40 protein-coding genes and 1 pseudogene are annotated in these 43618 nt (G+C 75.6%); 21 read left to right on the top strand and 20 right to left on the bottom strand.

Annotation, left to right across the window (positions count from 1 at the left end):
- The coding region (locus ACYVKY_RS08090) for a hypothetical protein (protein ID WP_460434457.1) at window positions 1–421 on the top strand (421 nt) is incomplete at its 5' end.
- A 126-nt stretch (window positions 422–547) separates the two neighbouring features.
- Here ACYVKY_RS08090 and eccCa read toward each other — a convergent pair.
- The gene (eccCa, locus tag ACYVKY_RS08085; RefSeq protein WP_460434460.1) at window positions 548–4492 is read right to left on the bottom strand and encodes a type VII secretion protein EccCa; all 3945 of its coding nucleotides are present in this window, start codon (window positions 4490–4492) and stop codon (window positions 548–550) included.
- 174 nt (window positions 4493–4666) lie between these two features.
- Here eccCa and ACYVKY_RS08080 point away from each other — a divergent pair, with 174 nt between their 5' ends.
- Together ACYVKY_RS08080 and ACYVKY_RS08075 are read left to right on the top strand one after the other, a co-directional pair.
- Window positions 4667–6031, top strand: a complete 1365-nt coding sequence (locus ACYVKY_RS08080) for an EsaB/YukD family protein (RefSeq protein ID WP_460434456.1) — start codon at window positions 4667–4669, stop codon at window positions 6029–6031.
- 138 nt (window positions 6032–6169) lie between these two features.
- Window positions 6170–7411, top strand: coding sequence for an amidohydrolase (locus ACYVKY_RS08075; protein WP_460434455.1), 1242 nt, complete (start codon window positions 6170–6172; stop codon window positions 7409–7411).
- A 104-nt stretch (window positions 7412–7515) separates the two neighbouring features.
- Here ACYVKY_RS08075 and ACYVKY_RS08070 read toward each other — a convergent pair whose 3' ends face one another.
- Complete coding sequence (locus tag ACYVKY_RS08070; protein WP_460434454.1) at window positions 7516–8913, bottom strand: threonine/serine exporter family protein; 1398 nt, start codon at window positions 8911–8913, stop codon at window positions 7516–7518.
- On the bottom strand, window positions 8910–9590 hold the full coding sequence (locus ACYVKY_RS08065; protein WP_460434453.1) for a uracil-DNA glycosylase: 681 nt from the start codon (window positions 9588–9590) through the stop codon (window positions 8910–8912). Before ACYVKY_RS08065 ends, ACYVKY_RS08070 begins: the two co-directional genes overlap by 4 nt.
- Window positions 9591–9737: 147 nt before the next feature.
- On the opposite strand from ACYVKY_RS08065, the gene ACYVKY_RS08060 reads away from it, so the two are divergent.
- From ACYVKY_RS08060 to groL, 7 genes are all read left to right on the top strand, one after another.
- A complete protein-coding gene (locus tag ACYVKY_RS08060) occupies window positions 9738–10028 on the top strand; it encodes a DUF3263 domain-containing protein (protein ID WP_460434452.1) in 291 nt (96 codons plus the stop codon).
- A 12-nt stretch (window positions 10029–10040) separates the two neighbouring features.
- Window positions 10041–10634, top strand: a complete 594-nt coding sequence (locus ACYVKY_RS08055) for a LytR C-terminal domain-containing protein (RefSeq protein ID WP_460434451.1) — start codon at window positions 10041–10043, stop codon at window positions 10632–10634.
- Window positions 10635–10755: 121 nt separating this feature from the next.
- Window positions 10756–10962, top strand: a complete 207-nt coding sequence (locus ACYVKY_RS08050) for a cold-shock protein (protein ID WP_460434450.1) — start codon at window positions 10756–10758, stop codon at window positions 10960–10962.
- 42 nt (window positions 10963–11004) lie between these two features.
- Complete coding sequence (locus ACYVKY_RS08045) at window positions 11005–11880, top strand: LLM class F420-dependent oxidoreductase (RefSeq protein WP_460434449.1); 876 nt, start codon at window positions 11005–11007, stop codon at window positions 11878–11880.
- A gap of 67 nt (window positions 11881–11947) precedes the next feature.
- Window positions 11948–12778 carry an alpha/beta fold hydrolase gene (locus ACYVKY_RS08040; RefSeq protein ID WP_460434448.1) on the top strand — a complete coding sequence of 277 codons (831 nt, stop codon included), beginning with the start codon at window positions 11948–11950 and terminating at the stop codon, window positions 12776–12778.
- Window positions 12779–12811: 33 nt separating this feature from the next.
- Window positions 12812–14263: a phytoene desaturase family protein gene (locus ACYVKY_RS08035; protein WP_460434447.1), complete on the top strand. Its 1452-nt coding sequence runs from the start codon at window positions 12812–12814 to the stop codon at window positions 14261–14263.
- 234 nt (window positions 14264–14497) lie between these two features.
- Window positions 14498–16120, top strand: a complete 1623-nt coding sequence (gene groL / locus ACYVKY_RS08030; RefSeq protein WP_460434446.1) for a chaperonin GroEL — start codon at window positions 14498–14500, stop codon at window positions 16118–16120.
- Window positions 16121–16203: 83 nt separating this feature from the next.
- Here groL and ACYVKY_RS08025 read toward each other — a convergent pair whose 3' ends face one another.
- Together ACYVKY_RS08025 and ACYVKY_RS08020 are read right to left on the bottom strand one after the other, a co-directional pair.
- Window positions 16204–16413 carry a hypothetical protein gene (locus ACYVKY_RS08025; protein WP_460434445.1) on the bottom strand — a complete coding sequence of 70 codons (210 nt, stop codon included), beginning with the start codon at window positions 16411–16413 and terminating at the stop codon, window positions 16204–16206.
- Between the two features lie 75 nt (window positions 16414–16488).
- A complete protein-coding gene (locus ACYVKY_RS08020; RefSeq protein WP_460434444.1) occupies window positions 16489–17847 on the bottom strand; it encodes a hypothetical protein in 1359 nt (452 codons plus the stop codon).
- A gap of 711 nt (window positions 17848–18558) precedes the next feature.
- On the opposite strand from ACYVKY_RS08020, the gene ACYVKY_RS08015 reads away from it, so the two are divergent.
- Both ACYVKY_RS08015 and ACYVKY_RS08010 read left to right on the top strand, forming a co-directional pair.
- Window positions 18559–19200 (top strand): DUF4031 domain-containing protein, encoded by a 642-nt coding sequence (locus ACYVKY_RS08015; RefSeq protein WP_460434443.1) that lies wholly within the window; start codon window positions 18559–18561, stop codon window positions 19198–19200.
- 8 nt (window positions 19201–19208) lie between these two features.
- On the top strand, window positions 19209–19868 hold the full coding sequence (locus ACYVKY_RS08010; RefSeq protein WP_460434442.1) for a nucleotidyltransferase family protein: 660 nt from the start codon (window positions 19209–19211) through the stop codon (window positions 19866–19868).
- Window positions 19869–19887: 19 nt separating this feature from the next.
- Here the strand turns inward: ACYVKY_RS08010 and ACYVKY_RS08005 are convergent, their stop codons facing one another.
- Complete coding sequence (locus tag ACYVKY_RS08005) at window positions 19888–20448, bottom strand: hypothetical protein (protein WP_460434441.1); 561 nt, start codon at window positions 20446–20448, stop codon at window positions 19888–19890.
- 62 nt (window positions 20449–20510) lie between these two features.
- Between ACYVKY_RS08005 and ACYVKY_RS08000 the strand changes: the two genes are divergently transcribed.
- A complete protein-coding gene (locus ACYVKY_RS08000; protein WP_460434440.1) occupies window positions 20511–20981 on the top strand; it encodes a molybdenum cofactor biosynthesis protein MoaE in 471 nt (156 codons plus the stop codon).
- Window positions 20982–20988: 7 nt separating this feature from the next.
- On the opposite strand, the gene ACYVKY_RS07995 is transcribed toward ACYVKY_RS08000, so the two are convergent.
- The gene (locus ACYVKY_RS07995; RefSeq protein WP_460434459.1) at window positions 20989–21231 is read right to left on the bottom strand and encodes a MoaD/ThiS family protein; all 243 of its coding nucleotides are present in this window, start codon (window positions 21229–21231) and stop codon (window positions 20989–20991) included.
- Window positions 21232–21240: 9 nt separating this feature from the next.
- Window positions 21241–22332, bottom strand: coding sequence for a GTP 3',8-cyclase MoaA (gene moaA, locus ACYVKY_RS07990; protein ID WP_460434439.1), 1092 nt, complete (start codon window positions 22330–22332; stop codon window positions 21241–21243).
- Between the two features lie 137 nt (window positions 22333–22469).
- Here moaA and ACYVKY_RS07985 point away from each other — a divergent pair, with 137 nt between their 5' ends.
- The 8 genes from ACYVKY_RS07985 (at window position 22470) to ACYVKY_RS07950 (ending at window position 30908) form a co-directional block, all read left to right on the top strand.
- Window positions 22470–23357, top strand: a complete 888-nt coding sequence (locus ACYVKY_RS07985; protein WP_460434438.1) for an AAA family ATPase — start codon at window positions 22470–22472, stop codon at window positions 23355–23357.
- A complete protein-coding gene (locus ACYVKY_RS07980) occupies window positions 23357–24484 on the top strand; it encodes a vWA domain-containing protein (RefSeq protein ID WP_460434437.1) in 1128 nt (375 codons plus the stop codon). The genes ACYVKY_RS07985 and ACYVKY_RS07980 overlap by 1 nt, the downstream gene beginning before the upstream one ends.
- A 47-nt stretch (window positions 24485–24531) precedes the next feature.
- Window positions 24532–24918 carry a VOC family protein gene (locus ACYVKY_RS07975; RefSeq protein ID WP_460434436.1) on the top strand — a complete coding sequence of 129 codons (387 nt, stop codon included), beginning with the start codon at window positions 24532–24534 and terminating at the stop codon, window positions 24916–24918.
- Window positions 24911–26053 (top strand): XdhC family protein, encoded by a 1143-nt coding sequence (locus ACYVKY_RS07970; RefSeq protein ID WP_460434435.1) that lies wholly within the window; start codon window positions 24911–24913, stop codon window positions 26051–26053. Before ACYVKY_RS07975 ends, ACYVKY_RS07970 begins: the two co-directional genes overlap by 8 nt.
- A gap of 155 nt (window positions 26054–26208) precedes the next feature.
- Window positions 26209–26679, top strand: a complete 471-nt coding sequence (locus tag ACYVKY_RS07965; RefSeq protein WP_460434434.1) for a (2Fe-2S)-binding protein — start codon at window positions 26209–26211, stop codon at window positions 26677–26679.
- A complete protein-coding gene (locus tag ACYVKY_RS07960; RefSeq protein WP_460434433.1) occupies window positions 26676–29189 on the top strand; it encodes a xanthine dehydrogenase family protein molybdopterin-binding subunit in 2514 nt (837 codons plus the stop codon). The genes ACYVKY_RS07965 and ACYVKY_RS07960 overlap by 4 nt, the downstream gene beginning before the upstream one ends.
- A complete protein-coding gene (locus ACYVKY_RS07955) occupies window positions 29186–30052 on the top strand; it encodes an FAD binding domain-containing protein (protein ID WP_460434432.1) in 867 nt (288 codons plus the stop codon). Before ACYVKY_RS07960 ends, ACYVKY_RS07955 begins: the two co-directional genes overlap by 4 nt.
- 4 nt (window positions 30053–30056) lie before the next feature.
- Window positions 30057–30908: an SRPBCC family protein gene (locus tag ACYVKY_RS07950; protein ID WP_460434431.1), complete on the top strand. Its 852-nt coding sequence runs from the start codon at window positions 30057–30059 to the stop codon at window positions 30906–30908.
- Here ACYVKY_RS07950 and ACYVKY_RS07945 read toward each other — a convergent pair.
- From ACYVKY_RS07945 to ACYVKY_RS07890, 12 genes and pseudogenes are all read right to left on the bottom strand, one after another.
- Window positions 30874–31491 (bottom strand): YczE/YyaS/YitT family protein, encoded by a 618-nt coding sequence (locus ACYVKY_RS07945; protein WP_460434430.1) that lies wholly within the window; start codon window positions 31489–31491, stop codon window positions 30874–30876. The two genes, ACYVKY_RS07950 and ACYVKY_RS07945, sit on opposite strands and share 35 nt — an antisense overlap.
- Window positions 31492–31528: 37 nt before the next feature.
- A complete protein-coding gene (locus tag ACYVKY_RS07940; protein WP_460434429.1) occupies window positions 31529–31825 on the bottom strand; it encodes a hypothetical protein in 297 nt (98 codons plus the stop codon).
- A gap of 1 nt (window position 31826) precedes the next feature.
- Entirely contained in the window at window positions 31827–33068 is a 1242-nt protein-coding gene (locus ACYVKY_RS07935) for a DUF5685 family protein (RefSeq protein WP_460434458.1), read from the bottom strand.
- Between the two features lie 108 nt (window positions 33069–33176).
- Window positions 33177–33467 (bottom strand): WXG100 family type VII secretion target, encoded by a 291-nt coding sequence (locus tag ACYVKY_RS07930; protein ID WP_460434428.1) that lies wholly within the window; start codon window positions 33465–33467, stop codon window positions 33177–33179.
- A 92-nt stretch (window positions 33468–33559) separates the two neighbouring features.
- Window positions 33560–34204: an HD domain-containing protein gene (locus ACYVKY_RS07925; protein ID WP_460434427.1), complete on the bottom strand. Its 645-nt coding sequence runs from the start codon at window positions 34202–34204 to the stop codon at window positions 33560–33562.
- 104 nt (window positions 34205–34308) lie between these two features.
- Window positions 34309–35646, bottom strand: coding sequence for a S1C family serine protease (locus ACYVKY_RS07920; protein ID WP_460434426.1), 1338 nt, complete (start codon window positions 35644–35646; stop codon window positions 34309–34311).
- A 119-nt stretch (window positions 35647–35765) separates the two neighbouring features.
- Window positions 35766–37355 carry a sensor histidine kinase gene (locus tag ACYVKY_RS07915; RefSeq protein WP_460434425.1) on the bottom strand — a complete coding sequence of 530 codons (1590 nt, stop codon included), beginning with the start codon at window positions 37353–37355 and terminating at the stop codon, window positions 35766–35768.
- Complete coding sequence (locus tag ACYVKY_RS07910) at window positions 37352–38095, bottom strand: response regulator transcription factor (protein WP_460434424.1); 744 nt, start codon at window positions 38093–38095, stop codon at window positions 37352–37354. The genes ACYVKY_RS07915 and ACYVKY_RS07910 overlap by 4 nt, the downstream gene beginning before the upstream one ends.
- 70 nt (window positions 38096–38165) lie before the next feature.
- Window positions 38166–40583, bottom strand: coding sequence for a putative bifunctional diguanylate cyclase/phosphodiesterase (locus ACYVKY_RS07905; protein WP_460434423.1), 2418 nt, complete (start codon window positions 40581–40583; stop codon window positions 38166–38168).
- Between the two features lie 123 nt (window positions 40584–40706).
- Complete coding sequence (locus tag ACYVKY_RS07900; RefSeq protein WP_460434422.1) at window positions 40707–41327, bottom strand: pentapeptide repeat-containing protein; 621 nt, start codon at window positions 41325–41327, stop codon at window positions 40707–40709.
- 294 nt (window positions 41328–41621) lie between these two features.
- Window positions 41622–43265, bottom strand: coding sequence for a DEAD/DEAH box helicase (locus tag ACYVKY_RS07895; protein ID WP_460434421.1), 1644 nt, complete (start codon window positions 43263–43265; stop codon window positions 41622–41624).
- A gap of 46 nt (window positions 43266–43311) precedes the next feature.
- Window positions 43312–43618: pseudogene (locus tag ACYVKY_RS07890) on the bottom strand (hypothetical protein); the annotation flags it as partial.

The following is a 43618-nucleotide window of genomic DNA, read 5'->3' as shown; positions in this document are numbered from 1 at the left end:
CGAGCGGCTCGGTTCGCCGGGCGCGCAGGCGCTGCGCGACCTGCTCCGGGCGGCCGAGGACGGCGCACCGTCCGGACCCGACCCGCTCGCGGACGCGGCACCCGACGACGCCCTGCTCGCCCGGCTCGCCGACGCGCTGCGCGCAGCGGGTCACACGGCGGGACCCGTTGCGGCCGAGGCGTTCTCGGGCTGGACCGCCCCCGACCTGCTCGTCAGCCGCGACGACGGCGCCCGCGTCGCGCTCACCTGGGACGGCACGCCCCTGGGTGACGGCGACACCTCGCTCGCCGCCGAGCACGTGCACGGCCAGCGGCTGCTGACCGGCGCCCTGCGACGCCTGGGCTGGCTCGTCGTCGCGACGACCGCCGAGCAGGTCGCCCGCGACGTCGACGGCGTGGTGTCCCGGGTCGCCCGGGCCTGACCGCCGCGCCGTCGTCCGTTCACCACGTTCAGTTGGCGACCGGCCACTCCACGTGGCGTGCCCACCACGTGGAGTGCGTGGTCGCCAACTGAACGTGGTGGACGAACAGGGGCGGCGGGGCCGCGGTCAGCCGACCGGGTCGGTCCAGGCGGTCTGCACCACCTGGACGCCGCCGGCGCGGGTGAGCACCCGGCCGCGTCCGGGGACGGACGGCACCGGCCGCAGGGCGCCGACCAGCTGGCCCTCGTCGGGGCTGCCCGACAGCAGCAGCCCGGGCGACGACAGGTCGCGCAGCGACTGGATGACCGGCTCGTAGAGGGCCCGCGACGCGCCGCCCGACCGGCGGGCCAGCACCAGGTGCAGCCCGACGTCGCGGGCCTGCGGCAGCAGGTCGACCAGCGGCGCGAGCGGCGAGCCCTGCGAGGAGACCACGAGGTCGTAGTCGTCGACGAGCACGAACAGCTCGGGCCCGGTCCACCACGACCGGGTGCGCAGCTGCTCGGCGGTGACGTCCGGCCCGGGCACGCGGGTGCGCAGGTACTCGGCCACCTCGGCGACCGCGGGCGCCGCCTGCGCCGAGCTGGTGAGGTACTCGATCCGGTAGTCGTCGGGCACCTCGCCGAGCAGGCTGCGGCGGTAGTCGACGACGAACAGCTGCGCCTCCTTCGGCGACCGGGTGCGCACCACCTCGGCCGCGTAGGTGCGCAGCACCGACGACTTGCCCGAGCCGCCGTCGCCGAACAGCAGCAGGTGCGGCTCGGTGTCGACGTCGAGCAGCACCGGTGCCAGCGCGGCCTCGTCGACGCCGAGCACGAGCTCGCGCGAGCCCTCGCCCGCCACCGCGAGGTGCCGGCGTCGCACGTCGTCGAGCAGCACCCGGTCGGGCAGCAGCCGCAGCTTCGGCCCGGGCGCACCGCGGTACGCGGCGGCAACGCGCGCCACCAGGTCGGTGACGCCCTCGCCGAGCGTCGCGCCGTCGGGCGAGCCGTCGATGCGCGGCAGCGCCGCGAGGTGGTGCAGCCGGCCGGGCACGATGCCGCGACCCGGCCGCCCGGCGGGGACGTTCACCGCCACCTTGCGGTCGATCTCGGAGTCGAGCGGGTCGCCGAGCCGCAGCTCGAGCCGGGTGCCGAGCACGTCGCGCACCGCCGACCGCATGTCGGACCAGCGGTTCGCGGTGACCACGACGTGGACGCCGTAGGTGAGGCCGCGCTGCACGAGGTCCTGCAGCTCGTGCTCGAGCCCCTCGAAGTCGGCCCGCAGCGTGGCCCACCCGTCGACCACGAGGAAGACGTCGCCGTACCCGTCGTCGACCTCGCCGGCGGCGCGGCGCGAGCGGTAGGTGTCGATCGAGTCGATGCCGTTCGCGCGGAAGTACGCCTCGCGCTCGCGGACGACGCCCGCCACCTCGGCGACCACCCGCCGGACGACGTCGGGCTCGGACCGCCCTGCCACCCCGGCGACGTGCGGGAGGTCCTGCAGCGGCGCGAACGTGCCGCCGCCGAAGTCGAGGACGTAGAACTGCACCTCGCGCGGCGTGCGCGCGAGCGACAGCGCGGCGACGACGGTGCGCGCGAACGTCGACTTGCCCGACCGCGGCCCACCGACGACGGCGACGTGGCCCGCCGCGCCGCCGAGGTCGACGGTCAGCACGTCGCGGCGCTGCTCGAGCGGCTTGTCGACGATGCCGAGCGGCACGACCAGCGCGCCCGCCGAGCGCCAGCGCCGGCTGACGAGCCCGAGCTGCGGGTCCTCGGCGAGGTCGGGCATGAGCTGGTCGAGCGTCGCTGGCAGGTCGAGCGGCGGCAGCCACACCTGGTGCGCGCGAGATCCCCTGCCGCGCATGGCGTCGACGGCGACGTCGAGCACGGACCGGCTGTCGGACGCCGGGGTCGCCGCAGCCGGTGCGGCGTCGTCGACCGGGGCCGGCGGCAGCTGGTCCTGGGTGCGCAGCACCGGTCCGAGCGTGAACGGCAGCACCTCGACGGGCGCGGACGCGCCGGCACCCGTCCCCCGTCGCCCGGCGACCCTGCGCGCCGGCGGCGGTCCGGACACGTAGGACGCCTTGAACCGCAGCAGCGTCGACTGGTCGGGCTTGAGGTAGCCGAGGCCGGGCACGGCCGGCAGCTCGTAGGCGTCCGGCACCCCCAGCACCGTGCGCGACTCGGCGGCCGAGAACGTCCGCAGGCCCACGCGGTACGACAGGTGGGAGTCGAGCCCGCGCAGCCGTCCCTCCTCGAGGCGCTGCGACGCGAGCAGCAGGTGCAGGCCGAGCGAGCGGCCGAGCCGGCCGATCGCGACGAACAGGTCGATGAAGTCCGGCTTGGCCGTGAGCAGCTCGGAGAACTCGTCGACGACGACGAACAGCGACGGCAGCGGGTCGAGCGGCTCGCCGGACGCCCGCGCCCGCTCGTACTCCTTGACGCCCTGGAAGTTGCCCGCCGCGCGCAGCAGCTCCTGGCGGCGCACCATCTCGCCGGACAGGGCGTCCTGCATCCGGTCGACGAGCACCAGCTCGTTCTCGAGGTTGGTGATCACGGCCGACACGTGCGGCATGTCGGCCATGCCGGCGAAGGTCGCGCCGCCCTTGAAGTCGACGAGCACGAGGTTGAGCTGCTCCGGCGGGTGGGTCAGCACCATGCCGAGCACCAGGGTGCGCAGGAACTCGGACTTGCCGGAGCCGGTCGCGCCGATGACGAGCCCGTGCGGCCCCATGCCCTGCTGCGCCGACTCCTTGATGTCGAGGTGCACCGGCGCGCCGTCGGACCCGAGCCCGATCGGCACCCGCAGCCGGTCGCGCGCCGGCCGGGGACGCCAGGCCACGTCGACGTCGAGGTCGCGCACGTCGGGCAGGCCGAGCAGGTCGACCAGCTCGGCGTCCGCGTGCACCACGTCGGTGCCTGTCGCGCCGGCCGCGCCGGACGCGGTGTCGTCGCCCGCGTGCAGCGGCGTCAGGCGCCGTGCGAGCGCCTCGGCGCTGGCGACGTCGAGCTGGTCGGCTGCACCGGACGTCGGGTCGGTGCGCAGCCGCAGCGCGCGCACCGGGACCCGGCCGTCCTGGCGGGGCGCGCCCTCCAGCGCCAGCCGCAGCACCCGCTCGTCGGTGAGGGCGTCCCACGACGACGGCAGGTCGACGACGGTGACGCCCGGCACGCCGTCCGGGGTGACGACCGGGTCGCCCGGCGGCACCCGGCCGCCGTCGAGCACGACGAGCAGGTGCGGCAGGTGCTCGCGCCCCGGCTCGGGCAGCAGCGGGGCGAGGTCCTCCCACCACGCGCTCACCATCCGCGCCGGGCCGGCGCCGTCGCGCCGGTGCGGGCTGCCGGCGTGCGGGAGCCACTTCAGCCACTCCCAGTGCACCAGGGCGTCCTCGTCGGCGAGCACCGCCACCCGCAGGTGGTCGGGGGAGTGCAGGGTCGCGGCGGACGCGACGAGCGCCCGGGCCAGCGCCCGCGCCTGCCCCTCCGGCCCGGTGACCTCGAGCCGCGGGAACGAGGCCAGGTCGAGCGCGGCGGGCAGGTCCGGCTGCACGGCGTGGGTGACGACGAGCCGGTGCAGGGCCGACGCCGCGACCGGGTCGAGCTGGTCGACCGGCGCCGACTCCGGCGCGACCAGCGTCCGGGCCAGCGGCTGGGGCGACAGGCCGAACCGCACGTGCAGGAAGTCGTCGTCGCCCTGCCGCCGCTCCCAGACGCGGGTGCGCTCCTCGGCCAGCGCCGGCAGCGCGGCCGGGTCGGGGTGGTCCCACGTCAGCGAGTCGCGCTGCTGCTGCGCCGTGTCGCGCACCTGCGCGCGCACCTGGGCCAGGTAGCGCAGGTACTCGCGGCGCGCCCCGGTGGTGCGCGCGACCTTCTGCGAGCGCTGCCGCCAGATGCTGACGACGACGAACCCCAGCGAGGCGACGAGGAACATGCCGGCCGAGACGTAGGCGCGCGTGCCGCCCATCGTGGCGACGAAGCCGATCGACCCGAGGCTGCCGAGCATCGGCAGCGCCTGCATCAGCACGTTGCTCGAGCCCTCGTCCGGCTCGGTCTCCGGCGGCGGCTGCAGGACGATCTCGCCCCGCGGCATCGGCGGCGGCTCCAGGCGCGGCCCCCGGCGCAGCGTGGTCACCACCGGTCGTCCCCCTCGGCACGTCTGTCGCGGTACCCGTGGACGGGCCGGGGCGAGGTGGGCCCCGTGTGGCGCATGATAGGCCGGACCGCGCGGACGCCCGCGGCGCTCGCGCACAGGAGGGGGACCCGCATGGAGCCGGCGACCCCCGTGCTGCTGCGGGTGAGCCTGCAGGGACCCACCGGCCGCCACGACCTCGTCGTCGACCCCGGCACGCCCGCCGGCGACCTCGTCGTCCCGGTCGTCACCGCGGTGCTCGGCGACACCGGCGGTGAGACGCCCGCGGTGCTCACCCGGTCCGGTCTCGTGCTCGACCCCGACCTGCCCGTCGCCGACCAGGGCGTGCGCGACGGCGACCTGCTCGTCGTCGCCCCGACCCGCACCCGCGGCCGCTCCGGGCGCCGCGGCCGGCGCGGTGCGCCCGGTCCCGTCGTCGACGTCGACCGCGGCTGGGTGCCGACGCTCGCCGCCGTCGTCGTGGCGACGCTCGCCCTGCTCGCGCTCGCGGCCGCCGACCCGGCCGGACGCGGGACGTGGTGCCTCGCGCTGGTGCTCGTGTGCGCCGCCGCCGTCCTGCTCGCCGGCCCGGGGGAGCGCGGCGAGGTCGTGCGGGTCGGCGGCGTGCTGGTCGGCGCCGCCGCGCTGGCCCTGCAGCAGTGGCAGCCCGGACCGGGCGCCGACCTGCTCGCGCTGACGGCCGGGATGCTCACCTGCGGGGTGCTCGCCGGTCTCGCCCGCAGCGGCGGTCACGGGCGCGACGAGCCGCTGGTCGTGCTCGTCGCGCTCGGCGTCGTCGGTGCCGTCGTGTTCGGGACGGTGCTCCTGCGCGGCGGCGAGGTCGCGGTCGGCTGGGCCGTGCTGGCCGCCGGCGTCCTGCCGCTGCTGCGGCTGCTGCCGTCCGCGGTGGTCGTGGTGCCGGACGACGCGCTGCTCGAGCTCGACCGGCTGTCGGTCACGGCGTGGTCGGCGCGCGAGGAGGGCCGTCGGCGTCCCCGCTCGCGGGTGCTCGCCGGCGACGTGCTGGCGACGCTGCGCCGCGGCACCCGCCTGCACTCCTCGTCCGCGGTGGCGCCCGCCTCGGTCGCGGCGGCGGTGGCCCTGGCGCTGCTGCTCGGCCCGACCCCGGGCGGTCTGGCCGTCCCCGGCGGGCTCGCGCTCGCCGCCCTGCTCGCGCCGGGGCAGGCGCTGCTCTCGCGCACGCTGCGGCACCGCACCGCGAAGCTCGCCCTGCTGGCGGCCGCGGGGGTCTGCGCGGTCACGGCGATCGCGCTCGCCGTCCGCGCGCTCGGCACCGGGGGAGGTGTCGCGCTCGCGGTCGTCCTCGCCGTCGGCGGCACCGCCGCCGTGCTGGTCGCGACCGCGTTCGGGCGCGGCTGGCGCTCGGTGCGCTGGGCCCGGTTCGGGGACGGGCTCGAGGGCCTGTGCGTCGCGCTCGCGCTGCCCGCCGCGCTGCTCGCGGCCGGCGGCTGGGAGTGGTTCCGCCAGCTGACCTCCTGAGCCGGGCTGCCGGGGCCGGTCACCCGGCCCGGGTGGTCCGGTCCCGGCGGGCCGCGTCCGCCCGGGTGTGATGGGATCGACGACGCCCACAGAGCCAGCCGTGAGCGGGCGCGCGCCGTCCGCGGGAACGAGGTCGCCGTGCCCAGCCGTCCCACCGCCGCCCAGGACCGCAGCCCCGAGGTCGTCGCCGTCACCGGCGGCTACGTCGTCCCCGTCGAGGGCGCGCCGATCGAGGGCGGCACCGTCCTGCTGCGCGACGGCAAGGTCGCCGCGATCGGCGCGAAGGTGCGCGTCCCCAAGGGGGCCCGCGTCGTCGACGCCACCGGGCAGTGGGTGCTGCCCGGCTTCGTCGAGGCGCACGCGCACCTGGGTGTCCACGAGGAGGCCGAGGGCTGGGCCGGCCAGGACACCAACGAGATGACCGACCCGAACGGCGCGCGGATGCGCGCGCTCGACGCGATCAACCCGGCGGAGGAGGGCTTCCGCGACGCGCTGTCCGGCGGCGTCACCACCGCCGTGGTGAAGCCCGGCTCCGGCAACCCGATCGGTGGCCAGTCGGTCGCGCTGAAGACGTGGGGCCGGATCGTCGACGAGATGGTGGTCAAGGCCCCGGCCGGGGTGAAGAGCGCGCTGGGCGAGAACCCCAAGCGCGTCTACGGCGACCAGAAGAAGCTGCCCTCGACCCGGCAGGGCGTCGCCGCCGTGATCCGCGACGCGTTCACCAAGGCGCAGGACTACCGGGCCCGCCGCGACCGCGCGCTCAAGGCGAAGGAGCCGTTCGACCGCGACACCACCCTCGAGGTGCTGGTGCGCGTGCTCGACGGCGAGCTGCCCTGGTCGCAGCACTCGCACCGCGCCGACGACATCGCCACCGCCGTCCGGCTCAGCGAGGAGTTCGGGTACCGCCTCGTGCTGCACCACGGCACCGAGGGGCACCTGATCGCCGACGTGCTCGCCGACAAGGGCATCCCGGTGGTGATCGGCCCGCTGTTCACCACCCGCAGCAAGGTCGAGCTGCGCAACCGCTCGCTGCGCAACCCCGGGCTGCTGGCGAAGGCCGGCGTCACGATCGCGATCACCACCGACCACCCGGTGGTGCCGATCCACTTCCTCGTGCACCAGGCGACGCTGGCCGTGAAGGAGGGCCTCGACCGCGACGAGGCGCTGCGGGCGCTCACCATCAACCCGGCCCGCATCAGCGGCGTCGACGACCGCGTCGGCTCGCTCGCCGTCGGCAAGGACGCCGACGTGGTGATCTGGTCGGGCGACCCGCTCGACGTGATGTCGCGCGCCCTGACGGTCTTCATCGGCGGCCGCGAGGTCTACCGCTTCGACGACGAGAGCGGCGTCGGCGTCACCGAGAGCCCCTACCGCGTCTGATCGTTCACCACGTTCAGTTGGCGAGCAGCCACTGAACGGGGCGTGCACGCCCCGTGAAGGTGGTGGTCGCCAACTGAACGTGGCGAAGGGACAGGGGGAGGCGGCTACTCCGGGGGAGCAGCCCGGCGGCGCACGGAGCGCTCGAACCGGTCGACGCTGCGCCGCACCGGGGTCGCCAGGAACTCGCCGAGGGTGACGCCCGCGGCCAGGCCGAGCCCGGTGGCGAGCGCGCCGGTGAGGCTGCCGAGGCCGCCCTGGATGTTGCCGTCGACGACGACGAGGAACAGGCCGCGGTAGATCGCCAGGCCCGGCAGCAGCGCGATGATCCCGCAGACCGCCACCAGCAGCGGCGGCACCCGCAGCCGGTCGGCCAGCGCCTCGCCGCTGAAGCCGAGGACGGCGGCGGCGAGGGCGCTCGCGACGGCCGCGGACTGCCCGAGCCCCACGCCCGCGCCGTACGTCGCCATCGCGAGGGCGCCGGCCGCTGCCGCCACGACCACGGCGCGGGGACGGGCGTACGCCGCCACCGCGAACCCCGCCGAGATCGCCGCCGCCGCGGGCACCTGGAGCCACAGCCCGGCCTCCGACGCGGACGGGCCGAGCACCGACAGCGGCACCTGCAGCCGGCGCGCGACGTCGAGCACCGCCGCGATGCCCACGACGATGCCGGCGGTCAGCGTCACGACCTCGGCGCCGCGGGCGGCGGCGGTGACGTGGAACCCGCTGATGGCGTCCTCGACCGCGCCGACCAGGCCGAGCCCGGCGAGCAGCACGACGATGCCGGCGGCCACGACGAGCGAGGACCGCAACGGCGCGTCGACCGCGACCGCGACGACCGCGATGGTCGTCGCGAGCGCCGCGCCGACCACCTGCTGGAAGAACGTCGGCAGCCCCCACCGGCCGAGCACGCGCTGCAGCAGGTCGACGCCCGCGGTGGTGCCTGCCGCCACGAGCGCGACCAGCCAGCCGCCGCCGAGCAGCACGCCGACCGCCGCCGCCATCGCGGCGAGCGCCGCGGTCGCGACGCCGCGCCGGTACGGGTGCGGCGCGCGCACGACGTCGTCGAGCAGCCGGTGGGCCTCGTCGAGCGGGACGCCGCCGCGTCCGACGTGGCCGGCGACGTCGGCGACGCCCTGCAGCCGCGAGTAGTCCTGGGTGCGGGCGCGCACGATCCGCATCCCCGTGAGCGGGATGCCGTCGTCGCGGTCCCAGCTCACCGTCAGCGAGGTGAAGGTGACGTCGACCTGGCAGCCCTCGAGCCCGTACGCCGCGGCGACGCGCAGCACGGTCGCGGTGACGTCGGCCGCCGGGACGCCGAGCGCCACCATCGCCTCGCCGATGCGCAGGGCCAGCTCGAGCGCGGAGTGCGCGGCGAGGTCGTCGACCTGCGAGCGGGGCGTGCGGACGCCGATCGCCAGCGTCGGCTCGGCGTGGCCGGCCAGCGCCCGCCGCGCCCGCGACCCCAGCCGGGGGTGCGGACGCCCGGGGTGGGGCCCGGTCACGGGTCGAGCGTCCAGTCGACCGGCGGCGCGCCCTGCTCCTCGAGCAGGCGGTTCACGGTGCTGAACGGGCGCGAGCCGAAGAAGCCGCGCGAGGCCGACAACGGGCTCGGGTGCACCGAGGCGACGACCGGCGTGCTCCCCAGCAGCGGGCCGACCGACTGCGCGTCGCGGCCCCACATCACCGCGACGAGCGGCGTCCCGCGCGCGGCGAGGGCGCGGACGGCGGCGTCGGTGACGTCCTCCCAGCCGCGTCCCCGGTGCGACCCGGACGAGCCCGGCGCGACCGTGAGGACGCGGTTGAGCAGCAGCACGCCCTGCCGCGTCCAGGCGCTGAGGTCGCCGTGCGCCGGCGGCTCGACGCCGGTGTCCGAGCGCAGCTCGGCGTAGATGTTCTGCAGGCTGCGCGGCACCGGGCGCACCGTGCGCTCGACCGCGAACGACAGCCCGATCGGGTGCCCGGGCGTGGGGTACGGGTCCTGGCCGACGAGGAGCACGCGGACGGCGTCGAAGGGGTCGGCGAACGCCCGGAGCACCCGGTCGCCGGCGGGCAGGTAGCCGCGGCCGGCGGCGTTCTCCTCCCGCAGCATCGCGCCGAGGGCGGCGACGCGGTCGGCGACCGGCTCCAGCGCCGGCACCCAGGTGGGGTGCACGAGCTCGGACAGGGGCCTCGCGGTCACGCCCGGCAGGCTACGCCGCCCGGGCGCGCCCGGCCGGGGTCGGGGAGGGACCTGGCGGGGTGGAATGACAAGCGTGTGGTTCGGTCGTACAGTTGCCGGGTCGGGACGCGTCCCGGCGCACGGAACCGGACCACCAGGAGGACCAGCATGGACGCCGCCGAGCTCGGCACGCCGTCCGAGGCGGGGTCGGCCCTGTCCGACCGCGACCGCCGCATCCTCGACTTCGAGCGCCAGTGGTGGAAGTACGCCGGCGCCAAGGAGCAGGCCGTCCGCGAGCTGTTCGAGATGTCGGCCACCCGGTACTACCAGGTGCTGAACGCGCTCATCGACTCCCCGGACGCCCTCGCCCACGACCCGATGCTCGTCAAGCGGCTGCGCCGCATGCGCCACTCGCGCCAGCGCGCCCGCTCCGCGCGCCGCCTCGGCGTGCAGGTCTGACACGCTGGGTCCGTGCCCGACAGCCGCACCGACGAGTACCCGGTCGACGAGTTCGACGTCGACTACCCGCCCGGCGCGCGCCGCGGCGCCCACCGCACCGCCACCCCCGTCGTCCTCGAGCAGCTCCCGTACCTGCTGGCCGCGCTCGCGGTCGTCGTGGTCGTCGTCCTGGTCGTCGTCTACCTGACGGGCGGCGGCAACCCCACGGCCCCGCTCGGCGGCCCGTCGACCGACCCCGCCGCCACCGAGCCCGCCGCGACCGACCCCGCGGCCACCGACCCCGCCGCCACCACGTCGGCACCGCCCGCGACCAGCGAGCCGCCGGCCCCGACCGCCGACCGCGCGCTCCCGCTCGTGGTGCTGAACGGCACCGGCGCGAGCGGCCTGGCCGGCCGCGTGCGCGACGAGCTCACCGGCCTGGGCTGGACGGTCGGCGAGGTCGGCAACGCCGACGGCGACCCGCTGGCGCAGACCGTGGTGCGGTACTCCGCCCCCGAGCACGAGGCCACCGCGGCCGCGGTCGCCACCGACCTGGGCGTGCAGGCCGAGCTCGACGAGGGGGCGTCCGCGCCCGTGGTCGTCGTGGTGGGCCAGGACCGCGAGTAGCCGCGGGGTGCTGGTCCGTTCCGTGCGGCGCCGCTAGGGTCGGCGCGCGCCCCGGTCGCTCGGCCGGGCGGCACGATCCGGCGGGCGAGGGCGCCCGCCGTACTCAGGGGAGCACCGCGAGATGGCTCAGGGCACGGTCAAGTGGTTCAACGCCGAGAAGGGCTTCGGCTTCATCACCCTCGACGGCGAGGGCGGGCAGGACGTGTTCGTCCACTTCTCGGCGATCGAGGCCGACGGCTACCGCAGCCTCGACGAGGGCCAGAAGGTCGAGCTGCAGGTGGGCCAGGGCGCCAAGGGCCCGCAGGCCGAGCAGGTCCGCGCGATCTGAGGTCGCCGGGCGGGGCCGCCCGGGCAAGAGGACACTGACGGCATGCGATTCGGCGTGCACTTCATGGACTTCAACCTGCCCGGCGGCCCCGAGGCGATCGCCCCGGCGGTCGCCGGCACCGCCCGCGCGGCCGAGCAGGCGGGTGCGTCGTGGTTCACGGTGATGGACCACTGGTTCCAGATGGAGCAGTTCCGCACCGCCCACGACCCGATGCTCGAGGCGTACACGACGCTCGGCTTCGCCGCGGCCGTCACCACGACGGTCCGGCTCGGCACGGTCGTCACCGGCGTCACCTACCGGCATCCGGGGCTGCTGGCGAAGACCGTCAGCACCCTCGACGTGCTGAGCGGCGGCCGGGCCTTCCTCGGCATCGGCGCCGCCTGGTACGAGCGCGAGCACCTGGCGCTCGGGGTCCCGTACCCGCCCGTCGCGGAGCGGTTCGAGCGGCTCGAGGAGGCGCTGCAGGTCGCCCTGCAGATGTGGGGTGACGACGAGGGCCCCTACCGCGGCACGCACTACGAGCTCGCCGAGACGATCAGCGTCCCCGCCACCGTGTCGCGTCCGCGTCCCGGCGTGGTGATCGGCGGGTCGGGGGAGCGCAAGACGCTGCGCCTGGTCGCCCGCTACGCGGACGCCTGCAACCTCATCGTCCCGGACGCCGACGCGGCCCGGCACAAGCTGGCGGTGCTGGCGCGGCACTGCGAGACCGAGGGCACCGACTACGACGCGATCGAGAAGACCGCGATGGGTGGCATGCAGGACCCGCTCGACGACGTCGACGCGTTCCTGCGCGGGGCGCACGCGATGTCCGACGCCGGCATCGCCCACCTGCACCTGCGCGCCGTCACGCCCGACCCGGTCACCTGGGCGCAGCGCTTCGGCGAGGAGGTCGCGCCGCGGCTGGCCGAGGTCGGCTGAGCCGCCCGGCCCACGCACCGGGGAGGATCCGGCTCCGCTGCGGTGCCGGATGCTCCCCGGTCGGGCGATGAGTCCGGCGCTCGCGGCCGGTCCACCCGCCGTGCCCGAGACGCTCACCACCGCCCGCGGCGACGTCGTCGCCTACGACCACCACCGCGCCGCTCCCGGCGGCGACCTGCCCACCGTCGTCTTCGTCGCGGGCGCCGGACCGTGGCGCGCGATCGACCCGACGACGACGCGGACGGCCGAGCTGCTCGCGGCCCGCGGCGTCGACGCCGTCGTCCACGACCGGGTCGGACGCGGGGGCAGCGCCGTCGCCGGTCCGATCTCCCTCGACCGCGAGGTCGCCGCCCTGGCCGCGCTCACCGACCGGGTCGGACCGGCCGTGCTCGTCGGTCACTCGTCGGGGTGCTCGATCGCGCTGTTCGCCGCCGCGCACGGGCTGCCGGTCGCCGCGCTGGCGCTGTGGGAGGCGCCGCTCGCGCCGCCGGGCAGCGGCGGGCAGGCCTGGGCCGACGAGGTCGACCGGCTGCTCGACGCCGGTGACCTCGACGGCGCGCTCGGCGCCTACATGCGGGACATGCCGCCCGAGATCCTCGAGGCGGTGCGCGCGACGCCCGCGATGGTCGACCAGGCCGGCAGCGTGCGCCCGGACGCGCACTCGCTCGCGTGGGCCGAGTCGGCCCCGCACGCCGAGCTGCTCGGGCACCTGCGCGTCCCGGTGCTGGCGATGGTCGGCGAGCAGACCTACGACGTGATGGAGCCGGCGGCGCGCTCGGTGGCCGACGCCGTCCCCGGGGGCCGGTGGCGCCGCGTGCAAGGCGAGCAGCACGGATGGGAGCCGGAGGCGATGGCCGAGGTGCTCGACGCCGTCGTGCAGGAGGCTGCCGCGCGGTGAGCGGGCCGTCCGGCCGCGTGCCAGGGTGGTGAGGTGGTCGACGCGGTGGTGGTGGGGTCCGGACCGAACGGCCTGGCGGCCGCCGTGACGCTGGCGCGGGCCGGCCTGCAGGTGACCGTGCTGGAGGCGCAGGACACGGTCGGCGGCGGGGCCCGCACCCTCGACCTCGGTCTGGCGCCCGGCGTCGTGCACGACGTCTGCTCGGCGGTGCACCCGATGGCGATCGCCTCGCCGTTCTTCGCCGAGTTCGACCTGGTCGCGCGCGGCGTCGGGCTCGCGCAGCCCGAGGTGGCCTACGCCCAGCCGCTCGACGGCGGCCGCGCCGGCCTCGCCTGGCGCGACCTCGACCGCACCGCCGAGGGCCTCGGCGAGGACGGCGACGCCTGGCGCTCGCTGGTCGGGCGGCTCGCGCGCCGTCAGGACGGCGTCGTGCGGTTCGCGATGGGCGACCTGCGCAGCCTGCCGCCGGACCTCGTCGCCGCGACGCAGTTCGGGCTGCGGACGCTGGAGCAGGGCACGCGCGCCTGGGGCGCCCGGTTCCGCGGCGACGTCGCACCCGCGCTGTTCACCGGCGTGGCGATGCACTCCATCAGCCCGATGCCGACGCTCGCGTCCGCCGGTGCCGCCCTGCTGCTCGCGCCGCTCGCCCACGGCACCGGCTGGCCCATCCCGGTGGGGGGCAGCCGGGCGATCGTCGACGCGCTGCTCGAGGACCTGCGCGCCCACGGCGGGACGGTCGAGACCGGGCGCCGGGTCGCGTCCGCCGCCGACCTGCCGGCCGCCCGCGCGCACCTGTTCGACACCACGCCGCGGACGGTGCTCGAGGTGCTCGGCGACCGGGTGCCCGCGCGCACCGCCGCCGGGCTGCGCCGGTTCCGGTACGGCGACGCCGCCGCCAAGGTCGACTTCGTGCTGTCCGGGCCGGTGCCGTGGGCCGTGCCCGAGGTCGGGCTGTCGGGCACCGTCCACGTCGGCGGGTCGCGGGCGCAGATGGCGGCGGCCGAGCGGGCGATCGCGCGCGGCCGGCACGCCGAGCGGCCCACCGTGCTGGCGAGCGACCCGACGGTGGCCGACCCCGGCCGCGAGGTCGGCGGCCTGCGGCCGTTCTGGACCTACGCCCACGTGCCCGCCGGGTCCGACCGCGACGTCACCGAGGACGTCACGGCGCAGGTGGAGCGGTTCGCCCCCGGCTTCCGCGACGTCGTCGTGGCGAGCCGGTGCGTCCCGGCGTCCCGGATGGCCGAGCACGACGAGAACTACGTCGGCGGCGACATCGCGGCCGGCGCGGTCGACCTGCTGCAGGTGTTCGGCCGCCCGACGTTCGCGCCGAACCCGTACCGGGTGGGTGACGGCGCGTACCTGTGCTCGTCGTCGGCCGCGCCCGGTCCCGGCGTCCACGGCATCTGCGGCTGGAACGCGGCGCGCAGCGCCCTGCGCGAGGTCTTCGGGGTGCGCCGGGCGCCCTCGCTCGCCCCGGGCTCCTGAGGGTCGTCCGCCCTCGGCGGACAGCCCTCCGCTCGCTTGCACTCGCAGGGGGCGAGTGCTAATCATTGTCCTGGCAGCTCTGGCACTCCGTGCACGTGAGTGCCAGAACCACGGCTCCACCTGGTGAGGGTCGTCGCGCGGGCGCGCAGGGTGCGTCCGGGAGGCGGTCCGTCCGTCGCGGGCACCCGGTCGGCGCCGCCCAGAACCCACCCGTGTCCGGGAGGAACCACCCAGATGGCCAAGATCATCTCCTTCAACGAGGAGGCCCGCCGCGGTCTCGAGCGGGGCATGAACACCCTCGCCGACGCCGTCAAGGTCACCCTCGGCCCGAAGGGCCGCAACGTCGTCCTCGAGAAGAAGTGGGGCGCCCCCACGATCACCAACGATGGTGTGTCCATCGCCAAGGAGATCGAGCTCGAGGACCCCTACGAGAAGATCGGTGCGGAGCTCGTCAAGGAGGTCGCGAAGAAGACCGACGACGTCGCGGGCGACGGCACCACCACCGCCACCGTGCTGGCCCAGGCGATGGTCCGCGAGGGCCTGCGCAACGTGGCCGCCGGCGCCAACCCGATGGCGCTCAAGCGCGGCATCGAGAAGGCCGTCGAGGCCGTCTCCGCCGCGCTGCTCGACTCCGCGAAGGAGGTCGAGACCAAGGAGCAGATCGCTGCCACCGCGGGCATCTCGGCCGGCGACCCGTCCATCGGCGAGCTCATCGCCGAGGCCATGGACAAGGTCGGCAAGGAGGGCGTGATCACCGTCGAGGAGAGCAACACCTTCGGCCTCGAGCTCGAGCTCACCGAGGGCATGCGCTTCGACAAGGGCTACATCTCGCACTACTTCGTCACCGACGCCGAGCGGATGGAGACGGTCCTGGAGGACCCGTACATCCTGTTCGTCGAGTCCAAGATCTCCTCGATCAAGGACCTGCTGCCGCTGCTGGAGAAGGTCACCCAGTCCGGCAAGCCGCTGCTGATCATCTCCGAGGACGTCGACGGCGAGGCGCTGGCCACCCTGGTGGTCAACAAGATCCGCGGCATCTTCAAGTCGGCCGCCGTCAAGGCGCCCGGCTTCGGCGACCGCCGCAAGGCGATGCTGCAGGACATGGCCATCCTCACCGGCGGCCAGGTCATCAGCGAGACCGTGGGTCTCAAGCTCGAGAACGCGACCCTGGACCTGCTCGGCCAGGCCCGCAAGGTCACCATCACCAAGGACGAGACCACCATCGTCGAGGGTGCGGGCGACAGCGAGCAGATCGCGGGCCGGGTCAACCAGATCCGCGCCGAGATCGAGAAGTCGGACTCCGACTACGACCGCGAGAAGCTCCAGGAGCGCCTCGCCAAGCTCGCCGGCGGCGTGGCCGTCATCAAGGCGGGCGCGGCCACCGAGGTCGAGCTCAAGGAGCGCAAGCACCGCATCGAGGACGCCGTGCGCAACGCCAAGGCGGCCGTCGAGGAGGGCATCGTCGCCGGCGGCGGCGTCGCCCTCATCCAGGCCGGCAAGGTCGCGTTCGCGAACCTGTCGCTCGAGGGCGACGAGGCCACCGGCGCCAACATCGTCAAGGTGGCCGTCGAGGCCCCGCTCAAGCAGATCGCGGTCAACGCCGGTCTCGAGGGCGGCGTCGTGGCGGAGAAGGTGCGCAACCTGGAGACGGGTCACGGCCTGAACGCCGCCACCGGCGAGTACGTCGACATGCTCGCGTCCGGCATCAACGACCCGGTGAAGGTGACCCGGTCGGCGCTGCAGAACGCGTCCAGCATCGCGGCGCTGTTCCTCACCACCGAGGCCGTCATCGCCGACAAGCCGGAGAAGGCCGCCCCGGCCGCTCCGGGTGGCGACATGGGCGGGATGGACTTCTGATCCCGCGCTAGGCCCGGCACGACGGAGGGCGGCACCCCAGCGGGGTGCCGCCCTCCCGTGCGTCCGGGGTTCCTCGTCGGGCCTCAGGCGGGGACGTCGCCCTCGCCGTGGTCGGGCGCGAGCCCGCAGAAGACGGCGAGCAGGACGCGGGCCTGGGTGCCCGCCAGGCCGCTGCGGTCGGCGAACCGGTCGGCCGCGGTCCACTGGTGCGGGACGGTCGTCGCGCGCCGCGGCAGGTCGTCGACCGGCGCGCGCTGCGCCGGGACCCGCGGTGCCGGCTCGGAGATGGCCATGGCACAGGATCGGCCGACGCGCCGTCCGGCTTGAGGGCCGGACGGCACGACGGCCGCGGTCGTGGAGCCCCCCGGTCAGGGGGTGACGACGATGCCCATGTCCTCGAGCAGCTGCGCGTGCTGCTCGGCGGTCAGGCCGGACGCCTCGAGCCCGAGGCCCATCGCCTCGAGCTCCTCGGTGGTGAGCACCCAGGGCGCGCCCGCGTCCACCAGGTCGCCCTCGTCGCCCGGGACCGCGACCAGGTCGCCGCCCGCGCCGAGGAAGTCGGTCATCGGCACGCCCACGAGTCCGCCCGCGCCGCCGAGCAGTGCCTCCAGGTCGAGCGCCGTGGCGCCGTCCGGGGCCACGACCTCGCCCTCGTGCGCGAACTCGAGCAGCACCGGCAGCGAGGTGACGCCGTCACCAGCCATGTCGGTGCGGGTGTCCTCGTCGACCAGCTGGAAGACGTCGAGCCGCGCGCTGGCGAGCCGGTCGCCGTCGAGGCCGACCTGCACGGTCGCGGTACGGCCCGCCAGGTCGTCCTGGAACCCCTCGAGGGCCTCCTGGACGCCCGAGGTGGCCTCCTGCGCGAGCTCGTCCTCGGGGGTCCCCGAGCCCTCGGGCAGGGCACCCGAGAGCGTGACGAGCTCGCCGACCAGCGAGGTGATCGACGGCGTCAGGCTGGTCAGCACCTTGTCCAGCGGCGCGGTCACCTCGTAGGCGTCGTTCCCCGTCTCGCTGACGACGACCTCCTTGCGCAGCACCGCGGCCGCCTCGGACAGGAACCCCTCGATCGCGGCGGCGGCCCGGTCGGTGTCCTCGTCCGCCGGCTGCGGGGCCGGCGCGCCCATCGCCGCGAGCTGCTCGACGAGGTCGGCGGTGTCGAGGCTGACCCACTCGCCCGCCACGAGCGCGTCGAGCGCGCCGGCCACCTCGGCCGGGGCGCCCTCGGCGCCCGTGGTCAGGTCCCCGGCGAGGTCCTCGACCTCGAACGCGGCCTCCGCGGCGGGCAGGTCGGCGCGTGCGTAGACGACGGTGCCGACCTGACGGACCTCGGCGATCGACGCGCCCTCGACCTGCAGCGCCACCGAGGTCGACACCGCCGGTACGGTCCCGGGGGCGGACGACCAGGTGAGGTCGGACAGCAGCCCCTCGGAGGCGACGGTGGTGGCGACCACGCGGGCGCCGAGGACGCGCTGGACGACGGCGGGCGAGACCTCGTCGTCGGCCGCGAGCGCGCTGATCGCGGCGGTGTTCGCCTCGTCGAGGTCGAGCCCGGCGGTCACGGTGAGCCGGTCGGTGTCGAGCAGCGACGAGACGGCGGCGTCGACGCGGGCGGCGGGTGCCAGGCCGGCCGGCCGGCCGGCCTGCTGGACGGCCTCGCCGCACCCGGCGAGGACGACCCCGCCGAGGGCCAGGGCGGCGGTGAGGCGGACAGGGCGTGCGACGGTCATGGTGCGGTTCCCCCGGGCGCGGGACGGCGCCCGGCCGGTGCCGGGTGGGTGTCCGTCCGCGAACCACAGGTGTCGGCCGGCGGGACGTCCGACTGGATCGCCCGATCGGGTGTCTCAGCACGTGGGACGCCGCGACAGGGATCTCCACCGCGTCGTCCACAGGCTGTGCACGTGGCGGTGCACACCACGGTGAGCACGACCGGCGCCCCTCCCGTCACAGCGGGCACAGACCCTCCACAGCACCGTCCACAGCACCGGGCTCGTCCGGCGCAACCCCGATCCGGGAAACTTCTCGAGAACGCTTGCAGGCCAAGAGCTTTGAGGCGTAGAAATCTCCCACGCCACCGAAGGGGGCGCGAAGGGCCGGAGGGAGACCTCGGGCCGGACGCGGTTCCGGAGAGGGCGTGACCGGTCGGGACACCGACGGGCCGCACCGCGCGGGGCAACCCGCGAGGCGACGCCGATGACGAGGGCGTCGGGCCCGGGAGGACCCGCACGGACGAGGCACCCGACCCGGTGCCCCGGAGGCCTTCGGGCCGAAGGACGGCCGGGACGGAACGGACGTCATCCGAGCCCTCGCGAGGCGCAGGCCCTTCGGGGCCGGCGCCGGACGAGGCGGCCACGTGAAGCCAGGAGGCCCCTCCATCTCATACATGGAGGGGCCTCCACCTTTTTCCTACCCCGCACCGCGGCACCGCTAACCTCCGCAACGTGGCCGTGCTCATCGACCCGCCGCGCTGGCCGGCCCACGGCCGGCTCTGGTCGCACCTGGTGAGCGACACCGACCTCGACGAGCTGCACGCCTTCGCCGACCGCGTCGGGCTGCCGCGCCGGGCCTTCGAGGGCGACCACTACGACGTGCCCGCCGAGCGCTACGACCAAGCCGTTGCCGCCGGCGCGGAGCCGGTCGAGGGCAGGGTCCTGCTGAGCCGGCTGGTGGCGTCCGGGCTGCGGGTGCCGAAGCGCCGCGGCGAGCGGGTGCTGTCGAGCCGGGTCGAGGCCGACGGGACGCGGGTCGACGTCGTCCGCTCCGGCCTCACACCGCCGCCCGGGGCCGGGGTGCTGCTCGACCTGGTCGGCCCGGCAGTGCTGCTGGTCCGCGTCGACGGTGCGTGGGGGCTGCCGCCGCAGGCGTGGGCGGACGGACCCGCCCGGCCGCTGGGCGTCGTCCGCCGTCGTCCGCCGGGGTCGCGCTCGTCGGCGTGGACGCACCTGCGGGTGCTGGCCGCGTCCGTCCGGGTGCCGGCCGGCGCGACCACGCGGCGGGTGGCCGTCGACGCACCGGTGGGGCCGGACGGCGCGCCGCTCGACCCGTGGGTGGCCGACGCCGCGCTGCTCGCCGGTGCGGTTTGATGGACGGCATGGCGACGCGAGTGGTGGGACCCCGGCGGTCCGCGTCCGACCCCGACACCGGCAGGGCGGTGGCCGGCCTGGTGCTGGCCGGCGGCGCGGGCACCCGGATCGGTGGCCCGAAGGCGCTGCTGCGCGACGCGTCCGGCGTGCCCTGGGTCGCGACGCGGGCGCAGAGCCTGACCGACGCCGGGTGCGCACCGGTGATGGTCGCGGTCGGCGCCGAGGGCACCCGGGTGCGCGACCTGCTGCCCGCCGGCGTCGCCGCGGTGCAGGTGCGCGAGTGGCGCGACGGCATGGGGGCCTCGCTGCGCGGCGCGCTGCGCAGCCTCACCACGCTCGGTCCCGACGTCGAGGCCGTGGTCGTCGCGGTCGTCGACACCCCGGGGCTCACCTCGGCCGTCGTCAGCGCCGTCGTCGACGCCGGCCTGTCGGCCGCGCGGGGCTCGACCCTGCACGGCGCGCTCGTGCAGGCCTCCTACGGCGGGCGGCCCGGGCACCCCGTGCTGATCGGGCGCAACCACTGGCTCGGGGTGTACCTCGAGGCCGAGGGCGACGTGGGGGCCCGCGCCTACCTCGCCCACCAGAAGGTGCGCCGGGTCGAGGTGGGCGACCTGGGTGACGGTCGCGACATCGACACCCAGGCCGACCTCGACGCGTTCCGGGCCTGAGCCCCGCGCCCGGCGGCCGTCAGGCGCCGACCGAGCGGCGTCCCCGGCGACGCGCCACCGCGCCGGCGACGCCGGCACCGACGAGCAGCGTCGAGACCGCGAGCGGGACGCCCATCGCGGCGAACGTGCCCACCCAGCTCGCCGCGTCGAACCCGAACAGGTCGACCGGGAGGCGGAACGCGCCGATCGGGTCGATCACCCCGTGCAGGCCCACCAGGCCGAGCAGCGCCCCCGGGACGATCGCCGCGGTCGGGGCCCAGGCGGCCAGGACCGCGACGCCGCCGAGCAGCAGCACGCCGAGCAGGAGCAGCAGGGTCGGGGCCACCAGCTCGGACCCGGACTGCATCAGCATCGCCGTGAGCCGGTAGCGGTCGGCGCCGCCCTTGGCGACGAGCAGGTACCCCAGCGGCGCCAGCAGGGTGCCGGCGACGGTCAGCAGGACGGTGACGACGGGCGAGGTGCGCCGCGCCGGGCGGGCCCAGGCCTGCGCGGGCTGCCCTCCGAAGGGCTGCTGCGGCGGGCCGTAGGGGTTGCTCGGCGGCGGTGCGCCGTAGGGGCCGGGCTGGTCGGTGGAGGTCATGGCCGGACGCTATCGAGGACCGCCCGGGGGCCGTCCTGGGTCCCCGTACCTACGCTGTCGGGGTGAGCGCACCCGACCTGGTCCCCGACAGCTCGCGGCTCGACGAGCCGGCGCGACGGGTGGTGCGCGCCGACGTCGTCGACGAGCCGCTCGACGTGGCCGTGCACGCCGGCCTGGTCGACGCCCCCACCGCCGGTGCGGTGGTGACGTTCGCCGGCGTGGTCCGCGACCACGACCACGGGCGCGCGGTGCGCGAGCTCGAGTACGTGGGGCACCCGTCCGCCGGCGAGGTGGTGGCCGAGGTGGCCGCCGACGTCGCCCGTCGGCACCGCGTCGACGCGCTCGCGGTCAGCCACCGGGTCGGCCACCTCGGCATCGGCGACGTCGCGCTGGCGGTGGCGGTGTCGGCGGCGCACCGGCACGAGGCGTTCGCGGCGGCGTCCGAGCTGGTCGAGGAGGTCAAGCGGCGGCTGCCGGTGTGGAAGCGCCAGGTGTTCGCCGACGGCTCCGCCGAGTGGGTGAACTGCCCCTGAGGACGTGTCAGCCGCCGGCGAACGGCGGCAGCACGTCGACCCGCTGCACGCCGTCGAGGGCGGTGGCGGGGTCGGAGGCCGGCGTGCCGTCGAGCAGCAGCGTCGACACCGCGAGCGCGCCGGTGAGCGCCGGACGCCGCTCGGCCAGCAGCGCGCGCAGGTCGGCGACGCTCGAGCCCGCCGCCACGTCGACCGGCTCCTCCTCGACGCCCGCGGCCGCGGCCGCGCCGGCGTAGTACCGCACCTGCAGACCCACCGCTCAGCCGCCGATCGCGCTCATCGGGCGCGCGGGCTGGACGAACGACGCGTCGTCGATGCCGTGCCCGGCGCGCTTGCGCCACATCGCCTGCCGCCAGGCCGAGGCGATCTCGTCGTCGCCCGCCCCGCCGCGCAGCAGGCCGCGCAGGTCGGTCTCGCCGCGCGCGAACAGGCAGTCGCGCAGCTGGCCGTCGGCGGTCAGGCGGGTGCGGTCGCAGGCGCCGCAGAACGAGCGCGTGACCGAGGCGATGATGCCGACGGTGCCGGCCGGGTGGTCGCCGCCCGCGGCGACGGCGAACCGCTCCGCGGGGGCCGCCCCGCGGTCGGCCGCCGGCTGGGGCGTGAGGTCGAACCGGCCGGACAGCGACGCCAGCACCTCGTCGGCGGTGACCATCTCGGTGCGGTCCCAGCCGCCCTGGGCGTCGAGCGGCATCTGCTCGATGATCCGCAGCTCGTAGCCCTCCTGCAGCGCCCAGCGCAGCAGGTCGGGCGCCTCGTCGTCGTTGGTGCCGCGCAGCAGCACCGCGTTCACCTTGATCGGTGCCAGCCCGGCCTCGCGGGCGGCGGCCAGACCGGCCAGCACGTCGGCGTGCCGGTCGCGCCGGGTGATCGCGGCGAAGCGCTGCGGGTGGAGGGTGTCGAGCGAGACGTTGAGCCGCTCGAGCCCGGCCGCGGCGAGCCCCGCCGCGCGCCGGCGCAGGCCGAGCGCGTTCGTGGTGAGCGAGGTCGACACCCGCCGCCCGGACGCGGTGGTGAGCGCGGTGGTCTGCTCGACGATCTTCTCCAGGCCCTTGCGCAGCAGCGGCTCGCCGCCGGTGAACCGCACCTCCTCGACACCGAGGTCGCGCACGGCGACCGTGACGAGCCGCACCACCTCGTCGTCGGTGAGGGCCAGGTCGTCGGCCAGCCACTCCAGGCCGTCCTCGGGCATGCAGTACGAGCAGCGCAGGTTGCAGCGGTCGGTCAGGGAGACCCGCAGGTCGGTGGCGACGCGGCCGAACCGGTCGACCAGGCGCGGGTCGTCCGGGCGCGCGGGGTCGGTGCGGGGGTGCGCGGTGCGCAGCCCCGGCAGGCCCAGCCCCACGGTGGTCACCTGGTCAGCGTACGTGCGAGCAGGACCGCAGGCAGGTCCGCCCGGCAGGCGGTCACCGGGGCCCACCCGGACGGACCTGCACGCACCCGTGCCCGCGCCGCGGTGACAAGGCACCAGGAAGGGGTGACGATGACCCCATGACCGACGAGGCCCGCGCGCCGGGCGACCCGCAGCAGCTCGCCGACGCGCTCGCCGCCACCGGGTACCTCGCCGACGAGGGGCTGGCGACGGTGGCGTGGCTGGCGCTGCGGATGCGCCGCCCGCTGCTGCTCGAGGGCGAGCCGGGCACGGGCAAGACCGCGCTGGCGCAGGCGCTCGCGGACGCCACGGGCTCCGAGCTCGTCCGGCTGCAGTGCTACGAGGGCATCGACGCCTCCCAGGCCCTCTACGACTGGGACTTCCCGCGGCAGGTGCTGCACCTGCGCGCGGTCGAGGCGGCGGGCGGCGACCGTCCGCTCGAGCAGGTCGAGCAGGACCTGTTCACCGAGCGCTTCCTGCTCGACCGCCCCGTGCTCAAGGCGCTGCGCACCCAGCCGTCGCTGCTGCTCGTCGACGAGGTCGACCGCGCCGACGACGAGTTCGAGGCGTTCCTCCTCGAGGTGCTCTCGACCGGCTCGGTCACGATCCCCGAGCTCGGCACCGTCACCGCCGCCGAGCCGCCGCTGGTGGTGCTCACCTCGAACCGCACCCGCGAGCTGCACGACGCCCTGAAGCGGCGCTGCCTCTACCACTGGGTCGAGCACCCCTCGCTGGCCCGCGAGGTCGAGATCCTGCGCTCGCGGCTGCCCGGCATCGACCAGCGGCTCGCCGAGCAGGTCGCCGGCGCGGTGCACCGGATGCGCGGCGCCGACCTGCTGAAGCCGCCCGGCGTCGCCGAGTCGCTGGACTGGGCCGCCGCGCTGCGCACGCTCGGCGCCACCGAGCTCGACACCGCCACCGCCGCGGCCACGCTCGGTGCCGTCGTGAAGTACCGCGAGGACGCCGACCGCGTCCGGGTCGACCTCGACCGGCTGCTGGCGGGGTAGTGACCACGGCGGCGGCGGACGTCGACGTCCTCCTGCTCGGGTTCGGCCGCGCGCTCGCCGCGGCCGGCGTCGCCGTGACGCCCGACCGGGCGCAGTCGTTCGTCCGCGCCGTCGACGAGCTCGGCGCCGACCCGGCGTCGGTCTACTGGGCGGGGCGCTCGACCCTGTGCGGCCAGCCGGACGACCTGCCGGTCTACGACCGCGTGTTCGAGACCTGGTTCGCGGGTCACCGGCCCCGCCGCGGCACCCGCTCGCACGCACCGGTGCAGCGCTCGGTCGAGGCCTCGCTCGACGACGCCCGCGGCGGCGGCACCGGCGAGCAGCTGCCCGAGCCGGAGCTGCACGTGCTGGCCTCGGCCACCGAGGTGCTGCGGCACCGCGACATCGCCGACCTGTCGGCGGACGACAAGGCGCGCCTCGACGCGCTGTTCGCCGGCCTGACCCCGCGGCTGCCGACGCGTCCGAGCGCGCGGAGGCGTCCGGCCGCCCACGGCGAGGTCGACGCCCGGGCGCTGCTGCGCGAGCAGCTGCGCCGCGCGGGCGAGGTGGGTCCGGTGCGGTACCGGCGGCGGGGCCGGCGTCCGCGCCCGGTGGTGCTGCTCGTCGACGTCAGCGGGTCGATGAGCCCGTACGCCGACGCGCTGCTGCGGCTCGGGCACCTGCTGGTGCGCGCGTCCCGATCGGGCCGGGCCGGCCGGGTCGAGGTGTTCACGATCGGCACCCGGCTCACCCGGCTCACGCCCGTCCTGCGCCGGGTGCGCTCGGCCCCCGCGGCGCTGGACGCCTGCGGCCACGTCGTCCCCGACTGGTCGGGCGGCACCCGGCTCGGTGAGGTGCTCGCCGCGTTCGTCGACCGGTGGGGACGACGCGGCGTCGCGCGCGGCGCCGTCGTCGTCATCTGCTCGGACGGCTGGGAGCGTGGCGACACCGCGCGGCTGGCCGACCAGGTCGAGCACCTGGCGCGGCTCGCGCACCGGGTGGTGTGGGTGAACCCGCACCGCGGCAAGGCCGGGTACCAGCCGGTGCAGGCCGGCATCGCCGCGGTGCTGCCGCACCTCGACGACTTCGTCGCGGGCCACTCGCTCGCCGCGTTCGACGAGCTGCTCGCCGTGGTGGCCGGCGCGTGATCGCGATGACCGTCCCGGACGCGCTGCGGGACAGGCAGGATGGCGCCATGGCACTGCACTGGGAGCACGTCACGGTCGACGCGCGCGACGCCGCCGCGCTGGCGGGGTTCTGGGCCGAGGTGCTCGGGTGGGGCGTCGCGCCCGGCGCCACCGCCGAGGTCGCCGTGATCGGCGGGCCGGCTCGGCCGCGCGACACCCCGGGGTGGCTGTTCCTCCAGGTGCCCGAGGGCAAGACGGCGAAGAACCGGATGCACGTCGACCTGCAGGCCGACGACCTCGAGGCCGAGACCGACCGGCTCGTCGGGCTGGGTGCCGCGCTGCTGCACGAGAAGCGCGAGTGGGGAGCGCACTGGCGCAGCCTCACCGACCCCGAGGGCAACGAGTTCTGCGTCGTGCAGGCGCCCCCGCCGCAGACGGGGGACGGCGGTGCGTGACGTCCTGCCCGACCTGCTGCGGTGGTGGCGGGCGGGGGAGACGGTGGCGACGGGCACGGTGGTGGCGACCTGGCGGTCCGCGCCGCGCCCGGCCGGGGCCGTCATGGTCGTGGGGCCGCAGGGCGAGGCGGTCGGCTCGGTGTCGGGCGGCTGCGTCGAGGGCGCCCTCTACGAGCTCGGGTCGCAGGTGCGCGACGACGGCGACCCGGTGCTGCAGCGCTACGGCGTCAGCGACGAGGAGGCCGGCGCGGTCGGCCTGACCTGCGGCGGCATCCTCGACGTGTTCGTCGAGCAGGTCGACCAGACCTCGTTCCCCGAGCTCGACGACGTCGCCGCCGACGTCGCCGCCGAGCGGCCCGTCGCGGTGTGCACGGTGGTGGCCCACCCCGACCCGCAGGTCGTCGGACGCCGGCTGCTCGTGCGGCCCGACCGCGGTGCCGAGGGCTCGCTCGGGTCGTCCCGGCTCGACGACGCCGTCACCGCCGACGCGCTCGGGCTGCTGGCGCAGGGGCGCACCGAGACGCTCGTCTACGGCCCGGACGGCCAGCGCCGCGGCGAGGGGGCGCGGGTGTTCGTGTCGGCCTTCGCGCCGCGTCCGCGGATGATCGTGTTCGGCGCCATCGACTTCGCCGCGGCGCTCGCGCGCACCGGCGCCTTCCTCGGGTACCGCGTGACCGTCTGCGACGCGCGGCCGGTGTTCGCGACCGCCTCGCGGTTCCCGGAGGCCGACGAGGTCGTCGTCGACTGGCCGCACCGCTACCTGACGGCCCAGGTCGAGGCGGGCGAGGTCGACGGGCGCACCGTGCTCGCCGTCCTGACCCACGACCCGAAGTTCGACGTGCCGGTGCTCGAGGTCGCGCTGCGGCTCGACGTCGCCTACGTCGGCGCGATGGGGTCGCGCCGCACCCACGACGACCGGCTCGCCCGGCTGCGCGAGGCCGGTCTCGGCGACACCGAGCTGGCGCGGCTGTCGTCGCCGATCGGCCTCGACCTCGGCGCCCGCACGCCCGAGGAGACCGCGATCTCGATGGCGGCCGAGATCATCGCGCTGCGCTGGGGCGGTTCGGGCGAGCGCCTCGCGCGCACCAGCGGTCCCGTGCACCACGAGCCGGTGGCCGACCCGTCCGAGCAGTAGGCCGCGAGGTCAACGCGCGCACAACGACGGCACAACGGCGCCGCGGCGGACCGAATCGATCGGCCGAAGCCCTTGCGGGCTCAACGACCGCGACGTTGGATGGGCCCAGCGCGGGCCGACGACGGCCCGCACGCCTGTGACGAGGTGGAGGCCCGATGACGCGCATCACCGTCCAGGTCGACGGGGTCAAGTACTCCGACGACGTCGAACCCCGCACCCTGCTGGTGCACCACCTGCGCGAGGCCCTCGGCAAGACGGGCACCGTCGTGGGCTGCGACACCAGCAACTGCGGCGCGTGCACCGTCCTGCTCGACGGCGAGAGCGTGAAGTCGTGCTCGGTGCTCGCGGTGCAGGCCGACGGGCACGAGGTCACCACGATCGAGGGCATCGGCGCGGGCGGTGAGCTGCACCCGGTGCAGCAGGCGTTCCACGAGCACCACGGGCTGCAGTGCGGCTACTGCACCCCGGGGATGATCATGGCGGCCTGCTCGTTCCTGCGCGAGAACCCGAACCCCAGCGAGGACGACGTCCGGCAGGGCATGGAGGGCAACCTCTGCCGCTGCACGGGCTACCAGAACATCGTGAAGTCGGTGCTCGCCGCCGCCGAGTCCGGAGGTGCGCAGTGACCGCCGTCGACGACCGCCCCGAGGCCAAGCAGCCCGAGCTCGGCCAGGCGCGCCGGCGCAAGGAGGACGCCCGCCTCATCACCGGGCGCACGCGCTGGACCGACAACATCGTCCTGCCCGGCATGCTGCACCTGGCGTTCGTGCGCAGCCCGTTCGCGCACGCCACGATCACGAACGTCGACACCGAGGCCGCGAAGGCGGCCGACGGCGTCGTGGCGGTCTACACCGGCAAGGACCTCGACGAGGAGCAGGGCTCGCTGCCGTGCGCCTGGCCGATCACGCCGGACATGAAGACGCCTCGCCACCCGGCGATCCCGGCCGACCGCGTCGCGTTCGCGGGCGAGGCCGTCGCGGTCGTCGTGGCCCGGTCGGCCGCCGCCGCGCGCGACGCCGCCGAGCTGGTCGACGTCGACTACGAGGAGCTGACGCCCGTCCTCGACATGGCGACCGCCCTCGACGAGGGCGCCCCGCTCGCGCACCCCGACCTCGGGACGAACGAGAACGCGACCTGGGTGTTCGACTCGGCCGAGGCGGGCACCGGCGACGACGTCGAGGCCGCGATCGCCACCGCGCGGGAGAGCGGCGTCGTCATCGAGCGGACGTTCCGCCAGCAGCGGCTGGTGCCCGCGTTCATGGAGCCGCGGTCGACCGTCGTCGACCCGACCGGCGAGCAGATCACGATGTGGACGGCCACCCAGGTGCCGCACATCCTGCGCGTCATGCTCGCCCTCGTCACGGGCGTCCCCGAGTCGAAGATCCGCGTCATCGCCCCGGACGTCGGCGGCGGCTTCGGCGGCAAGCTGCAGTTCACGCCGGAGGAGCTGGTCTGCTTCCTGGTGGCGCGCCGCCTCGGCAAGCCGGTGAAGTTCACCGAGACCCGCACCGAGTCGATCCTCACCGCGCACCACGGCCGCGACCAGATCCAGAAGCTCACCCTGGCCGCCACCAAGGAGGGCCGGGTCACCGGTCTCAAGGTCGACCTGCTCGCCGACATGGGCGCCTACCTCGGCCTCGTCACGCCGGGCGTGCCGGTGCTCGGCGCGTTCATGTTCAACTCGATCTACAAGTTCGACGCCTACCGGTTCACCACCCGCAACGTCTTCACCAACAAGACCTGGACCGACGCCTACCGCGGCGCCGGCCGGCCCGAGGCGACGTTCGGCATCGAGCGGATCATGGACGAGCTCGCCACCGAGCTCGACATGGACCCGCTGGCGCTGCGCGAGAAGAACTGGATCCGGCACGAGGAGTTCCCGTTCACCACGGTGTGCGGGCTCGAGTACGACTCCGGCAACTACGAGGCCGCCACATCCCGCGCGGTCGAGATGTTCGACTACGAGGGACTGCGGCGCGAGCAGGCCGAGCGCCGCGAGCGCAACGACCCCGTCCAGCTCGGCATCGGCGTCTCGACCTTCACCGAGATGTGCGGCCTGGCGCCGTCCCGCGTGCTCGGGTCGCTGTCGTACGCGGCCGGCGGCTGGGAGCACGCGGCGATCCGGATGCTGCCCACCGGCAAGGTCGAGGTCGTCACGGGCACGAGCCCGCACGGCCAGGGCCACGAGACGGCCTGGAGCCAGATCGTCGCCGACCGGCTCGGTGTCGCCTTCGAGGACGTCGAGGTGCTGCACGGCGACACCCAGATCTCGCACAAGGGCCTGGACTCCTACGGGTCCCGCTCGCTCGTCGTCGGCGGCATCGCGGTGGTGAAGGCCGCCGACAAGGTGATCGAGAAGGCCAAGCCGATCGCGGCGCACCTGCTCGAGGCCGACGCGAACGACCTGGAGTGGGCCGACGGAAAGTTCACCGTCCGCGGCACCGACAAGGGCGTGACGATGGCCGAGCTCGCGTTCGCCGCGTTCGCCGCGCACAACCTCCCGGACGGCGTCGAGCCCTCGCTCGACTCCGACGCCACGTTCGACCCGGAGAACTTCTCGTTCCCGCACGGCACGCACCTGTGCGCGATGGAGGTCGACACCGAGACCGGACGCGTGCAGATCCGCAAGTACGTGTGCGTCGACGACATCGGCAACGTCGTGAACCCGCTCATCGTCGAGGGCCAGGTGCACGGCGGCCTGGCGCAGGGCATCGCGCAGGCGCTCTACGAGGAGGCCGTGCACGACGACCAGGGCACGCTGACGACGGCGACGTTCGTCGACTACCTGCTGCCGACGTCGGCCGACCTGCCGCACTTCGACACCGACCGCACCGAGACCGCCTCGACGACGAACCCGTTGGGCGTCAAGGGCGTCGGCGAGGCCGGGACGATCGCCTCGACCCCGGCGGTGGTGAACGCGGCGCTCGACGCCGTCCGCCACCTCGGGGTGCGCGAGATCGAGATGCCGCTGTCGCCGCAGCGCGTCTGGCGCGCGCTGCGCGACGGCGCCGCGGGTGCGGCGGGCGAGCGGGCCGCCGCCGGACCGCACTGGGACGAGCCGGCGCAGACCGCCGGCGTCGAGCCGAGCGAGGCCCGTCCGGAATCCGGCACGACCGACGAGGGGAGCCCGGCATGATCCCGGCCGAGTTCGACTACGTGGCCCCGACGTCGCTCGACGAGGCGGTCTCCGCGCTGCGGCAGGCGGTCTCGGAGGGCAAGGACGTCAAGGTGCTCGGCGGCGGGCAGAGCCTGATCCCCGTGCTGCGGCTGCGGATGGCGGCGCCCGAGCTGCTCGTCGACCTGAGCCGGGTCGACGAGCTGCGCGGCGTCCGTGACGACGGCGACGCGATCGTGGTCGGCGCGATGACGACGCACCACGCCGTCAGCCAGGACCCCCTCGTGCACGAGCACGCGAAGGTCGTCGCGCTCGCGGCCGAGACGGTCGCGGACCTGCAGGTGCGCCACCGCGGCACCTTCGGCGGCGCGCTGGTGCACGCCGACCCGGCGGGCGACCTGCCCGCCCCCGCGCTGGCGCTCGGCGCCGAGATGGTGGTGGCGGGCGCCGACGGCGCGCGTCGCACGGTCGCCGCCGCCGACTTCTTCGAGGACCTGTTCACCACGGCCGTCGGCGAGGACGAGCTGCTCGTCGAGGTGCGCATCCCCAAGCACACCGGCTGGGGCGGGCACTACGAGAAGTTCAACCGGATCTCGCACGCCTGGTCGATCGTCGGCGTCGCCGCGGCGGTGCGGGTCGACGGCGGCTCCATCGCCGAGGCCCGCGTCGGGCTCACGAACATGGGCTCGGTGCCCGTGCGCGCCGAGGCGGTCGAGCAGGCGCTGGTCGGACGGGCCGCCACGGCTGAGGAGGTCAAGGCCGCCTGCGCGGCCGCCGGCGAGGGCACCAGCCCTCCCTCGGACGCCAACGCCGACGCCGACTTCCGCCGCCACCTCGCGAGGGTGCTCACCGGTCGCGCCGTGCTGGCGGCCGCGGGAGCCTAGAGGGATGGAGCTGCACCACGAGTTCGTCGTCCCGATCGGCGTCGAGCAGGCCTGGGAGGCGTTCAACGACCTGGAGCGGATCGGCCCCGCCTTCCCCGGGGCGGCGATCACCGGCGTCGACGGCGACGAGTTCACCGGCACCGCCAAGGTGAAGCTGGGCCCGATCTCGTTGCAGTACAACGGCACCGGACGCTTCGCCGAGCGCGACGAGGCCGCCCGCACCGCCGTGATCGAGGCGCAGGGCAAGGACAAGCGGGGCAACGGCACCGCCGGTGCCACGATCATGGCCTCGCTCTCGGCCGAGGGCGAGGGCAGCACCCGGGTGCTGCTCGACACCGACCTGAAGATCACCGGCCGTCCGGCGCAGTTCGGCCGCGGCGTGATCCAGGACGTCGGCGGCAAGATCCTCGACCAGTTCGCCGCCAACCTCACCACCCTGCTCGCCGCGCCCGAGGGCGCCTCCGGCGAGGTCGACGAGGCGCCTGACCTCGGTCCCGGATCGTCCGAGCAGCGGGCCGATTCCGCGGGTCCGGACCCCGAGTCGTCCGGGAGTCCGGGTGGTGGGGCAGCGGCGACCGAGACCGGCGAGCCGTTCGAGGAGGAGGTCGCCGCCCCGGCGATGCAGGCGGCGGCACCGACGACCCCTCCGCCGGCGGCGGTCGAGCCCACCCCGGGGGAGACCCGGTCGGCGCCCGCCCGTCCCGCCCGTCCCGCCCGTCCGGCGGCCGAGCCGGCCGAGCTCGATCTCGGCGGGGTGGTGGGGCCGGCGCTGCTCGAGCGCTACGGCGTCACGGTGCTCGCGGTCGTGGTCACCGCCGTGGTCACCTGGCTGGTGGCCCGACGGGGGCGGTCCTGACCGCAGCGCGCTCGCGCCACCAGCGCAGCAGCCGGTCGACGACCGGTCCGACCAGCAGCGCCACGAGCACCGTGCCCAGCCCGAGGCTCGCCCCGCAGAGCCACCCGACCAGCGCGCCCCCGACCTGCAGCACGGTGTAGCTCCACCGGAACGGGACCGGCGGGTCGAATGCCAGGGCCGCGCCCTCGGCGGGCCCGGCGCCGAGATCGGCGGCCAGGTACCCGGCCACGCCCAGGCAGACCACGGCGAAGCCGACGGCGAGCTCGGTCCAGCGCAGCACCAGGTCGTCCGGCCCGGGCAGCAGCGGCATCGTCCAGGCGACGACGTAGCCGACCAGGACGGCCTGCACGAGCGTCCCCACGCCCGGACGGCGGCCGCGGGCCCAGGCGAGCAGCACGAGCACGACGCCGACGCCGGCGTTCACGAGGCCGAACGACAGGCCGGTGGCGATCGACAACCCGCTGACGAACATCGAGTAGCCGTCGGACCCGAGCCGCGCGTCGAGCAGCAGGGCGACGCCCACGCCGAGCACGACGCACGACACGACGAGCTGGAGCAGCCGCAGGGCGAGGGTGCGCGTCACGACGTGGCCAACCCGCGCGGGACGCGATCCACTCCCGTCAGCAGCTGCAGTCGCACGAGCAGCAGTCGCAGCCGTCGCAGCAGCCGTCGCCACCGCAGCAGTCGCCGCAGCCGTCGCCGCCGCACTCGCCGCACCCCTCGCACCAGCTCCTCTTGCGGTCGTGCTCGGGGTCGTCCTGCTGCTGCCCGCAGCGGCAGGTGAGGCACGCGATCAGCCCGGCGAGCAGGCCGGTGCCGGCGACGCCACGGCGGCCGGGGCCGTGCTGGTGCGGCGGGCGACCGGGCGTGTGCGGGGGCTTCCAGGCAGGGGGCAGGTCCGGGGGGAGCTGGGTCACCTCAGTCGCACCCGCACCCGCACTCGCAGCAGCCCTCGCAGCAGTCGCCGCACCCGTCGCGCTTTCGGCGGCGCCGGTGCTGGTCGCGCTGCTGCTGGGGACCGCGGTGGTGGCCGTGCCCGCCGCGCGCCGGGCCGTGGGACCCGCCGCCGGTGCAGGCCCCGCAGGACCCGCACGCCTGCAGGTTCGCCAGGCAGCCACCGCCGCCGCCGCCGGGGGGCGGGGGCGGGTAGCCGCCGCCACCGTGCTGCGGGGGCGGGGCGCCGTAGGGCCCGCCCTGGTGCGGCGGCGGAGCGCCGTACGGCCCGCCCGGCTGCTGGCCGGGCGGCGGGTTCCACGGCGGGGGGAGGTGCGGCGGCTGCTGGCTCGCGGACGGGAAGCCCGCCTGCCGGAAGGTCCGCTCCACCGCACGCGGCAGCTCGTGCACGAGCAGCAGGTGCACCAGCGCGGCGTCGTCGAGGTCGGCGTCGTCGAGCGCCAGCCGCACGCCCAGCACGGCGTCGTCGCAGACCTGCCGCACCTGCGCGGGGCCGAGGTCGGTGGCGAGGACCGGGTTGAACCGCCGCGCGGCGCAGTCGTCGGCGAGGTCGTCGACGGCGTCGAGCAGGTGCGCGACCCGTCCGAACAGCCGTCCGGCCTCGGCCAGGGTCGTCGCGTTGCCGGGGCGGCCGGCGACGACGGCGGTCGCGCGGAAGCCCTCGGCCGAGGCCTCCTCGGTGGGCGCGGTGACGGCGAGGAGCGCGGCGACCGGGTCGGCGCCCGGGCCGTCGGCCTCGAGCCGGCGCTCCAGGTCGCCCTGGCGGGCCACGGCGTCCTGCAGGACGTCGACGTCGAGCGCGACCCCGGACGACGACGCGCGCCCGGCCCGCTCCCAGCGACGGGCCACCAGGCCCGCCGTGCGGGAGCGGACCCCGCCCGACAGGTCGCCGTCGTCGACGTGGTCGCGCAGCTGGGCCGAGGCGAGCAGCAGCGAGGCGGAGGCCGCGAGCTGCGCGCCCGCGCCCTGGGAGACCGGAGCCCCCTTCAGTCCGCGCAGCACGCACGGCCCGGCCTGGCGGCGGTCCTGCGCGCCGGCGGGCTGCTGGGCCTCGACCAGCGCCGACAGCACCAGGCCGTCGTAGTTGGTCACCAGCCGCGCGAGGTGCCCGTGCCGGTCGCGCAGCGCCAGGCACATGCCGCACAGGTGCGCGAGCCACGCCTGCCGCAGCTGCGGCGAGAGCCGGTTGCGGCACGGCCGCAGCATCCCGAACACGCTGTCCCCCCTCGGTGCCCGGGCGCGTCCCTGCACCTGCGCAGGTCCCGGTGCGGGCCATCGTGCCAGCACCGGGACCGACGAGGGGCGAGCGACGGCTCAGCGTGTGAACATCCGCGCGTTCGCCTGCTCGGCGTCGGCGTAGGTGGTGGCCGCGTGGCCCAGCGCGGTGCTGATGTGCTCGAGCGACTGCCGCACCCGGTCCTGGGTCGCCCGCCAGTCCTCGATCACCACCTGGAACTGCCCGGCGGCCTGCCCCCGCCAGCTGCCCTGCAGCTCGAGCAGGTGCTTCATCATCCGGTCGACCTCGGCGTTGATCGTGCCGACCGACCCCCTCACCGCGGTGCTCGCGCTCGCGACCTGCGCGCTGTCGACCTCGAACCTGCTCATGGTGTGCCCTCCCTGGACGGGCCACCCACCCCGGGCGGCGTCACCACAACTCTAACCGCAGCAAACGACGTCCAACGCGGTCGTCCACAGGATCAGCGCAGGGTCGTCAGCTCGGCCTCCAGGTTGGCCGCGGCGCGGGCGGTCCACCGCGACCGCGCCGCGGCGGTGCGGTACAGCGGCCCGTCCGGGTGCTCGTCGTCGCGCGCCCGGGCGAGCAGGCGGCGCAGCACCTCGGCCCGGCCGCGGCGGAACAGCGGGCCCGGCACGCGGCGGTACTCGTGCCGGACGCCGTCGGCGTACCGCCGGTAGCGCCCCGGCTCGCTCGCCAGCACGGCCAGGTCGGCGTCGCACAGCGCCGCCGCCTCCTCGTCGTCCGGTGCCGGGACGTGGTCCGCCGTGACGAGGACGAGGTCGCGGACGCGGTGGGCGGCGGCCGCGTCGACCCCGAGCCCGCCGAGCACCGCGACGGCGAGGTCGGCGCTGTCCCGCTCGTCGCGTCCCGGCCGGCCGCGGTACACCGCGTCGTGGAACCAGGCGGCGAGCACGACCGCCGGCGTCGCGGCCTCGAGCTCGTCCAGCCGGGTCAGCACCTCGGCCAGGTGCTCGGTGTCGTGGTAGCCCCGGTCGGCGCCACCCCAGCGGCCCGCGAGGTCGGCCGCCGCGGCCGTCGCGGGTGGCCCGGCGTCCCCGCCGAGCGCGGCCACGGCGTCGAGGAAGGTCTGCGTGCGGTCCGGCACCCCACCAGTCTGGCCCTGGACGTGCCGGAGGGGGCGGCGACCCCGGTCGCCGCCCCCTCCGCGTCCGGGCCGACCGAAGGGGGTCGTCGGCCCGGCGGTGCAGGTCACCCGTCGGCGCGTGTACCCAGCACGGCCTGGACCTGCACCAGCTCGCTGCCCCGCACGACGTGCAGGGTGACCTCGTCGCCCGGCGCCCGCTCGCGCACCTGCGCGGTGAGCGACTCCGAGCCCGACACGTTCTCGTCGTCGACGGCGACGATCACGTCGCCCGCCCGCAGACCGGCCTCGGCGGCGGGGGTGCCGGCGGTCACGTCGACCACCTCGGCGCCCTGGCGCGTGGTGCCGTCCGCTGTCCCCGAGCCGTCCTGCAGCCGCACGCCGAGCCAGGCGTGGTCGGCGGTGCCGTCCGCGACCAGCTCGTCGGCGATCCGCTTCGCCTCGTTCACCGGGATCGCGAAGCCGAGGCCGATGCTGCCGGCCTGGCCGCCGGTGCCGGTCGCGGTGCTGGCGATCGACGACGGGATGCCGATCACCGTCCCCGAGGCGTCGACGAGCGCACCGCCGGAGTTGCCCGGGTTCACCGCCGCGTCGGTCTGGATCGCGTTGGTGACGACGGGCTCGGCCGCGGACTGCCCGCCGGAGAACGGGTCCTGCTGCTGCGACTCGGACGCGGCCGTGCTGACCGGGCGGTTCACGGCCGAGACGATGCCCGTGGTGACCGAGTCGGACAGGCCCAGCGGGTTGCCGACCGCCATCACCGGCTGCCCGGCGACGACCGAGTCGGAGTCGCCCAGGGTCGCGGGCACCAGGTCGGACGGCGGGTCGACGATCTGCAGCACCGCGAGGTCGGTCGCGGGGTCGAGCCCGACCACCCGCACGTCGCCGAAGACGCGCCCGTCGGACAGCACGACCTGGATCTGCGCGCCCTCGCCGGCACCGGTCGCCACGTGGTTGTTCGTCAGGATGTGGCCCTGGTCGTCGAGCACGACGCCCGATCCCTGGCCCTCGCCGGCCGAGCTCGCGACCCGGATGCTCACCACGCTGGGGGAGACGGCGTCGGCGACCGCGGTCCAGTCGACGCCGTCCGCGCTGGAGGCCACGGGCGGGGCGGCCTGCTGCTCGATCGCCGCGGGGGTGGCGTCGCGGTCGAGCAGGGTGACGGTGCCGGCGGTCGCGCCGCTGGCGAGCACCGCCGCCCCGAGCGAGGCCAGCACCAGCGCTCCCCAGCCCGGACGGCGCCGCGGGCGGGGCTGCGGCTGCGAGGTGGGCTCGGCGGGCGGCAGCGGCGGTGCGGGCGGCGCGCCCCACGGGTCGGAGGCCCGGTGGCCCCAGGAACCGGCGGTCGTGCCGGTGGTCGCGTCGGAGGCAGGGGGAGCCGGCCACCCGGTCCCGGTGCTGCCGGGTCCGGTGGGAGCGCCCGCGGGAGGGAGGGTCTGGGTCATCTGCATCATCGCCTTCGGCTTGCTCGCCCGGCCCCGTCGGCCGGTACACCCCTACTCAACGGGGCCGGCCTCCGAGGGCCCTGGGCCGACCCTGGGAAGGCGCTGGGAGTGCGCGAGGGTCAGCGGGCGTCGGGCGTGACGTCGACCGCGTCGTCGACCGCACCGGCCCGCTCGTCGGCGCCCGCGTCCTGCGGGACGCGGGGCAGGCGCACCTCGAAGGTGGCGCCTCCGTCCGGGGTCGGGTGCAGCAGGGCCAGCCCGCCGTGCGCGCGCACGATGGCGTCGACGATGGCCAGGCCGAGGCCGGACCCGCCGCTGCTGCGGGTGCGCGAGGCGTCCGCCCGGTAGAACCGCTCGAAGATGCGGTCGCTCTCCTCGGGCGGCACCCCGGGTCCGTGGTCGACGACCTGGAGCACCACGGCGTCCGGGCGGACCCCGACGCCGAGCTCGACGGGCGACCCCGCCGGCGTGTGGCGCAGCGCGTTGCTCAGCAGGTTGGTGACCACCTGGCGCAGGCGCGCCTCGTCGCCGGGGGTGACGGCGGGCTGCGGCGGGCGCCCGTCGACGCCCACGAGCCGCACCGACCGGTCCGGGGCCAGCGCGGTGCTGTCGTGCACGGCGTCGGCGGCCAGCACCAGCAGGTCGACCGGCGCGTGCCGCAGCGGACGCTGCTCGTCGAGGCGGGCGAGCACCAGCAGGTCCTCGACGAGCCCGCCCATCCGGGTCGACTCGTCCTCGATCCGGCGGAACGTGCTGGAGACCTCGTCCTGCTCGCGCACCGCGCCCATCCGGTAGAGCTCGGCGAACCCCCGCAGGGTCGCGAGCGGCGTGCGCAGCTCGTGGCTGGCGTCGCCGATGAACCGCCGCATCCGCTGCTCCGAGGCCTCGCGCGCCGCGAGCGTGGTCTCGATCCGGTCGAGCATGCCGTTCACGTCGGTGCCCAGCTGACCGACCTCGGTCGCGGGTGCCTTCACGTCGACGCGCCGGCTGGTGTCGCCCGAGCCGAACGCCGTGGTCACCGACTGCACCTCGCGCAGCGGGCGGAACGCGCGCCCGATCAGGAAGAAGCCGATGAGCACCAGCGCGGCGATCAGCGCCGCGCCGAGCACCACGAACCGCAGGGTCACCGCCTTGAGGGTCGCCTGGACGTCGTCGAGCGGCAGCGCGATCACGGCGGCGCCCGCCGGCTGCCCGCTCGGCTGGAAGACCACGGGGACGGCGACCATGCGCCACCGGCTGCCGCCGCTGCCCTCGACGGTGCGGAACTGGCCCTCGGCGACCTCGGCCTGCTCGTAGGTGAGCCCGGGCAGGTCGGGGAGGCGGTCGGGAGACCCGTCGTAGAGCGGCCCGCTGTCGCCCGCCGCCTCGTCGTCGAAGAACACCTCGACGACGTAGCGGCTGGGCAGCGGGTCCTCGCCTAAGGGCGAGCTGTCGTCGCGCCGCAGCTGGTCGACCAGGCGGTTCAGCGCCTGCTTCTCGGTGGTGACCGAGCGCAGCTGGTCGTCGACCTGCGCCACCAGCTGCCCACGCAGGTTGGCGACGGTGAGCGTGCCCGCACCCACCAGCGCGAGCGCCAGCAGCGCCGCCACCACGGCCAGCAGTCGGGCGCGCAGGGACAGCCGCTCGGCCCACGGCAGGAGCGGGGGTCGGGTGCGGACCGGGTCGGGGCGCCCGACGACGTCGTCCGGGCCGGGAGGGGTGTCGCTCACGCGTTCTCGCGGGGCAGCCGCAGCACGTACCCCACGCCCCGGCGGGTGTGGATCAGGGCGGGCCACCCCTCGGGGTCGGTGCCGGGCGGCGGCGAGTCGATCTTGCGGCGCAGGTAGGAGATGTAGGACTCGACGATGCCGGCCTCGCCGTTGAAGTCGTAGTTCCACACGTGGTCGAGGATCTGCGGCTTCGACAGCACCCGGTTCGGGTTGAGCATCAGGTAGCGCAGCAGCTTGAACTCGGTGGGCGACAGGTCGACGTCGTGCCCGCCGCGGCGCACCTCGTGCGAGTCCTCGTCCAGCTCGAGGTCGTGGAAGACCAGGCGCCCCTCGGCGCCGTCGGCGCCGGCGCCGGTGCGGCGCAGGATCGCGCGGATGCGCGCGACGACCTCCTCGAGGCTGAACGGCTTGGTGACGTAGTCGTCGCCGCCGACGGTCAGCCCGGCGACGCGGTCGGCGACGTCGTCCTTGGCGGTGAGGAACAGCACCGGGGTGTCGCGGCCGCGCTCGCGCAGCCGGCGGGTGACGGCGAAGCCGTCCAGCCCGGGCATCATCACGTCGAGCACGAGCAGGTCGGGACGCACCTTCTCGGCGACCGCGAGGGCCTGCTGGCCGTCGGGGGCGGTGTGCACCTCGAACCCGGCGAAGCGCAGCGAGGTCGACAGCAGCTCGCGGATGTTCGGCTCGTCGTCGACGACCAGCAACCGGGCCTCCGGCGCACCCTGCTTCCCCAGCGTCATGCACCCATCGTGGACCCGGTTCCTGGGAACCGCCTGGACACCCGCTGGACGGGCGCTGCCGGGTGCGGCGTCAGCGGCCGGGACGGGCGGCGAGCCAGCCGCCCACCTGGTGCGCCGGCATCGGTCGGCCCAGCAGGTAGCCCTGCACGATGTCGCAGCCGGTGTCCTCGAGCACCTGGAGCGTGGCGTGGTCCTCGACGCCCTCGGCCACGACCTCGAGCCCGAGGTCGTGCGAGAGGTTGATGATCGACTTCACGATCGAGCGGGCCCCGCGGTCGTTGCCCATGCCGATGATGAAGGTCTTGTCGATCTTCACCTCGTGGATCGGCAGGTGCCGCAGGTAGGCCAGCGAGGAGTACCCGGTGCCGAAGTCGTCGACCGAGAGCCGGACGCCCAGGTCGCGCAGCGCGTGCATCGGGCGCAGCGACTCGACCTGGTAGTTCATCACGGAGTCCTCGGTGAGCTCGAGGGTGAGCCGGCCCGGCTGCACGCCGACCTCCTCGAGCAGCAGCCGCACCTGCTCGGGCAGGCCCGGCTCGAGCAGCAGGCGGGTCGGCAGGTTCACCGAGACGCCGAACGCGTCGCCGCTGAAGCGGGCGCAGTGGGCGAGCGACTTGCGCAGCGCCAGGGTGGTGAGCATGCCCACCTGGCCGGTGTGGTCGGCCAGCGGCACGAACTCGGCGGGCGAGATCGGGCCGCGCTCCGGGTGGGTCCAGCGCGCGAGCGCCTCGAACCCGGTGACCCGGTGGTCGCGCAGGCTGAGCTGGGGCTGGAACTCGACGTCGATGCGCTCGTCGTCGATGGCGCGCCGCAGGTCGCCGACCAGGGTGAGCCGGTCGAGGCTGGTGCGGTCGCGCTGCGGCTCGTACCAGCAGGACGCCACCATCTTGCGCTTCGCCTCGTACATCGCGACGTCGGCGTGCCGCAGCACGGTGGCGGCGTCGGTACCGGCGTCGGAGACCGCGACCAGGCCCTGGGAGGCCGAGACGTCGACGAAGGTGCCGTTCAGGTCGAACGGCGTGACCATCGCCGTGGCGAGCGACTCGGCGACGCGCTCGACCTCGTCGCGGCCGCGGACGTCGGGCAGCAGGATCGCGAACTCGTCACCGCCCAGGCGGGCCACGGTGGCGTCGCGGGGCACCGACTCCGAGAGCCGACGCGCGACCTGCACGAGCAGGATGTCACCGACCGGGTGGCCCAGGGTGTCGTTGACCTCGCGGAACCGGTCGAGGTCGAGCAGGATGACGGCGGCCAGGCAACCGTCCTCGCCGGGCTCGCGGGCAGCGAGCACGCGGGTGACGGCCACGCTGAACGCGAGCCGGTTCGGCAGGTTCGTCAGGTCGTCGTGGTGCGAGTCGTGCCGCAGCCGCGCGACCAGGTCGTTGTTGTGCCAGACCACCGCGGCGTGGGTGGCGAGCGTCTGCAGCAGGTCGAGGTCGTCGTCGCTGAAGGTCGACAGCGACGAGCCCTGCCGGTCGTAGGTGACCAGCACGGCCGGCACCTCGTCGCCGACGTCGATGGGCAGCACGATCGCGTCGCGCCAGCCGCGCTCGGCCAGCCAGGCCCGCTCGAGCGGGTCGCGGGTGGAGCTGCGCACGACGGCCGCCTGCGCGCCGGTGGCGGGCAGCATCGAGGTGGTGACGGGGTCGTCCAGCAGCCAGAGCTCGGCACCACCGGCGCTGACCAGCGTGGACGCCTCGGTCGTGAGCGTGGCGGTGAGGTCGCCGCCGGTCTGCGCCTGGCCCATGGTGCGGGCCGAGCGCAGCACCTCGCCGAGGTCGGCGTGCTGGCGGACGAGCTTGGCGTACTGCCGGAACGCGACGACGACGGCGGCCGAGATGATCGCCAGCAGCAGCAGGCCCTCGAAGCCCTCCTTGAGCGCGTTCAGGGTGAGCGAGGCGATCGTCGCGCTGAGCACGCCCGACAGCAGCACCGACGCCGTCATGACCGCGACCGGACGTCCGCCGGGGCGGGCGCCGAGGACGGTCATCGCGACGACGACGGCGAGCACGCCGACCAGGTCGACGACCAGGACGATGGCCACGGCGTGCACCCACACCGACTGGTCGCTGCTCCACAGCCGGACCACCGTGTCGAGGAGGAGGAACGCCAGGCCGACCTCGAGCGTGTAGAGGGCGAGGTTGAACAGCGTCTTGTGCACCGGCTGCTGGCGCAGGTGGAGCACGGCGGCTGCGCTCATCAGCCGCGCCACGAGCACCCACTCGATCGGGAGGGTGTAGAGGCCGATGACGAGCGGCAGCGCGGTAAGGGAGACCGAGAGCGCCTGCTGGCGCACCTCGACGTGGAACTTCGCAGACTCCGTGACCACGAACATGACCGTGACGACGACGAACATCAGCGCCGGCGGCAGCGTCACCCACGCGTCGACCGGGGCGGGCGCGATCCCCGCCGCTACGCCGGCAGCACCGAGCAGCCCGGACAGGACGACGAGTCGTCGCTGCCCGGGCGTCACGGACTGCAACGCCACGCCTGGCACGTCGACCAGTGTGCGCCAGTGGGTGGACCGGTGGCGCTCTGCGGTCGGGTTTTCTCCCCGAACGGCCCAGGCATCAGGGCGTCAGCCGGGTGGCGGCTCCACCCGGACGGGGGCTCAACTCAGCGACGCGCCCGAGAGCGAGGCGCCGGACAGGGATGCACCCGACAGCGAGGCGCCGGACAGGGACGCACCCGACAGCGAGGCGCCGGACAGGGACGCACCCGACAGCGAAGCGCCGGACAGGGACGCACCCGACAGCGAAGCGCCGGACAGGGACGCACCCGACAGCGAAGCGCCGGACAGGGATGCACCCGACAGCGAGGCGCCCGAGAGCGAGGCCCCGGACAGCGAGGCCCCGGACAGCGAGGCGCCCGAGAGCGAAGCTCCCGACAGGGAGGCCCCGGACAGCGAGGCGCCCGAGAGCGAAGCACCCGACAGGGAGGCCCCGGACAGCGAGGCTCCCGAGAGCGAGGCGCCGGAGAGCGAGGCGCCGGACAGGGAGGCGCCGGACAGGGAGGCGCCCGACAAGGAAGCGCCGGAGAGCGAGGCGCCGGACAGGGAGGCGCCGGAGAGCGAGGCGCCGGACAGGGAGGCGCCCTTCGACAGGGAGGCGCCGGAGAGCGAGGCGCCGGAGAGCGAGGCGCCCGACAGGGAGGCACCACCGAGGACGGCGCCGGCCGCGAGCGCGAGGGTGCTGGCGGCGACGGCGAGGGTACGGACACGCGAACGAGACATCTGGGTTCCTCCGAGGGGGTGAAGAGCCCGGCTGGGTGCTCACAGTGTGGCACCGGTTTCGCGACAACGGGCGGTCCGGAACGGCGTGATACTCATCCGTCCGGGCGAACCGGGCATCGCAAACCTCTGATTTCAGACAAAACCCCTCACCCTGCGGAGCGGGCCTCGCGGGTTGGGGTGTGTTACGAGTGCCGGGGCGGAGCAAGCCGGGCACCGTCGGTGGCAGCGTCGGCGGGGTCCGGATCGGGACGCACCGGGACGGAGCGGGACGCCCAGCTGCTCGGAGGTGCCGGATCAGGCGGACGGCACGTCGTCGGCGTCGACGATGCGGTACGCGTACCCCTGCTCCGCGAGGAACCGCTGGCGGTGGGCGGCGAAGTCGGCGTCGAGGGTGTCGCGCGCGACCACCGTGTAGAACCGGGCGGCGCGGCCGTCGGCCTTGGGCCGCAGCAGCCGCCCGAGCCGCTGCGCCTCCTCCTGCCGCGACCCGAACGCGCCGGACACCTGGACCGCGACGGACGCCTCGGGCAGGTCGATCGAGAAGTTGGCCACCTTGCTCACGACCAGGGTGGGGATCTCGCCGGCGCGGAACGCGTCGAACAGCCGCTGCCGCTGGGCCACCGGGGTCTCGCCCTTGATGACGGGCGCGTCGAGCCGGTCGCCGAGGTCGTCGAGCTGGTCGATGTACTGCCCGATCACCAGCGCCTGCTCGCCCGCGTGCCGGGCCAGCAGCCGCTCGACCACCGCGGTCTTCTCCGGCGAGGTGGCGCACAGCCGGTACCGGTCCTGCGGCTCGGCGGTGGCGTAGACCAGCCGCTCGCGCTCGGGCAGCGTGACGCGCACCTCGACGCAGTCGGCGGGCGCGATGTAGCCCTGGTGCTCGATGTCCTTCCACGGGGCGTCGTAGCGCTTGGGCCCGATCAGCGAGAAGACCTCGCCCTCGCGACCGTCCTCGCGGACCAGCGTCGCCGTCAGCCCGAGCCGGCGCCGCGCCTGCAGGTCGGCGGTCATCCGGAAGATCGGCGCGGGCAGCAGGTGCACCTCGTCGTAGACGACCAGGCCCCAGTCGCGCGCGTCGAGCAGCTCCAGGTGCGTGTACGCGCCCTTCCGCCGGGTGGTGAGCACCTGGTAGGTCGCGATCGTGACGGGCCGGATCTCCTTGCGGGTGCCCGAGTACTCGCCGATCTCGTCCTCGGTGAGGCTGGTGCGCCGCACCAGCTCGTCCTTCCACTGCCGGGCCGCGACCGTGTTGGTCACGAGGATCAGCGTGGTGCTCGACGCCTGCGCCATCGCGCCGGCGCCGACGATCGTCTTGCCGGCGCCGCAGGGCAGGACGACCACGCCGGACCCGCCGTGCCAGAACCCCTCGACCGCCGCCCGCTGGTACGGCCGCATCGTCCAGCCGTCCTCCTGGAGCGCGATCGGGTGCGCCTCGCCGTCGACGTACCCGGCGTGGTCCTCGGCCGGCCAGCCCAGCTTGAGCAGGACCTGCTTGAGCTGGCCGCGCTCGCTGGGGTGCACGACGACGGTGTCGGGCTCGACCCGGGCGCCGACCAGCGGCGCGACCTTCTTCGAGCGCAGCACCTCCTCGAGCACCGGCACGTCGACGGCGTGCAGCACCAGGCCGTGCACCGGGTGGGCGACCAGCTCGAGCCGGCCGTACCGCGCCATCGTCTCGGCGACGTCGACGAGCAGCGCGTGCGGCACGGGGTAGCGGGAGAACTCCATCAGCACGTCGACGACCTGCTCGGCGTCGTGCCCTGCGGCGCGCGCGTTCCACAGGCCGAGCGGCGTCAGCCGGTAGGTGTGCACGTGCTCGGGGGCCCGCTCGAGCTCGGCGAACGGCGCGATCGCCCGGCGGCACTCGTCGGCGCGGGTGTGGTCGACCTCGAGCAGCAGCGTCTTGTCGCTCTGCACGATCAGGGGGCCGTCGCTCACCCCACGATGCTAGGTCGGGTCGCCGACAGCCACCGTCGGCGGGGCGTCAGGGGACCTCCAGCACGCCCGCGAGGCGGTGCAGCGACAGGGTCCGCAGGCCCCCGCTGTGCACGTCGAGCACGCTGATCCGGCCGCTGTCGACGCTCAGCGGCTCGACCAGGCGGCGCGAGACCGACCCGGTCGGGTCGCTCGTCGCGACCCAGACCCGGCGGCGCTGGGCCGCCGCCGAGCGCAGCAGGTGCAGCGAGGCGGCGGGGTCGAGCACGGGCACCTCGGGGCGCCCGTCGGCCGGTGCCGTCCGCACGGGGGCGGTGTCGGCGGCGCGCACCGCGCGCACCACCGCGGCCGCCCGC

The sequence above is a fragment of the Angustibacter speluncae genome (assembly GCF_054777815.1).
This window is presented reverse-complemented; position numbering and strand designations above follow the sequence as displayed.

Coding starts and splice junctions, on each gene's coding strand:
- ACYVKY_RS08010 (WP_460434442.1), top strand. CDS start 19,209: ATGGCGACGCGAGTGGTGGGACCCCGGCGGTCCGCGTCCGACCCCGAC.
- ACYVKY_RS07955 (WP_460434432.1), top strand. CDS start 29,186: ATGATCCCGGCCGAGTTCGACTACGTGGCCCCGACGTCGCTCGACGAG.
- ACYVKY_RS07930 (WP_460434428.1), bottom strand. CDS start 33,467: ATGAGCAGGTTCGAGGTCGACAGCGCGCAGGTCGCGAGCGCGAGCACC.
- ACYVKY_RS08025 (WP_460434445.1), bottom strand. CDS start 16,413: ATGGCCATCTCCGAGCCGGCACCGCGGGTCCCGGCGCAGCGCGCGCCG.
- ACYVKY_RS08045 (WP_460434449.1), top strand. CDS start 11,005: ATGCGATTCGGCGTGCACTTCATGGACTTCAACCTGCCCGGCGGCCCC.
- ACYVKY_RS07950 (WP_460434431.1), top strand. CDS start 30,057: ATGGAGCTGCACCACGAGTTCGTCGTCCCGATCGGCGTCGAGCAGGCC.
- ACYVKY_RS08080 (WP_460434456.1), top strand. CDS start 4,667: ATGGAGCCGGCGACCCCCGTGCTGCTGCGGGTGAGCCTGCAGGGACCC.
- ACYVKY_RS07920 (WP_460434426.1), bottom strand. CDS start 35,646: ATGACCCAGACCCTCCCTCCCGCGGGCGCTCCCACCGGACCCGGCAGC.
- ACYVKY_RS08005 (WP_460434441.1), bottom strand. CDS start 20,448: ATGACCTCCACCGACCAGCCCGGCCCCTACGGCGCACCGCCGCCGAGC.
- ACYVKY_RS07975 (WP_460434436.1), top strand. CDS start 24,532: ATGGCACTGCACTGGGAGCACGTCACGGTCGACGCGCGCGACGCCGCC.
- groL (WP_460434446.1), top strand. CDS start 14,498: ATGGCCAAGATCATCTCCTTCAACGAGGAGGCCCGCCGCGGTCTCGAG.
- ACYVKY_RS07910 (WP_460434424.1), bottom strand. CDS start 38,095: ATGACGCTGGGGAAGCAGGGTGCGCCGGAGGCCCGGTTGCTGGTCGTC.
- eccCa (WP_460434460.1), bottom strand. CDS start 4,492: ATGCCGCGGGGCGAGATCGTCCTGCAGCCGCCGCCGGAGACCGAGCCG.
- ACYVKY_RS07965 (WP_460434434.1), top strand. CDS start 26,209: ATGACGCGCATCACCGTCCAGGTCGACGGGGTCAAGTACTCCGACGAC.
- ACYVKY_RS07900 (WP_460434422.1), bottom strand. CDS start 41,327: ATGTCTCGTTCGCGTGTCCGTACCCTCGCCGTCGCCGCCAGCACCCTC.
- ACYVKY_RS07935 (WP_460434458.1), bottom strand. CDS start 33,068: ATGCTGCGGCCGTGCCGCAACCGGCTCTCGCCGCAGCTGCGGCAGGCG.
- ACYVKY_RS08040 (WP_460434448.1), top strand. CDS start 11,948: ATGAGTCCGGCGCTCGCGGCCGGTCCACCCGCCGTGCCCGAGACGCTC.
- ACYVKY_RS08060 (WP_460434452.1), top strand. CDS start 9,738: ATGGACGCCGCCGAGCTCGGCACGCCGTCCGAGGCGGGGTCGGCCCTG.
- ACYVKY_RS08050 (WP_460434450.1), top strand. CDS start 10,756: ATGGCTCAGGGCACGGTCAAGTGGTTCAACGCCGAGAAGGGCTTCGGC.
- ACYVKY_RS08020 (WP_460434444.1), bottom strand. CDS start 17,847: ATGACCGTCGCACGCCCTGTCCGCCTCACCGCCGCCCTGGCCCTCGGC.
- ACYVKY_RS07985 (WP_460434438.1), top strand. CDS start 22,470: ATGACCGACGAGGCCCGCGCGCCGGGCGACCCGCAGCAGCTCGCCGAC.